Origin of the sequence: Pseudomonas sp. TH41 (genome assembly GCF_016650695.1) — a bacterium.
Taxonomy (GTDB): Bacteria; Pseudomonadota; Gammaproteobacteria; order Pseudomonadales; family Pseudomonadaceae; genus Aquipseudomonas.
This window is the reverse complement of sequence record NZ_JAEKFH010000001.1, coordinates 172,725-230,395: the sequence shown is the minus strand read 5'-3', so window position 1 is coordinate 230,395 and position 57,671 is coordinate 172,725. Positions and strand designations below refer to the sequence as shown.

The 57,671-nt window shown below is 58.9% G+C and carries 51 protein-coding genes and 3 pseudogenes (1 of these 54 only partly in view); 21 read left to right on the top strand and 33 right to left on the bottom strand.

Translation table 11 applies throughout. From position 1 onward, the window contains the following. The first annotated feature begins 153 nt into the window (after window positions 1-153). The 4 genes from JFU37_RS01045 to JFU37_RS01030 all read left to right on the top strand — a co-directional run bounded on the left by JFU37_RS01045 (window position 154) and on the right by JFU37_RS01030 (window position 4,177). Window positions 154-1,260: an alkene reductase gene (locus tag JFU37_RS01045; protein WP_201111991.1), complete on the top strand. Its 1,107-nt coding sequence runs from the start codon at window positions 154-156 to the stop codon at window positions 1,258-1,260. A 200-nt stretch (window positions 1,261-1,460) separates the two neighbouring features. After that, the gene (locus JFU37_RS01040) at window positions 1,461-2,348 is read left to right on the top strand and encodes a LysR family transcriptional regulator (protein WP_201112634.1); all 888 of its coding nucleotides are present in this window, start codon (window positions 1,461-1,463) and stop codon (window positions 2,346-2,348) included. A gap of 273 nt (window positions 2,349-2,621) precedes the next feature. Beyond that, the gene (locus JFU37_RS01035) at window positions 2,622-3,719 is read left to right on the top strand and encodes a Gfo/Idh/MocA family protein (protein ID WP_201111989.1); all 1,098 of its coding nucleotides are present in this window, start codon (window positions 2,622-2,624) and stop codon (window positions 3,717-3,719) included. A 137-nt stretch (window positions 3,720-3,856) separates the two neighbouring features. Continuing rightward, on the top strand, window positions 3,857-4,177 hold the full coding sequence (locus JFU37_RS01030) for a YXWGXW repeat-containing protein (RefSeq protein WP_201111987.1): 321 nt from the start codon (window positions 3,857-3,859) through the stop codon (window positions 4,175-4,177). A gap of 57 nt (window positions 4,178-4,234) precedes the next feature. Here the strand turns inward: JFU37_RS01030 and JFU37_RS01025 are convergent, their stop codons facing one another. From JFU37_RS01025 to JFU37_RS01010, 4 genes and pseudogenes are all read right to left on the bottom strand, one after another. After that, the gene (locus tag JFU37_RS01025; RefSeq protein WP_201111985.1) at window positions 4,235-4,804 is read right to left on the bottom strand and encodes a YceI family protein; all 570 of its coding nucleotides are present in this window, start codon (window positions 4,802-4,804) and stop codon (window positions 4,235-4,237) included. A 189-nt stretch (window positions 4,805-4,993) separates the two neighbouring features. Next, on the bottom strand, window positions 4,994-5,179 hold the full coding sequence (locus JFU37_RS01020) for a hypothetical protein (RefSeq protein WP_446738738.1): 186 nt from the start codon (window positions 5,177-5,179) through the stop codon (window positions 4,994-4,996). A 228-nt stretch (window positions 5,180-5,407) separates the two neighbouring features. Further along, window positions 5,408-6,088, bottom strand: a complete 681-nt coding sequence (locus JFU37_RS01015) for a phosphoribosyltransferase (RefSeq protein WP_201111983.1) — start codon at window positions 6,086-6,088, stop codon at window positions 5,408-5,410. A 95-nt stretch (window positions 6,089-6,183) separates the two neighbouring features. Then, window positions 6,184-7,540, bottom strand: a pseudogene (locus tag JFU37_RS01010) (MATE family efflux transporter). A 314-nt stretch (window positions 7,541-7,854) separates the two neighbouring features. Here JFU37_RS01010 and JFU37_RS01005 point away from each other — a divergent pair. From JFU37_RS01005 to JFU37_RS00995, 3 genes are all read left to right on the top strand, one after another. Then, on the top strand, window positions 7,855-8,004 hold the full coding sequence (locus JFU37_RS01005; protein ID WP_446738737.1) for a hypothetical protein: 150 nt from the start codon (window positions 7,855-7,857) through the stop codon (window positions 8,002-8,004). A gap of 353 nt (window positions 8,005-8,357) precedes the next feature. Beyond that, window positions 8,358-8,918, top strand: coding sequence for a lipid-binding SYLF domain-containing protein (locus tag JFU37_RS01000; protein WP_201111981.1), 561 nt, complete (start codon window positions 8,358-8,360; stop codon window positions 8,916-8,918). Window positions 8,919-9,002: 84 nt separating this feature from the next. Beyond that, the gene (locus JFU37_RS00995) at window positions 9,003-9,140 is read left to right on the top strand and encodes a hypothetical protein (RefSeq protein WP_201111979.1); all 138 of its coding nucleotides are present in this window, start codon (window positions 9,003-9,005) and stop codon (window positions 9,138-9,140) included. A gap of 55 nt (window positions 9,141-9,195) precedes the next feature. Here JFU37_RS00995 and JFU37_RS30520 read toward each other — a convergent pair whose 3' ends face one another. From JFU37_RS30520 to JFU37_RS00970, 6 genes are all read right to left on the bottom strand, one after another. Further along, window positions 9,196-9,720, bottom strand: a complete 525-nt coding sequence (locus JFU37_RS30520) for a hypothetical protein (RefSeq protein WP_242485682.1) — start codon at window positions 9,718-9,720, stop codon at window positions 9,196-9,198. Between the two features lie 224 nt (window positions 9,721-9,944). Continuing rightward, a complete protein-coding gene (locus tag JFU37_RS00990) occupies window positions 9,945-10,709 on the bottom strand; it encodes an ABC transporter ATP-binding protein (RefSeq protein ID WP_201111977.1) in 765 nt (254 codons plus the stop codon). 16 nt (window positions 10,710-10,725) lie between these two features. Beyond that, a complete protein-coding gene (locus JFU37_RS00985; protein WP_201111975.1) occupies window positions 10,726-11,436 on the bottom strand; it encodes an ABC transporter permease in 711 nt (236 codons plus the stop codon). Beyond that, window positions 11,433-12,161 (bottom strand): ABC transporter permease, encoded by a 729-nt coding sequence (locus JFU37_RS00980; RefSeq protein ID WP_201111973.1) that lies wholly within the window; start codon window positions 12,159-12,161, stop codon window positions 11,433-11,435. The genes JFU37_RS00985 and JFU37_RS00980 overlap by 4 nt, the downstream gene beginning before the upstream one ends. 55 nt (window positions 12,162-12,216) lie before the next feature. Next, window positions 12,217-12,999, bottom strand: a complete 783-nt coding sequence (locus JFU37_RS00975; protein ID WP_201111971.1) for a transporter substrate-binding domain-containing protein — start codon at window positions 12,997-12,999, stop codon at window positions 12,217-12,219. Between the two features lie 492 nt (window positions 13,000-13,491). After that, complete coding sequence (locus tag JFU37_RS00970) at window positions 13,492-13,944, bottom strand: anti-virulence regulator CigR family protein (RefSeq protein ID WP_201111969.1); 453 nt, start codon at window positions 13,942-13,944, stop codon at window positions 13,492-13,494. A 77-nt stretch (window positions 13,945-14,021) separates the two neighbouring features. Here JFU37_RS00970 and JFU37_RS00965 point away from each other — a divergent pair. After that, window positions 14,022-14,654, top strand: a pseudogene (locus JFU37_RS00965) (methyl-accepting chemotaxis protein); the annotation flags it as partial. Between the two features lie 61 nt (window positions 14,655-14,715). Here JFU37_RS00965 and JFU37_RS00960 read toward each other — a convergent pair. Then, on the bottom strand, window positions 14,716-15,384 hold the full coding sequence (locus JFU37_RS00960; protein WP_201111967.1) for a dihydrofolate reductase family protein: 669 nt from the start codon (window positions 15,382-15,384) through the stop codon (window positions 14,716-14,718). A 316-nt stretch (window positions 15,385-15,700) separates the two neighbouring features. Between JFU37_RS00960 and ahr the strand changes: the two genes are divergently transcribed. Together ahr and JFU37_RS00950 are read left to right on the top strand one after the other, a co-directional pair. Beyond that, on the top strand, window positions 15,701-16,732 hold the full coding sequence (gene ahr, locus JFU37_RS00955) for an NADPH-dependent aldehyde reductase Ahr (RefSeq protein WP_201111965.1): 1,032 nt from the start codon (window positions 15,701-15,703) through the stop codon (window positions 16,730-16,732). A gap of 67 nt (window positions 16,733-16,799) precedes the next feature. Next, window positions 16,800-16,907, top strand: a pseudogene (locus JFU37_RS00950) (oxidoreductase); the annotation flags it as partial. Window positions 16,908-17,003: 96 nt separating this feature from the next. On the opposite strand, the gene JFU37_RS00945 reads toward JFU37_RS00950, so the two are convergent. Next, window positions 17,004-17,669, bottom strand: coding sequence for a M24 family metallopeptidase (locus JFU37_RS00945; RefSeq protein WP_201111963.1), 666 nt, complete (start codon window positions 17,667-17,669; stop codon window positions 17,004-17,006). 304 nt (window positions 17,670-17,973) lie between these two features. Here JFU37_RS00945 and JFU37_RS00940 point away from each other — a divergent pair, with 304 nt between their 5' ends. Then, window positions 17,974-19,401 (top strand): GGDEF domain-containing protein, encoded by a 1,428-nt coding sequence (locus tag JFU37_RS00940; protein ID WP_201111961.1) that lies wholly within the window; start codon window positions 17,974-17,976, stop codon window positions 19,399-19,401. Between the two features lie 104 nt (window positions 19,402-19,505). Here JFU37_RS00940 and JFU37_RS00935 read toward each other — a convergent pair whose 3' ends face one another. From JFU37_RS00935 to JFU37_RS00920, 4 genes are all read right to left on the bottom strand, one after another. After that, complete coding sequence (locus JFU37_RS00935) at window positions 19,506-20,303, bottom strand: transporter substrate-binding domain-containing protein (protein ID WP_201111959.1); 798 nt, start codon at window positions 20,301-20,303, stop codon at window positions 19,506-19,508. A gap of 79 nt (window positions 20,304-20,382) precedes the next feature. After that, a complete protein-coding gene (locus JFU37_RS00930; protein WP_342214902.1) occupies window positions 20,383-21,588 on the bottom strand; it encodes an NAD(P)/FAD-dependent oxidoreductase in 1,206 nt (401 codons plus the stop codon). Then, on the bottom strand, window positions 21,557-23,224 hold the full coding sequence (locus JFU37_RS00925) for an FAD-dependent oxidoreductase (protein WP_201111955.1): 1,668 nt from the start codon (window positions 23,222-23,224) through the stop codon (window positions 21,557-21,559). Before JFU37_RS00925 ends, JFU37_RS00930 begins: the two co-directional genes overlap by 32 nt. Window positions 23,225-23,288: 64 nt before the next feature. Continuing rightward, window positions 23,289-24,632 (bottom strand): NAD(P)/FAD-dependent oxidoreductase, encoded by a 1,344-nt coding sequence (locus tag JFU37_RS00920; protein WP_201111953.1) that lies wholly within the window; start codon window positions 24,630-24,632, stop codon window positions 23,289-23,291. A gap of 128 nt (window positions 24,633-24,760) precedes the next feature. Here JFU37_RS00920 and JFU37_RS00915 point away from each other — a divergent pair, with 128 nt between their 5' ends. After that, window positions 24,761-25,669, top strand: a complete 909-nt coding sequence (locus JFU37_RS00915; protein WP_201111951.1) for a LysR substrate-binding domain-containing protein — start codon at window positions 24,761-24,763, stop codon at window positions 25,667-25,669. A gap of 360 nt (window positions 25,670-26,029) precedes the next feature. Here JFU37_RS00915 and JFU37_RS00910 read toward each other — a convergent pair whose 3' ends face one another. Genes JFU37_RS00910 through JFU37_RS00900 form a run of 3 tightly spaced genes read right to left on the bottom strand, consistent with a single transcriptional unit; the run spans window position 26,030 to window position 29,271 of the window. After that, a complete protein-coding gene (locus JFU37_RS00910; RefSeq protein WP_201112630.1) occupies window positions 26,030-27,376 on the bottom strand; it encodes a glutamine synthetase family protein in 1,347 nt (448 codons plus the stop codon). Between the two features lie 22 nt (window positions 27,377-27,398). Further along, complete coding sequence (locus JFU37_RS00905) at window positions 27,399-27,956, bottom strand: helix-turn-helix domain-containing protein (protein WP_201111949.1); 558 nt, start codon at window positions 27,954-27,956, stop codon at window positions 27,399-27,401. A gap of 25 nt (window positions 27,957-27,981) precedes the next feature. Further along, on the bottom strand, window positions 27,982-29,271 hold the full coding sequence (locus JFU37_RS00900; RefSeq protein ID WP_201111947.1) for an NAD(P)/FAD-dependent oxidoreductase: 1,290 nt from the start codon (window positions 29,269-29,271) through the stop codon (window positions 27,982-27,984). A 194-nt stretch (window positions 29,272-29,465) separates the two neighbouring features. Between JFU37_RS00900 and JFU37_RS00895 the strand changes: the two genes are divergently transcribed. Both JFU37_RS00895 and JFU37_RS00890 read left to right on the top strand, forming a co-directional pair. Beyond that, a complete protein-coding gene (locus JFU37_RS00895) occupies window positions 29,466-29,870 on the top strand; it encodes a hypothetical protein (RefSeq protein WP_201111945.1) in 405 nt (134 codons plus the stop codon). Next, complete coding sequence (locus JFU37_RS00890; RefSeq protein WP_201111943.1) at window positions 29,864-30,556, top strand: RES family NAD+ phosphorylase; 693 nt, start codon at window positions 29,864-29,866, stop codon at window positions 30,554-30,556. Before JFU37_RS00895 ends, JFU37_RS00890 begins: the two co-directional genes overlap by 7 nt. Window positions 30,557-30,670: 114 nt before the next feature. Here the strand turns inward: JFU37_RS00890 and JFU37_RS00885 are convergent, their stop codons facing one another. From JFU37_RS00885 to JFU37_RS00875, 3 genes are all read right to left on the bottom strand, one after another. Continuing rightward, complete coding sequence (locus JFU37_RS00885; protein WP_201111941.1) at window positions 30,671-32,830, bottom strand: lipase family protein; 2,160 nt, start codon at window positions 32,828-32,830, stop codon at window positions 30,671-30,673. Between the two features lie 12 nt (window positions 32,831-32,842). Continuing rightward, window positions 32,843-33,694, bottom strand: coding sequence for a hypothetical protein (locus tag JFU37_RS00880; RefSeq protein WP_342214901.1), 852 nt, complete (start codon window positions 33,692-33,694; stop codon window positions 32,843-32,845). A gap of 342 nt (window positions 33,695-34,036) precedes the next feature. After that, window positions 34,037-34,888, bottom strand: coding sequence for a hypothetical protein (locus JFU37_RS00875; RefSeq protein ID WP_342214900.1), 852 nt, complete (start codon window positions 34,886-34,888; stop codon window positions 34,037-34,039). Between the two features lie 374 nt (window positions 34,889-35,262). Here JFU37_RS00875 and JFU37_RS00870 point away from each other — a divergent pair, with 374 nt between their 5' ends. Next, window positions 35,263-35,589 (top strand): DUF7693 family protein, encoded by a 327-nt coding sequence (locus JFU37_RS00870; RefSeq protein WP_201111939.1) that lies wholly within the window; start codon window positions 35,263-35,265, stop codon window positions 35,587-35,589. A 69-nt stretch (window positions 35,590-35,658) separates the two neighbouring features. Continuing rightward, complete coding sequence (locus JFU37_RS00865) at window positions 35,659-36,231, top strand: chorismate mutase (protein ID WP_201111937.1); 573 nt, start codon at window positions 35,659-35,661, stop codon at window positions 36,229-36,231. A gap of 113 nt (window positions 36,232-36,344) precedes the next feature. On the opposite strand, the gene JFU37_RS00860 is transcribed toward JFU37_RS00865, so the two are convergent. After that, window positions 36,345-36,731, bottom strand: coding sequence for a c-type cytochrome (locus JFU37_RS00860; RefSeq protein ID WP_201111935.1), 387 nt, complete (start codon window positions 36,729-36,731; stop codon window positions 36,345-36,347). 238 nt (window positions 36,732-36,969) lie between these two features. Between JFU37_RS00860 and JFU37_RS00855 the strand changes: the two genes are divergently transcribed. The 4 genes from JFU37_RS00855 to JFU37_RS00840 all read left to right on the top strand — a co-directional run bounded on the left by JFU37_RS00855 (window position 36,970) and on the right by JFU37_RS00840 (window position 42,397). Next, window positions 36,970-37,389 (top strand): organic hydroperoxide resistance protein, encoded by a 420-nt coding sequence (locus JFU37_RS00855; RefSeq protein WP_201111933.1) that lies wholly within the window; start codon window positions 36,970-36,972, stop codon window positions 37,387-37,389. A 318-nt stretch (window positions 37,390-37,707) separates the two neighbouring features. Continuing rightward, window positions 37,708-38,535 (top strand): hypothetical protein, encoded by an 828-nt coding sequence (locus JFU37_RS31010; protein ID WP_274609920.1) that lies wholly within the window; start codon window positions 37,708-37,710, stop codon window positions 38,533-38,535. Between the two features lie 16 nt (window positions 38,536-38,551). Beyond that, window positions 38,552-39,058, top strand: a complete 507-nt coding sequence (gene msrA / locus JFU37_RS00845) for a peptide-methionine (S)-S-oxide reductase MsrA (protein WP_201111931.1) — start codon at window positions 38,552-38,554, stop codon at window positions 39,056-39,058. A gap of 507 nt (window positions 39,059-39,565) precedes the next feature. Continuing rightward, entirely contained in the window at window positions 39,566-42,397 is a 2,832-nt protein-coding gene (locus JFU37_RS00840) for an amino acid adenylation domain-containing protein (protein WP_201111929.1), read from the top strand. A gap of 29 nt (window positions 42,398-42,426) precedes the next feature. Here the strand turns inward: JFU37_RS00840 and JFU37_RS00835 are convergent, their stop codons facing one another. From JFU37_RS00835 to JFU37_RS00825, 3 genes are read right to left on the bottom strand one after another with little or no spacing between them, the layout of a single operon-like run. Then, on the bottom strand, window positions 42,427-44,214 hold the full coding sequence (locus JFU37_RS00835) for a SulP family inorganic anion transporter (RefSeq protein ID WP_201111927.1): 1,788 nt from the start codon (window positions 44,212-44,214) through the stop codon (window positions 42,427-42,429). Between the two features lie 49 nt (window positions 44,215-44,263). Next, complete coding sequence (ppk2, locus tag JFU37_RS00830) at window positions 44,264-45,085, bottom strand: polyphosphate kinase 2 (protein WP_201111925.1); 822 nt, start codon at window positions 45,083-45,085, stop codon at window positions 44,264-44,266. A 58-nt stretch (window positions 45,086-45,143) separates the two neighbouring features. Then, window positions 45,144-45,806, bottom strand: a complete 663-nt coding sequence (locus JFU37_RS00825) for a hypothetical protein (protein WP_201111923.1) — start codon at window positions 45,804-45,806, stop codon at window positions 45,144-45,146. A 215-nt stretch (window positions 45,807-46,021) separates the two neighbouring features. On the opposite strand from JFU37_RS00825, the gene JFU37_RS00820 reads away from it, so the two are divergent. Continuing rightward, a complete protein-coding gene (locus tag JFU37_RS00820; RefSeq protein WP_201111921.1) occupies window positions 46,022-47,296 on the top strand; it encodes a tyrosine/phenylalanine carboxypeptidase domain-containing protein in 1,275 nt (424 codons plus the stop codon). 63 nt (window positions 47,297-47,359) lie between these two features. On the opposite strand, the gene JFU37_RS00815 is transcribed toward JFU37_RS00820, so the two are convergent. From JFU37_RS00815 to JFU37_RS00785, 7 genes are all read right to left on the bottom strand, one after another. Next, a complete protein-coding gene (locus JFU37_RS00815) occupies window positions 47,360-49,138 on the bottom strand; it encodes an acyl-CoA dehydrogenase C-terminal domain-containing protein (RefSeq protein ID WP_201111919.1) in 1,779 nt (592 codons plus the stop codon). 72 nt (window positions 49,139-49,210) lie between these two features. Then, window positions 49,211-51,709: an efflux RND transporter permease subunit gene (locus JFU37_RS00810; RefSeq protein ID WP_201111918.1), complete on the bottom strand. Its 2,499-nt coding sequence runs from the start codon at window positions 51,707-51,709 to the stop codon at window positions 49,211-49,213. Between the two features lie 28 nt (window positions 51,710-51,737). Next, the gene (locus tag JFU37_RS00805; protein WP_201111915.1) at window positions 51,738-52,811 is read right to left on the bottom strand and encodes a WD40/YVTN/BNR-like repeat-containing protein; all 1,074 of its coding nucleotides are present in this window, start codon (window positions 52,809-52,811) and stop codon (window positions 51,738-51,740) included. Between the two features lie 102 nt (window positions 52,812-52,913). Next, window positions 52,914-54,272 (bottom strand): DUF1329 domain-containing protein, encoded by a 1,359-nt coding sequence (locus JFU37_RS00800; protein WP_201111913.1) that lies wholly within the window; start codon window positions 54,270-54,272, stop codon window positions 52,914-52,916. Between the two features lie 37 nt (window positions 54,273-54,309). Continuing rightward, window positions 54,310-56,214: a DUF1302 domain-containing protein gene (locus JFU37_RS00795; RefSeq protein WP_201111911.1), complete on the bottom strand. Its 1,905-nt coding sequence runs from the start codon at window positions 56,212-56,214 to the stop codon at window positions 54,310-54,312. Between the two features lie 257 nt (window positions 56,215-56,471). Beyond that, complete coding sequence (locus JFU37_RS00790; protein ID WP_201111909.1) at window positions 56,472-57,296, bottom strand: SDR family NAD(P)-dependent oxidoreductase; 825 nt, start codon at window positions 57,294-57,296, stop codon at window positions 56,472-56,474. Window positions 57,297-57,347: 51 nt separating this feature from the next. After that, on the bottom strand, window positions 57,348-57,671 hold the 3' portion of the coding sequence (locus JFU37_RS00785; RefSeq protein WP_342214899.1) for an AraC family transcriptional regulator. It continues 684 nt past the right edge of the window; only the last 324 of its 1,008 coding nucleotides appear in the window; the start codon falls outside the window, past its right edge; it ends in the stop codon at window positions 57,348-57,350.

Below are 57,671 nucleotides of genomic sequence, written 5' to 3'. Positions count from 1 at the left end.
GATCCTTCAAGGGATTGACGTCCGGCCCACGCAATGTGGACCGGGCGCCCATCGATTACGGAGCAATTCGTCCAGAGAGAGCGGATCGCTGGCCCATTTTTCTCCCCATCCTACTGGCCTAAAGTCGCCTCCAGACACTTATTGGAGGTCACCATGAATCATCCCACCCTGCTTTCCACGATCCAGATCGGCCCGCACACCCTCTCCCACCGCGTGGTCATGGCGCCGTTGACCCGCATGCGTTCCGAGCCCGGCGATCTGCCCGGTGCGTTGATGACCGAATACTATTCGCAGCGTGCCACTGACGGCGGGCTGATCATTTCCGAAGCCACCGTAGTGTCGACCACCGGCAATGGCTACCTCGGCTCACCCGGCCTGTACAACGACGCGCAGGTCCCTGGCTGGAAAGCCATCACTGAAGCGGTCCACGCCAAGGGTGGACGGATTTTCCTGCAACTGTTCCACGCCGGTCGTCAGTCCCACAGTGACATGCAACCCGACGGTGCCCAACCGATTGCGCCTTCTGCCGTCGAGTACGACGGTGTCGCCTACACCGCCAACGGCTGGGTGCCCAGTACACCCCATCGCGCAATCAGCGAAGCCGAAGTCGAAACACTGGTCGAAGACTTTCGCAGTGCCGCACAACGGGGGTTGGAAGCCGGTTTCGACGGTGTGGAAATCCATGGTGCCAACGGTTACCTGATCGACCAGTTCCTGCAGGACGGCAGCAACCATCGCACCGACGCCTACGGCGGCAGCATCGCCAAGCGTGCGCGCTTTCTGCTGGACATCACCCGCGCAGTGATTTCGGTCTGGGGCAGCGATCGCGTGGCGGTGCGCCTTGGTCCAAGCGGCAACTTCGGCGACATGAAAGACAGCGCCCCTGAGGCACTGTTCGTCTACGTTGCACAACAGCTGGCGCCATTGAAACTGGCTTACCTGCACCTGATCGAGCCGCGTGTGTTGGGCAACTCGATCGATGAGAGCAAAGACCAGAACCCGGTCGCCGCGCAGTTGATTCGGCGTCACTACGATGGGCTGATCATCGCTGCCGGTGGCTTCAACGCCACGTCAGCCGAGCAGATCCTGCAAGCGGGCGATGCTGATCTGGTGGCGTTTGGTCGCGATTTTATCGCCAACCCGGATTTGCCAGAGCGCATTCGACATGACCTGCCGTTGAATGCTTATGACCGTGACACTTTTTACGGCGGTACTGAGGTGGGTTTCACTGATTATCCGTTCTACCAAGCCACTGCCTGAGTTTCGCGCTGAATGTAAAACCGCCATCGCGAGCAGGCTCGCTCCCACAGTGACCGTGTTCCCTTGAGAGGACTCGGTCAAGTGTGGGAGCGAGCCTGCTCGCGATGGCGGCACCTCGGTTTCCAGCTCCCTCCCCTTTGCAATTCCCCCTCCCGCCTCTACTCTGCCTTAACCCTCCCTGCATCGAGCACACCCCCATGATGGACAGCCTCAGCGGTATCACGGCCTTCATTCAGGTGGCCGAGACCCGCAGCTTCACCGAAGCCGGCCGCCTGCTGGAAATTTCCTCCTCAGCGGTGGGCAAGAGCGTGGCGCGCATGGAGGAACGCCTGGGCGTGCGCTTGTTCCATCGCAGCACTCGCAGCGTCACCCTGACCACCGAAGGCGAGCTGTTCCTGGACCGCTGCAAACGCATTATCAGTGAAGTGGAAGCGGCGCAGATGGAGTTGCTGAACCTGTCCGCCAGCCCCCGGGGCAAAGTGCGGATCAGCGTGCCGATCCAGAACGTGCTGATCATGCCGGTGCTGGCCGGGTTCATGCGCACCTACCCGGACATCGAGCTGGACGTGGACATGTCCGACCGCATGGTGGACGTGATCGAGGAAGGGTTCGATGCAGTGATCCGCACCGGCGCGCCCCAGGACTCGCGGCTGATGGCGCGCAAGTTGGGTGGCTATCAATTGCAGTTGGTGGCGTCGCCCGAGTACCTGAAACAGCATGGCGAGCCGACGCACCCGGACGATCTGAGCCGCCACGTGTGCCTGCTGCACAAGTTTCCGGCCACCGGGATGATCGAGCGTTGGCCGCTGCGCATCGGCGAGACGCACATTGAACCGAATCTGACGAAGGCCTTGACCTGCACCACGATGGATCCGCTGACGTACCTGGCGATCGATGGGGTGGGGATTGCCTGCCTGCCGGATTTTTCAATCCGCCAGCCACTGGCCGACGGCAGGCTGAAGGTGGTGCTGGAGGATTACACCGACCACGCCGGCAACCTGTGGATGCTCTGGCCTGCGTCCAAGCAGACCGCGCCGAGGCTGCGGGTGTTGATCGACTACTTCAAGGACAACATTCTGAAAACCTGAGCCTAGCGTTGAAATTGTAGGAGCGAGCTTGCTCGCGATGGACTCAAGAGCGCCGCGTTTAGCCAGTAAACACGCGTTATTCTTAACGACCATCGCGAGCAAGCTCGCTCCTACAGTGGATCAGAGCCGCTTAACTGGACACGATCAATCACTCCGCAATCGGCGGATTAGCGCCATCCCAGTCCAAAGAGTCCGGAGTTCTACCCCATTTTTCCCTTGAGTCGCACTCCCTAGACTTCACCTCGTCAGCCATCACCTTACGAGGACACTCCCATGACCACTCCACACATTCCTATCCGCGTCGGCATCATTGGTGTCGGCAACTGGGCACGCCACGGCCACTTGCGCGTGCTTGAGCTGCTGCCGCAGTACCAGTTGCAAGCGGTGCACAGCGAACACCGCGAACGCGCTGAAGCAGCGGCCGCAGAATACGCCATCGCGCAGGTCGCCGACTCGGTCGACGCACTGGTGAACAATCCCGACGTCGACCTCGTGGTGGTGCTCAATACCGCGCCCCAACATGAACAGACCGTGCGCGCGGCCATCGCCGCCGGCAAAGACGTCTACTGCGAATGGCCGTTAACCACCACCACTGGCGCCTCCGAGCAACTGCTTCAGATGGCGAACGATGCCGGCGTGCGCCACATCGTCGGCCTGCAACGCCGTCATGCACCGCATAATCGCTACCTGCAAGACCTGTTGCAGCAAGGTTACGTCGGCAAACTGCGCTCAGTGCGCCTGCACGTCAGCACGAATTACTTCCAGGCCCTGCGCCCCAATGCGCTGCGCTGGACCGCACCCGAAGAGAACTTCTCCAGTGTGATCGCAATCTACGCCGGGCATTTCCTCGACATGCTCTTCACCGCGACCGGCTGGCCGACCAGCGTGTCGGGATTGCTGGTCAATCAGTTCCCGCAAGTGACCATCAAGGAAACCGGCGAAGTGCTGGCCAGCAGCGCGCCGGATCAACTGGTGCTCAGCGGCATGCTCGAAGACGGCGCCGTGATTTCGATCCACATCGAAGGGGGAAAACGCAACGGCTCCGGCGTGCAGATCGACATCACCGGCGATCAGGGCGACCTGAAAATCACCAACCGTTCCGCCTTCGGTGATGTCGGCGACGACTATGTGATCGAAGGCGCCCACGGTGACAATCTGGCGCTGCAAGTATTGCCGCTGCCTGAAAACTACCTGCGGCTGCCGGCCTCTTCATTGCCATCGGCGGTGTTGGAACTGGCGGAGCTGTATTACGTGTATGCGCAGGATGTAGCGGAAGGAACGCATGCAGCAGCGACCTTTGAGGATGCGCTGCGCTTGCATCGGTTGTTGGATGCGGCGAAAAGTGCAACAGAAAAGGCCATCGACATCTAAAACCCTTCGGTGTCCACATCGCAAAAGGGAGCCTTTTCCTGAAAAAAATTTCATTTTCCTCACGACGGATATTTTCCGTTTCTCGCGTTCAACTCTTCAGCAGCATTCACTTTCGGATGCAGGCCTGAGGAGTTGTCATGCGATTTGTGCGTTCCCTGATTAATGTGCGGCACGTTCTGCTTGTCCCATTGGCGCTTGCCGCTCTGTCGAGCACGCCAGTCTTTGCTCAGACCGAAATCATCATCCAGCAAGCGCCGCCACCCATGCGGATGGAGGTGATGCCCCCGGGACGTCCCGGTTACGCCTGGGATCAAGGCCACTGGCGCTGGGACGGTCGCGGTTATGCCTGGGTGCCCGGTCACTGGCAGCCAGTGATGCACGGCGCCCGCTGGAAACCGGGGCATTGGCAGGCACACGGGCCGAACTGGCGCTGGGTCGAAGGACATTGGGTGAGGTGAGCCGCGCCCCGGCCGATGTGGACTCCGGGGCACTGGCGTCATGTGTAGATGGGCACGCTAGTGTTGCGGCGCAACCATTCGAAACCGGATATTGATGTCGTCGGAAACAACGCTATCGGCCCATTCACCTTCGCCAACCTTGAAGTCACTACGCTTGAGCGTTAGCTGGCCGTCGAAGATACCGATGGCGTTCGCCACCTTCAGGAGGACCGGAACGGAGACCGTACGAGTAACGCCTCTGAGCGTGAGTTTGCCGGTGATCGTGTAATGGTTGCCGCCCAGTGCTTTTACGCCGGTCGATTCAAACGTCGCCACCGGATACGTTGCCGTGTCGAACCACGCTGGCTTTTTCAGCTCTGTGTTGGCCTCGTTGCTGCCGGCATCGATGCTGTCGAGCTCGATGGTGAGCGCGGCATGACCCGCTGCGGGGTTCGCCGTGTCGAAATCAAGCGTGGCCTTGAACTTGCCAAACGTGCCATACACCCGCGAGCTGAACTGGTTGTAGGTGAAGGAGATCGTGCTGGCAGTCTCATTTACTCGCGTGTATTCGACCGCCTGGGCACAGGGCAAGAAGCCGAAAGTGAGCGCGGCGGCCAATACAGCAAACCGAGGGAATCGAGGATTCATGGGATTGTCCGGTCGGGGGCTACCGCCAAGAGCTGAGGCGCCCGCACACGCGGGCCAGCGATAGATGGACTTAAGCAAAGAACTGCCCTTTATTCCACCCCCGCCGAAACTTCCTGCCCTCTGTCGGCGCCGGCGATGCGCCAACCCCATCGTCAGCGCAACAACGTTCCAGGACTGGCTCAAGAACAGCTAGGCAGCCTCGTGAACGGCGGGATTCACCTGCATCAGCTTGGCGTAAGCCTGCAAGTGATGGTCATCATCACCAAACTGGCGTGCGACCATCAGCAGATGCTTGGCATGGTGTGACAGTACGTATTCCCATGTCAGGCCGATGCCGCCGTGCAACTGGATGCCTTGGTCGGCGAGCTTCAGCATTGACCAGATTCGCGCGGCGGTAGACGCGAAAATCGAAGAGAAAGCCAAGGCTCAAGCAAAACCGTGAGGTTCAACGCGGCATCTGGTTGTTAAACCCAATCCTGTAGGAGCGAGCTTGCTCGCGAAGGTCGTTAACGATAATGCGTTTCTCCTGAATAAACGCATTGCTCTCAAGTCCTTCGCGAGCAAGCTCGCTCCTACATTTTTCCGGGTCCGATCCAGCGACCATCAAATCCCGTCGGGACCGGCCTCCTTCTGCCAGGCCCGCTGCAACAGCTTGATAACCTCGTCATCCGACGTCTGGGAAAAATCCACGTACCAATAGCCAATCGACATGAGCCATTCGGGGATGAGCGGGCAAATCAGCTCATCCACTTCGCTGCGCAGCGCCTGCGCGGTCTCGGGCGGCGCAACCGGCACGGCGACGACGATGCGCGCTGGCGCGTGCAGACGCACCGCGTGGATCGCCGCCATCATCGAGGCGCCTGTCGCCAGGCCGTCGTCGATCAGAATCACCACCTGATCCTTGAGCTGTACCGGAGCGCGCGTCCCCCGGTAAGCCTGCTCGCGTCGCAACAGCTCCCGCGTTTCCCGTGCGACCACGGCGTCGAACGAGGGTTTATCAATCGGGTGCGCCCGCAACGCCTGTTCATTGAGAATCTGGATGCCGCCGCTGGCAATCGCGCCCATCGCGAACTCTTGATGAGACGGAACACCCAGCTTGCGGACCAGCATCAGGTCCAGACGAACCTCCAGCGCAACGGCCACTTCATAAGCGACCGGCACACCGCCACGGGGCAACGCGAGGATGATGACATCAGGTCGATGCGCATAGTGTCGCAACGGTGCCACCAGGCTTCGACCGGCGGCGGCGCGGTCCTGCAAGATGGTTCGCGATGAGGGACTCATTTGAACACCTCCCCAGGCGATCACGCCTGTCGGTTCGCATCACATGGTCACCCTGGATTGTCGGTCTGACGGTGGCCGACATCAAGCGTCTGCGCCTACACCAACCGCTCGATCTTCTGATGCTGCCAAACCCATTTGTAGTACAGCGTCTGCAACACCAGCATCCCCAAATAAGCCATCGGAAACGCCATCCACACACCCTGCAATCCGAACTGCCCATCCAGCAGATACGCCCCCGGCAATTGCACCAGCACCACACAAAAAATCGAAACGGCCATCGGCACCAACACCGTGCCACTGGCACGCATGATGCCGCCGATGATCGCCTGGAAGCCAAACACCAACAGGCTCCAGAGCATGATGTGCAACAGGTGCTCGGCCATCACCCGAGTGCTGTCCTCGGTCAGGAACAACCCCAGCAACCAGTGCGACAACCCATACCCCAACACCACCAACCCACCGGTCAAACACACATTGATCAACAGCCCTGTGCGCAAAATCAGCGCCAAGCGTTCAAGGCGCCCTGCCCCGATGGCCTGAGCGCCGAGAATTGACGCCGTGATCGCAATCGACAGCGCCGGGAACTGCACGTAATTGACGATCTGCGTCACCGCGCCATACGCCGCCGTCGCCTGAGACCCATGCTGATTCACCAACGCCAGAATCACCAACTCCGACAGCGACAACACCACCATCTGCAACCCGGTCGGCAAGCCGATGCGCAGCACTTTGCCGAGAATCACCCGATCCAGGCGCATCGCCGCAAACATTTCCCGATCGGGCGCCAACGGATGCCCCTTGCGAATCAACCGCCACGCCAGCCATCCCATCGCCGACAAGTTGCCCGCCAGCCCGGCATACGCCGCACTCTGAATCCCCATCGGCGGCAGCCCCAGCCACCCACGAATCAACGCCGGCGTCAGCGCCAATCCGATACACGTCGACACCACCAGCGCCACCAGTGGTGACACCGTATCGCTCACCCCACGCAGCAGCTGGGTGAACAGCACGTACACCAACATAGACGGCATGATCCACATCATCACGTGAGCGTAGGCCACCGCGTCGTCCAGCACGTCGACCGGCGTGCCCAACCCTTGCAAGGCTGGCCGTGCGAACACACTGCCCAGCACCGCCGCTGCCAAACCGATCATCGCGCCCAGCAGCAACGTTGACCCGGCGATGGCTTTCACCCGATGCAGCTCACGCGCCCCCACGCCTGACCGATGAGCACGCCGGCCCCCGCGCCAAGGCCGATGACCAGGGCGATGAAGAAAAAGACGATGGGGAACATGCCTGATACGGCAGCCAGCGCTTGGGTGCCGAGCATTTGGCCGATGTAGATGCTGTTGACGGTGCCCGACATGGATTGGAGGAAATTGGAGAGGACCATGGGGGCGAGGAAAAGGAGGTAGGTTTTCCAGAGGGGGGTTGGGTGGTCGGGGTTTGCATTGGGTGGAAGTCCAGCTCGGCTGCGGGGATGGGATTCTAGAGGATAGCGTCAGCGATGATAAACAACGTGAAATGAACAGCTCGGAGCTGGTTCGATCGTTTCAGCCAAGTGGAGTGAAGGTCCTAGGACTGCATAAAAGTTCCTACACAAACCTCGGAATCGCTAACCTTGCCGACCGTTCCGATGAAGCCTGTAGGAGCGAGCTTGCTCGCGATGGACGTTAACGATACCGCGTGTTTTCTGAATAAACGCGCCGCTCTTGAGTCCATCGCGAGCAAGCTCGCTCCTACATTGGCCTTTTACAGTCTCGCAGGTGCTGGAAAACATCGCCTTCCGCGCCGAGATTGGTTGCGACACGGTGGTGCTGTCGGATTTTTCCAAACTGCTGGCCATCCCGTTGCGCGATGGCTGTGACTTGATGGATGTGATTGGTAGACGCTTGCGGGCGCAGACGGCGGAATAAATGAAACGGGCGCCTGACTGGGTGTAATACCTGTAGGAGCGAGCTTGCTCGCGATGGACGTTAACGATACCGCGTGTTTTCTGAATAAACGCGCCGCTCTTGAGTCCATCGCGAGCAAGCTCGCTCCTACATTGGCCTTTTACAGTCTCTGACGACGAACCCGGCCCGTGCGCAGCGGTCAAAGCAGGTGATGGCATCGCCAATGATCAAAGCCACAGGCCTGCTTCATTTCAAAGGCGAAGCCAGTCGTTTACACACTTTAGGGTGCGCCGGATAATTTTCAGTAGCTCTTCTGCCAGGTGGCAGGCGCTGACTGCTGCTCACATCCCATGCTCCCGAATCGGAGTACGAAAATGACTCAGTCAATGCGGTTTTTCCTATCGATGGTCCTCGCGACCGCCTCACTGGCGTCGGCGAGTTTGCTGAACACTGCAGGTGCGGCAACCGCCGAGGATCTGAATACCGACTCTCGGCAAGCGTTGCAAACGCTCTACAAGTCCCATCCACTTGCCGAAACCATTTCACACACCGCCAAAGCAGTGCTTGTCTTCCCGAAAATCATCAAGGCAGGCCTTGTGTTTGGGGGTAGCTATGGTGAAGGCGAATTGTTGAAGGGCAAGACAGTGGAGGGTTATTACAACTCCGTAACCGGGTCATGGGGGCTGCAGGCAGGCGCCCAGTCGTACGGCTATGTGGTGTTCCTGATGACCGACAAAGCCGTGAACTACATCCGCGAAACCAAGGGCTGGGAAATCGGTGTAGGCCCTACCGTTGTTGTGGTTGATGAAGGGGCCGCGAAGAATCTGTCCAGCTCCACGCTGAAGGACGAGGCCTACGCGTTCATTTTCGACCAGGAGGGGTTAATGGCTGGGGTCAGCATCGAAGGCACGAAGATTTCGCTGATCAAGCGCTAAAGACGGCCGACTGGCGCACGGATGCGCCAGTACCCAAAAGTGCTGAACCGTCCCCTTTTTTGCTGAAAAGTCAGGAGACGAACCATGAGTAAACAACCCCAACCCCGCAGCCGCTCCAACCCTCAACCCAGATCGCGCCCGGTTGTGCCTGACCTGCCCAGCAAAACCGGCAACAAGTCCGGGGGCTTGCGCGGCAACTATCCGTCGAAGAAGTCGAATTGAGTTCAAGCGTACCGCGGGCTTTGTAGTTGAGTCTGTTGTACGTGCCTATCCGCCGTTATGGATGATCAATGCGATTTTTTGATATCGATGTCCCGGCTTTACTCAACCCTTTTGAGTTGTGATCCCCAGGAGTCGAGGTCGCGATCGCTCGGGCTTTGGAAATGCCACGAGTATCTTTGGAGTGGGCGATGCCTGACGTCGTTGTGCCATGACCGCGATCACCATTGCGATCACTGCCGTAGTGGTTTCCGCTTACACCATGGTCGCGAACAGCCCTGCCCGCATGATCGCTGGCCAGTCCATTGCCGTGGCCATTACTGTCAGAGTCGCCGGCGTGATTTGAACCGCTGTGACCGGCGCCTATACCGCCGCCATGGCCACCGCCATTACCACCTCCGTTTCCTCCCCCATTACCACCTCCGTTACCACCACCACCACCACCACCACCACCACCACCACCACCACCGTCCTTCGCATAGGCGGAGTTCATGATGGACAGTTCAGCTGGGAGTAACGGGGCAGCCGCAAGCATCAGGGCGCAGGACATTACAGCAACGAGACTCTTGTTCTTTAAAAGCATGATTGCTTCCGTAGGGTTGATATCGCGTGCTTTATGACGCGTTAAGCCCCCGACAGTTCAAGTCCTGCGACAGACGGAATGCAGTGCGCATTAACCCAATCAATACACCGCCAGAAGTGGCGAACCCTATGTTTCCCCTGCGTGCCCGTGAAGGCGGCGGGCTGACCTGGAAAGGTTGAGCCGATGCCTTCGAGCGACCCGGCGGTCGCTCGAAGGTGCTCTTGTTACTTCAGGTTGCCGCTGAGGAACTGCTGCAGGCGCTCGCTCTTGGGGTTGCCCAGCACATCATCGGGTGCGCCCTGCTCTTCCACACGCCCCTGATGCAGGAACAGCACCTGGTTCGACACCTTGCGGGCGAAGCTCATTTCGTGGGTCACCATGATCATGGTGCGCCCTTCTTCGGCCAGCCCCTGAATCACCTTGAGTACCTCGCCCACCAGCTCCGGGTCGAGCGCAGATGTCGGTTCGTCGAACAGCATGATCTCCGGCTCCATGGTCAGGGCCCGGGCAATGGCGACGCGTTGTTGCTGGCCACCAGAAAGGAACGCCGGGTATTGATCGGCGACGCGCAACGGCAGCCCCACCTTGTCGAGATACCGACGAGCGCGCTCCTCGGCATCCTTCTTGCTGACCCCCAGCACCCGGCGCGGGGCCATGGTGATGTTGTCGAGCACGGTCATGTGGCTCCACAGGTTGAAATGCTGGAACACCATCGCCAGGCGCGTGCGCAGGCGTTGCAGTTCATCGGCGTCGGCCACGCGCATGCCGTGGCGGTCATGGACCATGCGAATCGGCTGGTTGTCCAGGGTCATGGCGCCGTCGTTGGGCGTTTCCAGGAAGTTGATGCAACGCAGGAACGTGCTCTTGCCCGAACCGCTGGCGCCGATCAGGCTGATCACGTCGCCGGTTTTGGCGCTCAGTGAAACGCCCTTCAGCACTTCGTGGTTGCCGTAGCTTTTATGCAGGTTTTCAACGGTCAGTTTGTACATGTGCAAGCCTCCTGAATTAATGAGCCGGGCCGAGGAAAGACAGCCAGCGGCGTTCGGCCAGGCGGAACAAACCGACCAAAGAGAAAGTGACTGCCAGATAGATGATTGCGGCGATACCGAACGACTGGAAGGTCAGGAAGGTGGCCGAGTTGGCGTCCCTGGCGACCTTGAGGATGTCCGGCACGGTGGCGGTAAAAGCCACGGTGGTCGAGTGCAGCATCAGGATCACTTCGTTGCTGTAGTACGGCAACGAGCGGCGCAGGGCCGACGGCATGATGATGTAGGCATAGAGCTTCCAGCCGCGCAGGCCATAGGCCTTGGCCGCCTCGACTTCGCCGTGATTCATGCTGCGGATCGCCCCGGCGAAGATTTCCGTGGTGTAGGCGCAGGTGTTCAGGGCAAAGGCCAGAATGGTGCAGTTCAACGCATCGCGGAAGAACGCATCAAGTAACGGCTGGGCGCGTACCGCAGCAAAGCTGTAGATGCCGGTGTAGCAAATCAGCAACTGGATATACAGCGGCGTACCGCGAAACAGGTAGGTGTAGAACTGCACCGGCCAGCGCACCCAGACATTGGACGACACCCGGGCAATCGACAACGGCACCGACACCACGAAGCCGAAGAAAATCGAGGCACTGAGCAACCAGAGGGTCATGGCCAGCCCGGTGATATGACTGCCGTCCTGGTAAAGGAAGGGTCGCCAGTATTCCTGCAGTAGTTCGATCATCGTACGGCCTCCCGGGTGCCTGCTGAGTAGAAGACATCCAGCCGGCGCAAGACGTAATTCGAAGCGGTGGTAATCACCAGATAGATCAACGCGGCCAGCACAAGGAAGAAGAACAACTGATAGGAGCTTTTGCCCGCATCCTGGGCCACCTTGACCAGATCGGCCAGACCGATGATCGAGACCAACGCGGTGGCCTTGAGGATTACCATCCAGTTATTGCCGATGCCTGGCAGGGCGAAGCGCATCATTTGCGGGAACACCACGAAGCGAAAGCGCTGGGCGCGTGTCAGTCCGTAGGCGGTAGCCGCCTCCATCTGCCCGCGGGGTACGGCGAGGATCGCGCCGCGAAAGGTCTCGGTGAAATACGCCCCGTAGATGAAGCCCAGAGTAATGACCCCGGCACTGAACGGGTTGATTTCAATATAGTCCCAGCCCAGCGCTTCGGTCAGGTTGGTCAGCCAGGTTTGCAGGCTGTAGAAAATCAGCAGCATCAACACCAGGTCCGGCACGCCACGGATCAGCGTGGTGTAGGCCTGCGCCGGGACGCGCAGCATCGCTGACTTGGAAAGCTTGGCACTGGCGCCGATCAGGCCGAGGCCCACGCTCACCAGCAGCGACAGAAAGGATAATTTGACCGTCATCCAGGAGCCTTGCAGCAATAGCGGGCCAAAGCCCTTAAGGCTGAAGCCGGAAAATCCCAGAATCTGCAATAGGTTGTCGAACATTGAGCAGCCCCTTGGCAATCAAGAAAGCGCCCATCCGGGGATGGGCGCAGGGTCGTTACTTGCCGCTGTAAAGGTTCAGGTCACCGAAGTGCTTTTGCTGCACGGCCGCGTAGGTGCCGTTGTCATGCAGCGCCTTGATGCCTTTGTCCAGAAGGGCCTTGAGCTCGGCGTTGCCTTTGGTGATCCCCACTGCGGTTTTCGCTGGCAGCAACTCGCTGTCGACCGGTTTGCTGACTTCAAAGTCGGTACCTTGCGGCGACTTCAAAAAGCCCAGTTCGGCTTGCAGCATGTCCTGGATCGAGGCATCGAGGCGGCCGGAGATCAAGTCGGTGTAGACCTGGTCCTGGTTGGCGTAGGCCTGGGTCTCGACACCGGCCTTGTCCAGTACAGCCTTGGCGTAGGCTTCCTGGATGGTGCCCTGCTCGTAGCCGACCTTCTTGCCCTTGAGCGAGGCCGGATCGATGCCGATGGCAGTGCCTTTCTTGTACACCAGCGCGGTCGGGCCGGAGAACAGCTCGCTGGAGAAGTCGATGGCCTTCTCACGGGCAGGCGTTGCGGTCATGGAAGAGATCACGCCGTCGAACTTGTTGGCCTTGAGGCCCGGAATCATGCCGTCGAAATCGCTTTCAACCCATTTGCACTTGACCTTCAGCTCGGCGCAGATCGCATTGCCCAGGTCGATGTCGAAGCCCACCAGGCTGCCATCGGCGGCCTTGGATTCGAAGGGCGCGTAGGATGGATCGACACCAAAACGCAGTTCCTTGTATTCCTTGGCCAGGGCAGAGCCGGCAGCCACACACAACGCCAATGCAGAAAGGGTCAGAAATGCTTTTTTCATTGTTTTATTCCCAAGGTCTATCGAAAGCGCTTGTGGCGCAAGTGCAGAGGTACTGTGAGGCGAATGGTCTTACGCACACACACTTACTTGTACAGACAAGCATATGCAATCGGCCGGCCAATTCGTTGCGTGGCTGCCCATGAAAGCGCGCGAAGCCGTCTGGGATGGGGCTTGCAAATAGTAGAGCGCAAGGGCGGGTACAGCCGTGAGGCTGTTACCACCGCTGGATTTTGTACGCAGCTGGGGTGTGTGGTAACAAAAAATGAGGAGACTCAGTCACCGACCTGAGGAAAATTCCGGCAGCTGTTGCGCGCCTTTATCTGCTCTTCGGTGTGGCGTTCGTCGACGAATACCGGTGGCCGGTCGGAATAGATTTCCAGGAGCCCTCAGTGCAGGTCGTCCTCGGTCTGGCCCGGTTTTGGTGGCTCGAACCTTCAGAAAGTGTCCACCATGTCCCCGCACACCTGTTAGCTATGTCCCCGGTCTATACAGTTAATCAAAAGCGCCGTTGAGCACTTCGTAGATGAGCCCGGTTGCCAGCGCGACCAGTATCAAGTCGGTGCCAGCTTGCTGCCATTCATAGCCATCATAATGGGGCAGCCTGCCGATCAACCGGCCATCCAGCTTTTTGGCAATCCCGGGTGGAAGCGGCTTACCTCGAGCGAGGTTCTTTTGAATGCCGGGTGGCAATGCAGGTCCGGGGCTCCAGTAGTCCCGATATCCACCAACAATCCCAATAACGCCAGCGCGATTGATGCTTGGGCCATTATCCCAATCGCCACCCCCGGAATTTTTGCCTTTGCTTGCATGACCTTGACTGTTTTGCGGATTTCCCTTGCCGTTTCCTTGGCCCTTTCCATTACCAGGATCGGCTAATGCACTCGCTGAGCCGCAGACCAGCGCAAGGCCTGTAATTGCTGCAATCAATGAGCGAGATCTGAGCATGAGTCGTTCCTTCAGAGTGGCGGAATATCGTTTCGTAAAGTTAGACGCTATCGACACGGTGGGTTCCCTGTCGTCCCCAAATCACACGAGGACAGGAAAGTGTGAACCGCGCCCAGCATGAAATCACGCAGCTGGCGTCGCGCTTGAAAGGCACCAACGATACCGTGCAAGCGCTGGCAGGACAGGCGGAGCAAATCGGTACCGTTCTGGAAGTCATCAGCAGCATTGCCGAACAAACCAACCTGCTGGCTCTCAACGCCGCCATCGAGGCTGCGCGCGCCGGCGAGCAAGGTCGAGGCTTTGCCGTTGTCGCCGATGAAGTACGCAGCCTGGCGCAACGCACGGCGCTCTCAACCAAGGAGATCAGGACGATCATCGAGGCGTTGCAACAAGGCAGTCGCAAGGCCGTCGAGGCCATGCATGCCAGCCACGAAGGCGTGGAGCGTTGTGTCGAAGACAGCCTTCTGGCGGCGACCCTGTTGCAGGCGATAGGCAGCGATATATCGCAAATCGATGAACTCAATGGGCGCATAGTCACCACGACCCGCGAACAATCCACGGCGAGTTTCGACATCATCGGACACTTGCAGTCGGTGCAGACCATCGCGCAAAACACGGCAGACGATGTGGAAACGCTAGCCCTTAGCAGCCAGCGTTTACCGCCGATTGCTGTTCGGCTGGATGCATTGGGGCGTACGTTTCATCAGTAGCGCTCAACGCGTTACTGCTTTGGGTGGTTTGCTGCTCGTTGCGATGGACAGCAACCGGTTGTCAGGCGTCATGGTGCCCTTGGCGCCGAAGTACAACATGGGTGGCTTTCTGCGACGCAACGAACTGAACGCATTCGTATCCTAGAGCGCGCACGTCAATCCCCTCGAACAGTCGCTCTCCCCCGCCCAGCAGGACCGGCGAGATAGCGATGTGCAGCTCATCGATGAGGCCCGTACGAAGATATTGCTGGATAGTGTCAGGTCCGCCGCCTATGCGCACATCCATTCCGTTGGCTGCGTCGCGCGCCCGGTCAAGCGCCTCGTGAATACCGCCCGTGACGAAGTAGAATGTCGTTCCGCCTTCCATCTGGATGGGCGGGCGCGCGTGATGAGTCAAGATGAACGTTGGCACGTGATAGGGCGGGTTGTCCCCCCACCAGCCTTTCCAGTTCATGTCGGGCCAGGAACCGCGAATCGGTCCGAACATGTTTCTTCCGAGAATCCAGGCGCCAACATTCTTGAAGCCCCGCGCAGCGAAGTCGTCATCGATCCCCGTTGTGCCATCGTCGGCGCCAAACAGGGTCCGTTGGAACGTGCGTGTCGGGACTAACCACTGGTGCAAATCTGTCCCGCCCACGCCGAGCGGATGACTCATGTCCTGATTCGGACCCGCTCCGTATCCGTCAAGCGAGATCGTAAAGCCCTCAACTCGGACGCGTGTCATTTTCATGCCTCCCTTTCGATTGCCGCCTGACTATCTGTTTCGACGCCAATTCCGCTGTATCACTCCGGCCGCTTCTGGATAACAGTCCGCAGAAAAATTCAAGGAGACCGGCTCCCGGCTTGGTTTTGCATGAAGCTCATGCCATTTTGCACCCTTCTAAATTGGGATGAAAAGCAGCTCAAATGGAGTGTTCTCTGAACGATTGATGTGTTGCCCCCTGCTATCGGCAACTGAGACAACGGCAAGCGATACGCTACACTTTTCTGGCTGCGCTGCAGCGCCTGAACGGCCAAAGCCTTGTCTCCTGATCTGGAGGTGCCTAATGAGCGACAGTACCGAACTTTCGACCTTCACCGGCTGGGCCGCAATGGCGGCCGGCGCTCCACTGGAACGCTATAGCTACGATCCCGGTCCATTGGGGGAAGAGGAAGTGGAAGTCGCGGTGGAGTATTGCGGCGTCTGCCATTCCGACCAGTCGCTGATCGATAACGATTGGGGAATTAGCCAATACCCGTTTATCCCCGGCCATGAGGTGGTCGGCCGTATTGTGCGAGTGGGCGCGCAGGTACGCGGGCTCGAAGTAGGACAACGGGTGGGCATTGGTTGGTACAAGGGCAGTTGCATGCATTGCTCCTCGTGTATCGGCGGCTCCCATCACTTATGCGGCACCGTCAAACCGACCATCATCGGCAGCAACGGCGGCTTCGCCGACCGCCTGCGTTCGCACTGGGCCTGGGCCCTTCCGATACCGGATGGACTCGACCCGGCCCTGGCCGGCCCCCTGTTCTGCGCCGGCTCGACGGTGTTCAACCCGTTGCTGGAATTCGACGTCAAGCCCACTGACCGGGTCGGTGTGGTGGGCATCGGTGGCCTCGGTCATCTGGCACTGCGCTTCCTCAACGCCTGGGGCTGCGAAGTCACAGCCTTTACCTCGTCATTGAGCAAGCAGGACGAAGCCAGGCGCCTGGGCGCACACAATGTAGTCGCCTCTACCGACAGTAACGCGCTGAAAGCCATTGCCGGCACCCTGGATTTTCTCCTGATCACCGCCAACGCCGACCTCGACTGGACGGCCATGCTCGGAACCCTGCGCGGCAAAGGTCGCCTGCATTTTGTTGGCGCCGTACCCGGCGCTATTCCAGTGCACGTGTTCGACCTGCTTCCCCAACAAAAGAGCTTGTCCTCCTCGCCGGTCGGCTCGCCCGGTACCACCGCGATCATGCTGGAGTTCTGCGCACGTCATCAGATCCTGCCGCAGGTCGAGCACTTTCCCATGAGCCGGGTCAATGAAGCCATCGATCACCTGCGCAGTGGCAAGGCGCGCTACCGCGTCGTGCTGGACGCCAGCAAATGACAGACTGGCGCGTCGGGTAATGCCGCACGCGCCTTCAACTGCCGCTATTACAGCAGCCTCGCTTCATGCCATTCCCGCTAGCTTCGTAGCCCCCGCCGTTGCGTTCGCGATCGAACAACCTGCGGCCGTGGACCTCAACGAGATCGTTCTGCGCCCCACCGCACCGGCGTTCTGATAGACGAACCGCGAGCCTTCCTGTCGGGGCCTAGGAGAACAACAGAACCGGTTGCTCTATGTCGCAGGTCATGGGGACTCCTTGAGTGAAAGCCGATCAGATGAGTAAGTCTTCGTAGAACGCGCCGAATGGACGCTCAGGGTGGGCGATCTGGATTTCCAGAATCCAAAGACCGGCGTTCGGAGAATGCTCGAAATGACCGAGGTCACCGCCCCGGTGAATCGCATGAGGAAAATCGCTGACTCGGTGGCCTTTGATGTCCAGGTTGAGCTTCCATCCCATGGCCTGCGCTTGAGCGGTTGCATAGTCGTAAAGCTCCACGCCGGAAACCCGCTCGCTACGCCAAAAGCTCTCAACCCGATTGAAAAGCTCCTTGGCAGCCAAGGTACAGGCGATCATTTCCGGGTCGGAACCGGTGATAAACGTCGCGCCGGCATCGCCTTCGTGCCCTTGCCATACCACGCCCAAGTCGATGAAAAAAATGTCTTCGTCACCCAATTCAGGATCGCCATCGGAGCGCTGTTTGAACGTCTTGAGCGTATTGGCTCCAAAGCGGATCAGCAGTGGATGCCAGATTCGATCCATGCCCAGTTCGGACAAAATCTGTTTGCCCAGCAACTGTGCCTCGGATTCGCGTATGCCTGGCGAAATGGCACGAGCAATCTGCTCGATGGCCTCCCAGGTCATCTGCTGTGCGTGGCGCATCGATTCCAGCGTGTAACGCTCACCTACCGCTTCTTTGCTGCCCAGAGCCGTGGTCATCAGTCATTCCTTTCGTAAGAAAGCGCAGGTCAGGCGCTATGTAGTTTTGTATATTGCGATATTCATTAATAAAGATACAGCCATGACCCACGCCTCGATCCAGCCTGATGAGAACTTCCAGCACCGAAACTCGCGTGGACATTTTTACCTGCTTGCGCAGCAGAAACGGGTAAGGCGTCTAATATTGAAATGCTATAGATCGGTCCATCCCCTATTGGCGTAATGATGCGAGGGACCGTTGGCATGTTGGCGGCTCCAATACCGGACCGGTGTTAGCTAAATGGATTTAAAACTGGAGGGAACCATGAGCAATCTCATCGCCACCGGCGAGCCACCTGAAGCTGTTCGCCTCATCGTCAAGGTTTACGCCTACTTGCTGCTCGCAGGATTTGCGTTTGTTCCGGCCTATCTGATTGGCTACTTATACTTCTTTCAAGACCCCACCCTTATATTCGAGAACCACCTGTTCCATATCATTGCGATCACGGCAGCCACCCTGGAAGGCTTGTTTGTTACTTACGTAACGTGGCGCTGCTATCAGTCATCGGGAGACCCGCTGCTGCGCTGGATGACGCTTGGCTTTTTCGGTTTTGTGCTGATCTACGCGTTGCATGGTGCATTCACCGGGCTCGCACACCACAATATCTGGCTCTTCCTGCTTTATGGTCCGGCCTCTCGACTGGTCATGTCGATTCTGCTGTTAGTCGGAATGCTGTCGTACCACCGCCCACCGGATGCCGCGGACCAACGAATGAAGGCCCGCCCGTGGCTGACCTGGATAGGACTGTTCCTGCTGGTTGACGTGGCAGTGGCGTACGTCGCTAATTCGCCGATCGCCGGCAATCTCGCGGTGCGCCTCTCGATGGAAGGTGGTGCCCTCGTTCTTTCCACATTGACTGTGGCAGTGCTCCTGCTGCGCCGTATCCGTTCGCCGCTGATGATGATTTTTGTCATCTCGGTCACCGCGTTCGCGCTGTCATCCCTTGCCTTCATCCTTGCACGTCCGTGGAACCACATGTGGTGGCTCGCTCATGCGATCTTCGCCGGTGGATTCTTCATGTTGAGCTATGGGGTAGTGCAAGCGTTCCTCACCACGCGGTCGTTCTCGAAGATTTACAGCCAAGAGGAGTTGATGGTGCGTCTTGCCGAAGCGATGGCGTATACCGAGAGCGCCCTGCAGGAACTCCAGCGTACCAATCAAGAACTCGGGCACCTTGCGGCGACCGATCCACTGACTGGCGCTGATAATCGGCGTCGGTTCATGGAGCGGGTCGAAGTCGAAATTGGCCGGACCAAGCGCGGCGGTGAGCCGTTCTCCGTGTTGGCGCTCGATCTGGATAATTTCAAGTCCATCAACGATCGCTTCGGGCATCAGGTTGGCGATGACATCCTGAAGAGCTTCGTGGAGAAATGCCTCGATTCCATCCGGCCGTATGACGGCGTAGCCCGAGTGGGCGGTGAAGAATTCATGATACTGCTACCTCAGACTTCACTTGAGGGCGCGCACGTCATCGCTGAGCGTCTGCGAAGCTCCGTTGCAAATAATTCTTTTCATGGCTTGCAGCGGTCAACCGTGGTCACAGTGAGCATCGGCGTATCGCAATCTGGCCGCGACGGCGACACCATCGAGGCCATTTTGCGTACAGCTGATCAACGCCTGTATCACGCTAAACACGAAGGCCGTAACCGTGTGGTCACTGCCCTCAAAACCAGCCTCCAACCTCTGCCCTGACCATCATCTCGAAGTCGCTGAAAGCGTCGGCACCGATACCCGGAGCTATCAGGCAAGGAGGCTCGGTGAAATAGCCTCCCCTACTCTTCTTCGCTGCTCAGATTTCATTGTGGCCAGAGATCGACCGGAAAGTACTTTTCCGATATTTGCGTGTACTTGCCCGAATCATGCAATTGCGTGAGCGCCTGATCGATTCGCGTCTTGAGTGCGGTGTCACTCTTACGCAGGCCTGCCCCGATACCCAGGCCATATTGCAAGGGGTCCATTTTGACGCTGCCGGTCCCTTTCTCCTCGAACACCGTCCCGTCTTCGGACTTCAGAAAATCGATGTCGCCGAGCTTGTCGAGGAACATGACGTCGATACGGCCAGCCAGCAAATCGGCATTGCAGTCGTCCTGCGTGTTGTAGATACGAATGCCCGATGCAGAGCCATAAGCGGTGCGGATGAACTCGGCATTGGTGGTCGAGCCCTGCACACCGATGGCCTTACCTGCCAGACCTTCCGGTGTCAGCGTCAGCTTGACGTTTTTCGGGGCGACGAAAATCCCCGTCGTCTCATAGTAAGGGCGCGAGAAGGCAATGACCTTCTGACGTTCCGGGCTGATCCCCATTGAGTTGAAGAGCACGTCGAACTTGTTGGAGAGCAGCGCCGGAATAATGCCGTCCCAAGCCACTTCCTTGATCTCGCACTCGGCTTTCATCTGCTCGCAGAGCGCCCGGATCAGGTCGGGCTCGAAACCGGTGAATTGCCCGGTGGGTGTTTTGACCAGAAACGGCGGATAAGGCTCCGCGGCAACACCAAAACGCAGCGTCTCCGCCGCTGCGCTGGCGGGAGCCGTAAAGGAACACAACGTCATGCCGACAGAGGCCAGCACAGCCAGATTGCGGAGCATTCGTTTCATGGTCGATCCTTTTTTTTGTCAGGAGGAGAGTGGCAAATAGAACAGTCCAATTGCGTGCAGCGATTTTCAGAAAAACCTTCTACACCCCGGGTACGGGCAACGGCAGCCATCCCTGAATGGCTTGCCAGTCAGGCTCGAGGGCCGCAAAACGTGTGAGCGAGAAGCTCGACAGGTCGGCGAAACTGCACGTCCCGTCGACGACGAGATCGCGAATGGCATGACCACTTGCCGGCGAGAGTCCGAAACCGACACCGGACAGGGTCGCGACGATAACGTTATCCAGCGCGGCCGGACGATCGATGACGGGGCGACCGTCCGGGGTATTTTCGATGAACCCTGCCCAACTGCGAATCACCCGTTTGTGAGCGACCTTGGGGAACAGTTCGGCGAGTCGTCTGGCGATACTGCATTGCAGGGGTGTCGACTGCGCACGGGTGCCGCGCAGATCGGCGAGGTCGACCCATTCGTGCGGGCCGCCGCCATACGCCAGGTTGCCACGCAGGGTTTGCCGACCATACAAACCATTGCCATCCACACCGCCGACCTCCATCAACGGGAGCGGTTCGGTAACGATCATCTCGGCACGCGCGCTGACGAGCGGAATGTCTACGCCGAGTTGGGCTGCCAATTCACCGGTGTGCGGGCCTGCGGCAATCACCAGGTGGTCGCAGGCGATCAGGCCTTGTGCGGTGCGCACGCCCGTCACCCGGTCGCCTTGGCGTTCGATGGCGACAACGGACGTGTGCTCGAGAACGCGGCCGCCGAGATGTTGCAGGGCCCACGCGTAGGCCTGCAGGGTGCGGTGCGGATTGGCGTGGCCGCCGAAATGGTAGTAGTAGCCAGCCAGCACATTATCGCCAGCAAAGGGTACGAGTTCCCGAACCTGCTGAGGGTCCAGGAGGTCGGCGCGCAACCCGTACCAGGCGGCTTCGTCCACGACTTTTTTATCGAGCGAAAGCTGATGTTCGTTGAGGTCGATACTGATCCGGTCCGGGCGATACTCGGTCGGGTAACCGAGCAGTTCGTCCATCATCGGCCAGAGCCGCTGTTCTTCGACAAACAGCGGGCTGTGGTGATGTGAGCATCCACCGCCGTTACGGCCCGAGGCGCCCCAGCCAATCAAGCTTGCTTCGAGAACAAGCACATCGACGCCATCGCGGGCCAGCCACCAGGCGGCGCTCAATCCGGTCACGCCGCCCCCCACAATGACGACGGACGCACGGGTGGACGATTTCGTAACTGCCTGCATGGTGTCAGCCCTCGTTGTGCGGCGGGTTGGTGTCACGGATGGCGTCTTGCGGGCGCCTGGCGACGGTCTGCTGCCCAGCGCACAGCCAGAACGGCGTCCACTGCGACGGCATGTCAAACCACGCATCCCATCGGCTGTGCATCTGCGGTGTTTCTTCGATCTGCCCCACCTGCTGCAGTGACAGTGGGCGGACCGGAGGACGAAACGAGGCCAGCGCAATGACGTCGACACTCACGCCGGCGCCGATGCCGAGCAAGGCTGCCACCTGTTCGCGGCAACGACGTCCCTGGCAGGGGCCCATGCAGGCCCGTGTGAGACGCTTCGTCACATCCGGGTTGGGCGAGCCGTTTGCCTGCGACGACGTCATCACGCTTTGCACCGCCGTGTCGGCGGGTGTCCAGTCGAGATAACGCGGCGGCTGTTGTGCCAGAATTTCGCTGGCCGTCACCTCTTCGCACAGGCACACGAAGGGTTCGTTCTGTGCGTGGACGGTGGACGCGCGCACCCATGCTGCGCGGTTGACAGAAACATCGCAGACAGGCTCGTCGGGCATTGGCGCTTTGTCGTTAGGTCCCCTGTCGACACCCAGCGCGGCCAGCGCGGTGTGCGCGGCGATCCGGCCTTCGCGCCGGGAAATGCTGTCGTCGAGGCTTTTCGATGACCAGACGCCGGCGCAGTCGCCAGCCACCAGGATGAACGGCAACGACGTGCGCTGCACAGGGTCCGTGTCCGGGACGTGGCCGCCGCGGCCGGCCTGAAATGACGTGCGACACCCCGCGGCCTCGACCAGTTCGATCGCGGGAATGGCGGCCACCCCAAGCAGCACCGTGTCGCATTCGATTTCGTTCAGCGACCCGCAAACGGGGCGACCCGCCGTGTCGACAGCGACCGCCGTAATCCGCTTGACGCCGAATGCATCCCCGCCCGCCTCGCGAACGACATGCCCGGTCAACACCTGAGCGCCGTGCTCGACCAGCAGGCCAAGCAGCGCTGGATCGCCACTCACGTGTCCGGCCTGTTCAATGATTGCAACGATTTGCACGCCCTTGCTGATCAGCGCATGGGCCGACGCTAGCGCTTGCGTATCGCTACCGACCAGCACGGCGCGCTTGCAGTCCAGCGCGTCGTAAACAGTCGCCAGCCGTTGCGCGGCGCTCACGCCCATGACGCCGGGGCGATGCCAACCGTCAAAGGCGAGGCCCATGTCGCGCCTTCCGGCGGCGACGATCACCTGCTTGAAGCGCAGCAGCCAGGCGTTTTTGTCATCGGCGAGGCCAGCGACGGAGCCCTCGATCCACGCCGTGGTGCGCTGTTGAGGAAACAGTCCCCAGACCGCCGTGCCGAGCCGCACGTCGACACCGGCTTCAAGCGCATCGGCGATCTCCGGGCGGGCGTCGAGCAGGGTCTGCAGCACGCTGTTGCGGTTAGAGACCGCAGCGCCCATCCGCCCACCGAAATGAAGCGGCACCTCCTCCCCCATGGTTTCGATGGGGACCGGATTTTCGTCTACCAGTGTGACGCGCAGGCCATGCCCAGCGGCGGTCAGTGCGGCAGCGAGTCCCGCCGGGCCCGCGCCCACGATGAGAATATCGGTCTCGTCGCTGATAGGCGGTGCTTTGCCTGCCACCGACGCGGGATCGTAGTAGATGTTGGGCGTGAGATGTCGTGTCACCGTGTTTCCCCCGGGAAGTAGGCGCGTGAGTGTTGAGGCATGAGCGTTAACAAAGGGCTATCGACTAGAACAGCGATGACGGCGGCTTGACGTCGCCCTCGGCGAATCGCGACAGACGCAGCTGGCGCATATCAAGGCCTGGATCGCCAGAGTCGATCCAGTTCGCCAGGGTTTTGCCCACGATGGGACCCATGGCAAAGCCGTGGCCGCAGAATCCGGTGGCTACGGCCAGGCCGCGCGGCGACGCTTGCGCGTCGATGACGGGAATGCCGTCGGGCAAAACATCGATACCGCCAGCCCATCGGTCGGCGATGTGCGTATTCACCTGTCCGGGGAACGCGGCCTTGAGCGCGCGCATGGCCATTCCCAACCCCTTGTCATTCGGGTGGGTGAGCGGATTACGCAGGTGAATCCCCGCGCCTAGCCGCGTCGCTTCCGACCACGGCAGGCGCTGGCGCAGATCCGTCAGGCACGCACCGTTCAAATTGAAGCGAAACGATTTACGGTGCACCCACAGCGAAGGCGCATACCAATGGAGTGCGCGCAGATGGCCAAGCGTCATGTCGACATCGACATGGGCGTCGTCTGCGATGTTGAAGCTGCCGTCTATCCTTTGCCGGAAGCCCACGCCGTTGGCGATCGTGGATATGCCGCTGAGCATCGGTCCGGGCGTGGTCCGCGCCACCGTTCCCCTGACCAGTTGCTGTGGCAGGGAGATGCCGAGCATCTTCAGCAGGCGGAACGTGGTGACGCCCGCCGCGCACACCACCGTTTTCGCCTTCACGTAGCCCCGCTCGGTTTCAACGCCCACGACCTGGCCGGCGGCGACATCGATGCCTTTGGCGCCACACTGTTCGACGATGTGGGCGCCCAGTTCCCGGGCGCGCATCGCGAAGGCGCGTGCCACGAGCGTGGGCTCCGCTTGACCGTCGCTGGCGGTAAACAAACCACCGAGTTGCGGGACGGCGTAACCCGGCAGTTTTTTGGCCACCTCACGCGGCGAAAGCATCACGGTATCGACCGAAAAGCTGCGTGCGACCGTCAGCCAAGATTCGTATCCGTCACGTTCGGCCTCATTGCCCGCGACGAAAAGACAGCCGTCATTGCGCCACCCCAGGTCGGTCTGGAGCTCGTGTTCCAGCGAGCGCCAGATCTCGATGCTGGCTTGCATCAGCGGAACTTCGGCTTCATCACGCGATTGCTGGCGAACAAAGCCCCACGCGCGTGACGATTGCTGACCCGCAATGATGCTTTTGTCGAGGACAAGAACCTTGGCGCCCGCTTTGCTAAGGTAGTACGCGCACGCACACCCCATCAGACCGCCGCCGATGATCGCCACGTCGACTTCACGAGGCAAAAGGTCCTGGGACGCCGACACGGTGGAAAATGCCGCTATTGGGGTGTTCATAAGGGGGACCGTCAGGTTGAGAATGACGCGTAGCGTGGCGTCGATATTTCGGCTAAGAATGTGCCCCGATCATTTGAAAGAACAGTGATGTATCTGCATCAATCCCATGCGAGGAGCGCATAGAAAACATGAGCCGCCAACTGCCATCCATCGAGCTTTTGCAGGCATTCCTGACGGTTGCGAAGACCGGCAATTTTGGCAAGGCAGGTGAGCAGCTCAACCTGAGCCAGAGCGCGGTGAGCCGGCAGGTTGCGCAACTGGAGACGCGTCTGGAGAACCGCCTGTTCGAGCGGCACACGCGCAAAATCGTGCTCACCGCCGAAGGCCGGTCGCTGGTACCGGTTGCGGAGCAGGTCATCGGCCTGCTGTCGGATGCATCGCACATGCTCGCGACCGTGGGCAGAAGCGTCAGCCTGCGCGCGCATCCGACCATGGCAGCACGCTGGCTGATTCCACGGCTTACGGCGTTTTATCGCTTGCACCCGCAAGTGTCTGTCAGTGTCGACACGGTGTATCACCGCTTTCCCGACTTTGCGTTTGAATCGATCGACGCCATGATCGCGTACGGCACAGCCACATGGCCCGACTTCGAAGCACTGGAGATGTGGGAAGAGGAACTGATTCCGGTGTGCTCGCCGGTATTGCTCGCCGGAACAACTCCGCAAGAGCTACTCAAAACCGCGCGGCTCGTGGACTCGAGCATGGATCGTCTGGACTGGCGCCGCTGGGAAGAGTACTACCCGGGTTCAACCGGGGCCGATAATGCTCACCTGACTTTCGATACGCTGGAGTCCGCTATCGTCGCCGTGAAATGTGGTCAGGGCATCGCGCTCGTCGACGCCGTTCTCGCACGCGACGAGTTGCTCACCCAGCAATTGACGCGAGTGCATTCCGGCAGCGTCATTACCGGTGGACGGTACACGCTGGTCTATCCAAAACGGGTGAAACGCTCAAGCGGCTTTTCCGAGTTCCTCGACTGGCTGGAACAGGAAGTGGCCGGAGCCGGTTTAGGTCGCACGCCAGAGATTGCCATTTAGTCCAGCGCCTGGTTCACCCGCTGCCTGCTGTTGAACAGCTTGGCAATGGTGTGGTTGTCCAATACGCTTAATGCCTGTCAGTTAAGAAATCTCAGGTGCAACACGCTTCTTGTAGCAGCTGGCGAAGCCTGCGTTCGGCGGCGAAGCCGTCGTAAAACCTGCGCACGAGGTGTTTCTGATGTACCGCATCGGCTGATTTCACGACGGCTTCGCCGCCGAACGCAGGCTTCGCCAGCTGCTACAGATCGCATTACGGCTTAACTGATTGGCATTAGCCGATATGCTGCGAATATTTCGTAGGCCGCTGGTGTCTTCTTCAGGCCCGCCGGGCGATTGATTAATGCCATCAACACCCACCCATTACAGATACCAGCGATACTCCCGGGCACTGATCTCCTGCAGGAACGCCAGATGATCCTGACGTTTGTTCTCGCAATACACATCCACGAACTCAGCCCCCAAGCCTTCGCGCAGTTGCGGTTGATGCTGCATCGCGCGAACGGCTTCGAGCATTTCCAGCGGGAAGTCGACTCCACTGTTGCGGTCTTCGTTGAGCGGCAGGATGGGTTCTTTGCCGGCTTCCAGACCATGTTCCAGCCCCACCAGAATCGCCGCCAGCACCAGATAGGGGTTGGCATCGGCACCGGCCAGTCGATATTCGATGCGCAGGTTTTTCGAGTCCGACTCCGGTATGCGCAAGCACGCATCACGATCTTCGAAACCCCAGCTCGCTTGTGTGGCCACGTTCACCGTACCGCCCAGGCGGCGCATGGCATTCTGGTTCGGCGCGAAGATCGGCATGCTGTGTGGCAGCAGTTCCAGACACCCCGCCACGGCATGGCGTAGCGGTTGCTGTTGGTTCGCCGCCAACAGGTTTTTGCCGGCACTGTCATACAGACTGACATGCACATGCATGCCGCTGCCCGGGTGCTGCAAGTAAGGCTTGGCCATGAAGCTGGCGCGGTAGCCGTGCTTGAGCGCGACGCCACGGGTGCTACGACAAAACAGCGCGGCCCAGTCGGCAGCACGCAGACCATCATCAAGATGACCAAAGTTGATCTCGAACTGACCCGGACCCAGTTCGGCCGTAATCACGGTGGCATCAATGCCTTGAGCCCGCGTCGCCTCAACCATTTCGTCCAGCACCGGGGCAAAGCGTGAGAGACGCTCGATGTGCATGTTGGGTTGATCATCGGCATCGTCCGTCAAGCCATCCCGTGGGAACTGAGGCAAGCCGTCACGCAGCTGTTTATCGAACAGGTAGAACTCCAGCTCAAAAGCCACCACCGGATGAATGCCTTTGCGCGCCAGCCGATCCAGTACCTGCGCCAGCACTTCGCGCGGTTCGAAAACAATCGGCTTTTCGGTGCCGTCCGAAGTGATCAGCATCTGTCCCAGCGGCTGCGCTTCCCAGGTCACCGGTTTGAGTGTGCCGGGGACCAGTCGACGCAGCGCGTCCGGGTCACCGTCGTTAAAGCAGTAGTCACCGATTTTGAATAACCCGCCTTGCACGCCCAGCAGTACACAGTTCTGGGGCAGCTTGAGCGCGCTGCCGGCCGCGACTTTTTCCAGCATCTCAACGGGGTAACGTTTGCCGTAAAAATGCCCCGGGATGTCCAGGGAAATCAGGTCGACATAACGCACCTCGGGGTAGCGTTGGCGAAAAGCGCGCACTTCGGACAGCAAATCAGAGCAGGCAGCATCCATCATGGTTGTTCCTTTGTTGTTATCAGGTGTAGACCCAGAGCACTCGCGTGAGATGCTCGGTAAGGTTGCCGTAACGGCAACGGGTGTGACTGTCGAACTGAAAGCTGTCGCCGGTTCGTAACGTGACAGGGTCTTCGTCGTCACCCAGCCAGAGCGTCAACTCACCCTCGAGCACGTAGCCGCCCTGCTCCGAGCTGTCGGTCAGGTGCCTGTCACCACTGCTGGCGCCGGCTTCCAGATGACTTTCGAGCATTGAGAACGAAGCCCTCATCTTGGGCGATACCAGAATGTCGGTAATGCCGTTGGCGTAATACAACGTGCGACGCTCGTCCGGCCGGGTCACCCACGGCAGAACCTTGGGTTTGGGCAAGCTATAGAAATAGGTCGTCGGTACGCCCAGGGTTTCGCTGATCGCCGTCAGATCGGCCACCGTTGGCCGAGACAAGCCACGCTCGACTTGGGACAAAAAACCCACCGAACGACCGATCTGGTCAGCCAGGTCCTTCAAGGTGAATTTCTTGTGTTTGCGCAAATCGTGAATAAGGATCGCCAGCGCGGCGATTTCTTCTTGCTTGTTCATGGCTGGGATTCCGGTCAATGACTCATCAAATGCTGTCGCGCAGTCGGTACCAGGCTTTGCCGATGGCTTCCAGCGGCGCGGCCAGGTACTTGCCGCCGGGAAAGCTGCCATTACTCAAGCCTTGATACAACGCCAATTCATCCCCCTGGCCGAGAATCGCGTCGGCCACCGCGCGAGCGGCCGCCAGTGTCGGGAGCACGCCATGCCCGGAGTACCCCTGTAGCCAGTAACGATCACCCTGACGTCCGACGTCCGGTGTGCGGTTCAAGGTGAGGTCGATGTGTCCGCCCCAGGCAAACTCCAGATCGACACCCTTGAGCTGCGGGAAGACACGCTCCAGAAACGGCCGGGTTGCACCGGCGATGTCCTTGGGCATGCCGCCCAGGTAGGTGCAGCCACCGCCGAACAGCAAGCGGTTGTCCGGTGTGCGGCGGAAGTAGTCGAGGACAAACTGGTTATCGGTCACGCATACATTGGTCGGCAGCAACGCCGTGGCCTGCTCACGCGTCAGGGGTGCAGTAGCGACCTGATACGTCCCGACCGGTAACACGCAACTGGCCAGTTTCGGGTCGAGCCGGTCCAGATAGGCATTGCAGGCCAGTACCAGCACGTCGGCCTTAATCGCCCCGTGCTCGGTAGCCACCCGGAACCGACCGCCCTCTTCTCGATAACTCGACGCTTTGCTTTGTTCATGGATGCGACCGCCCGCACGCTCGATAGCGGCAGCCAGGCCCAACGCCAGTTTCAGCGGGTTGAGGTGAGCACCTTCGGGATCAAAGAGGCCGGCCTGATAGCGGTAGCTGGCCACCCAATTGGGCAACTGCTCGCGAGGGATGAACTGCAAACCATCATGCCCCCATTTATGACTGGCCTCGTGTTGCCACTCGGTCAACAGGCTGACCCGGCGCGACATGACCGAAGTCCACAGATGCCCAGCCCGATAGTCACAGTCGAACCCATGACGCCCCGGTAATTCACGCAACTCCTTAGCGGCCCAGCGCATTCCGTCCCACAGTCGCCTGGCGCGTTCATAACCCAATGCGGACTCCAGCGGTGGCATGTCACACGACCAGCCGAGAATGGCCTGCCCGCCATTACGCCCCGAGGCGGCCCACGCCACGCGGCTGGCTTCCAGCAGCGTCACCCGTTTTCCGGCCAACGCCAGGCGCAATGCGGTGTGCAGGCCACTAAACCCCGCGCCGATGATCACGACGTCGGTGTCGTGTTCCCCCACAAGCGCGGGCCGAGCGCTCAGGAGATTGGCGCAACTGTGGGCGTAATAGCTGGCGACATGTCGCTTGGACTGCTGAAACATTCGAGGCCTCGTGAAATTATGTTTTTATAATTTCATGAAAATTTACAGCGTAAATTTCATATATGCAATGCGCATTACATCGAAGTGATCAAGGCCAGCGCTGTATCGTCGATCTCCACTGGTCGCGACAAACTTGATCTATAGATTACTTATGCCTACATTTGAGTCTATGGATTCACATTGAGGTAGTGAACATGGCCGTTGCCCTCCAAGAACAAGCCTTTACCAAAAGCCAGTGTGTGACCGGCTTGCGCGCCGCTGTCGGCATTCTCGAAAAGTGGGCGGCGTCCGGCGATCAGGCCTGCCATATCCTGCGCATTTCCCGCAGCACCTACACCCGTGCCCGCCAGCGCGATCCCGATTGGGCCGTGGCGCTGGACTCGGACCAGATGCAGCGCATCAGTTTTGTGCTCAACATCCACGCCGCCCTGCGCCTCGTTTTCGATAACCCGGAAAACGTCTACGGCTTCCCGTCGATGGCCAACGACAACGAGTTCTTCAATGGCCGCTCCCCGCTCGAGATCATGTCTCAGGGCGATATGATTTCTTTGTATGAAACCTTTCGGCGCATTGACGTACTGCGAGGCGCGCAATGGTGAGCCTGAGCGAACTGGCAGCGTTTGCCGGTGAGCCGTTACAGGCCTATCGACTGGTCAATTCAAAGTTTCCGCCTGTTGCGTTGTTTGATGACGTCGCGGACGCAGACGCGTTTGAGGTGCTGTATCAGATACAGGCGCTGACTAACCCCAGGCTGAACAATGAAGTGGGTCGCCTTGAGTTGATTCCACGGCGTGAGATCCCGTTCGGTATTCCTGGCTGCTCATACGCGACCGCGCCTTTTACCCACGTTAACCCGGCGGGTTCGCGGTTCAGTGATGGCAGCTTTGGGGTGCTGTATCTGGCGGACTCCATGGAAACGGCGCTGGCCGAGGTGCGGCATCACCAGAGTCTGTACTGGTCGAACGTACCGAGCCTCAACTATGAGCGGTTCGTTTTTCGGGGCTTGTCCTGCTCGTTTGTGGACGCAGCGATGAAAGATGCTGCAGCCATTGCGATGACTGATCCTGTTTATGCGTCTGACGATTACACGTATTCCCGTTTGTTGGGGAGGTCCGTTAAAAAGGCGGGATGTCCCGGCATTCGTTACAACTCGGTGCGCATGCGCGGCAGTTATTGCTGGGCGTTGATGACACCAAGACCGGTGTTGTCGGTTATTCAAGCCGCGCATTACGAGATGATCTGGAATGGTCAGGTCACGAGTGTCAGCAAGATCAGTGAGGCCTGATTTTAAAAACGACCCCGGCCCAATCAAGGGACGGGGCTATTTCAATTCCAAAGCGCGGTTCACAGAATGAGTCATGCATCTTTTGTATTCCTTTAAATGCAAGGCTGGCCATACTCAGCTGATCGAATCGATATCCAGCGGCTTGCGGGCCAGCCGAAGTCCATCATCCAATTGCCTTGGAATCATTGCATACTGCTCCAAACGCCGATTTTCAGCGTGTTTGAACCAGCGTTCCACGCTACCGGTGAACTCCGGTGACTGCGCAGCGCTGCCATACACGTCAGCCAGGGTGAGGCCGTTATAGCGCAAGTTTTGCAGGCGTTTGCGGGTTCTCGTCAGCCGGTCACGCTCTTTGTACAATGCATCAATGGTGGCGCTTTCATCTTTCGTCGCGCCACGCGGTCCTTCGTTATAGCGCACCCTCTGGGCATACTCGTGAAGTTTCTGCTTGAGCACCGCGAGAGCGATATCGACAACGTCGTACTCACGTTCGGTAACAACGCTCGCGCCAGTTTCCTGGGTTTGCTGCCAGCGGCGCAAAGTCGCCCAGGCGAAAGGAATGTAACTGGCAACCATCATGTGGTCTGTGTAGTTGATCAGTTGCGCGAGCAGGCCGTCGCGCACCGGCATATCACCTTGCCGGGTCTTCTCCAGCATCGCGGTACACGCGGCCTTTTCGATGGACTCGCAATCCGGATCCCACAACACGGCCGACCACTCCTTGGCATTGAAACTTACGGGCATAAAGTGCTGCTGCCGACCGTGATGCTGATAGGGATCACCGCCGACACGCACCAGACCGGCGCCGAACACCAGCAGGCCGTACCCGCTGACGACCGTCATCGCCAGGCCCGGTACCCAGACCTTCCAGTTGGCGTTCATCCAGGGGGCCGGCACGCCGGGAACCGGGTCGTTGTTGTTGACCATGCGGTGATGGACGAGGTCGGCGGCCCCTTCAACAAAGGTTGAGTCGCCGGCGCGTGGGGCGCCGTAGGTGTAGAGGAGGATGTTGTATTTCTGCGTGGTGCTTCGACGCAGTGCTTCGGCCAGCAACAAGGCGATAGCTCCACCGAGACTGTGCCCACAAATAATTATCTTCTGGTCAACATAAAATCTGCCCAGATAACTCCGCACAAAATTACTGATCGCCTGAAACGCGCTGTAGAACCCCTTATGAACCCGCCCGACACCCTCCTCGAACGGAACCTGAAGCGCGTGTACATCCCGAACCGCGTCCTTAAGACTGGCCGTGCCGCGCACTGAAATCAGAACGACTTCGTCGTGATGACAGATAAACGCCTGGGTATCGCCGCCATCTTTCTGGTCATCGAAAAAATGCTGGTTGGCTGGGTGTTCCTGGTCCTTGCCTTTGTCCGGGTGGTTTTGCGCATACAGCGTCGGGTCGAACGGCAGGATCTCCAGGCGTTTTGAATACGGCACATCCTCGTACAACGGGTAGTACCGATCGCGCTGGTGTTTATCGATTCGCCAGTTTTCCCGGTAATTAGCCAACGCCTCGCCGAACAGATTGCCGATGCTCGGGTCCTCAGGAAAGCGCACTTTATCCAGCGGTTTTTCGCGCGGGTCCTGAGCGAAGTCGGTGTAACTCAAGGTCGCCATCAACGCCAATTGATAAAGGTTCAGCGCACAAAACGAGTCATCGGTGGACAGCATGGGCCGCAAGGCACGCATCGGCCGCACTTCCAGCACATTGTGCTGGTTAGGGCTCAGGGCGATGCCGAACGGTACCTCGGGGCCAATACCCAGCTCACTCATGGCTCGGAGCAGCGACGATTGCGGTTCATGGAAGCGCTGGACCACCGGTGGTAAATGCGCGCCTTCACGCACCAGGTCCCGCACCTCGACCTGGACAAAGACATCGGCGTCCTTGATCGCCGGGTTGTGCTCACGCCGAAATCCGTCGTCGTGGAAGAAACGCGTTTGTTCGGCGCGGAACTGGAGTTCGGTGATGGGGAGGGGGTAGTACTCTCGCTTTATCAATTGTTCATATGGTTGATCGAGTCCGTTGTATCGCTTGTCCATGATGAGTACGACAGGCCCGCGGTAATGGTTCTCTACTTTGGCAAACCCCTCACCATCTAACCGTCCGGTATATTCCTGGCCGATGCTGTCGATAACGGAATAATGCAAGCCGCCGTAGGGTTTCCCGTCGCCAAATTCATCCACCAATCGAAAGCTCGTCCAATGCCCCCGCAGTGGACAGACCAATATTTTTCCGCTGAAACAGCTGTCTTTTTGCTCCTTGATTGTCACGTTGTTGCTCCCTTATTCAGTGCAGTTGGGGTAGACGGTGCATTCGCGGCCATCCGGTAATTTGAACGGCTTGAAATCGGTGGTATTGCCGCGGCAGAACGCATATGGGTCTTCAAGACTCTTGCCCATGCAGCGTTTCCAACCTTGCGGAAAGCGGACCCAGGTGTCTTGCCCAAAAGGCCTCTCCTCGGCTGCCATCTTGAACACCATCGTCACCGTCCTGCCCGGTAGCTGATCACGCTGCAACACCCCACCCGCCATGCGTTTGACCATCTGTCCATCCGCGTCTACAGCCCGGCAGTGCAGGATTTTCACGATGTAGCGATACGGACCCATGGTGCGAAACAACCACTGGCATTGCCCTTGAAACTCCTGAATGCCAGAGGCTGGAAAACCTGGACGGTCATCTGCAAGTTCGTCGTAAAAGGAAAGGCTGGCAAAGTCGCCATCAGTATCAGAGCGGTCTGGCCCCCATCTCGCTCGCAAATTCAACCTCAAACTACTCAACGCCAACGGACAGCCACCCGCACGCGTCGTCAGCGGGATCTGAAACTCGGCCGTGCGTGCAATGTTCTGGTATTCACTGGTAAACAACTTGCGATTCGGTGCCACTTTCCCGCTTTCACGCGGCGGAGCCTCGCAGGTTTCGCCGGTGGCCGGCACATAAAAGGCATCAGCCTTGACCCTGAAATCGGCCGGCACTTCGGCCTGCAAAGTAAAGGTCTCTGCTGGTGCAAAAACGCAACCGCCAGCGGTGAGCGCCAAGATGCTGATTGCCAGTGTGCGAGCCAGTTGTCGGCGTATAAGACGCAACGACCGGCTGTTGTAGAGAACGGATGGTGTCCATCCATGGAGTGTCGTCACCTGATGCTCCTGCCAATTAACTCCGTCGAGAAACGAAGTATTAACAGGGCTATGGCCGTCATCCAGCGCTATCCGAGGGGCCTGAAAACGTTTCGGATCGGACTTACAATCGTCACTGAAATGTCTGACAGCTCCAGCCTTGCACTCGCTGAAAAGTGTGCAGAGTGTTCATGTCTGACCAAGACTGTCTCGAAGGGTGTGAAGCAACCTGCCATAGGGTTTTCCATCGCCCTGCTCGTCCACTAATCGAAAACTCGTCCAATGCCCCCGTAGTGGGCATACCAGCATTTTGCTGCTGAAACAGCTATCGTCTTGCTCCTTGACTGTCATGTTGTTGCTCCCTTATTCAGTGCAATTGGGGTAGACGGTGCAGCTTCTGCCGTCGGGCATTTTGAAAGGTTTGAAATCTGTAGTGTTGCCGCGACAGAAGGCGTATTGGTCTTCAAGGCTTTCGCCCAGGCAACGTTTCCAACCTTGCGGAAAGCGGACCCAGGTGTCTTGCCCAAAAGGCCTCTCCTCGGCTGCCATCTTGAACACCATCGTCACCGTCCTGCCCGGTAGCTGATCGCGCTGCAACACCCCACCCGCCATGCGTTTGACCATCTGTCCATCCGCGTCGACAGCCCGGCAGTGCAGGATTTTCACGATGTAGCGATACGGACCCATGGTGCGAAACAACCATTGGCATTGCCCTTGAAACTCCTGAATGCCAGAGGCTGGAAAACCTGGACGGTCATCTGCAAGTTCGTCGTAAAAGGAAAGGCTGGCAAAGTCGCCATCAGTATCAGAGCGGTCTGGCCCCCATCTCGCTCGCAAATTCAACCTCAAACTACTCAACACCAACGGACAGCCACCCGCACGCGTCGTCAGCGGCACCTGAAACTCGGCCGTGCGCGCAACGCTCTGGTATTCACTGGTAAACAACTTGCGATTCGGTGCCACTTTCCCGCTTTCACGCGGCGGCGCCTCACAGGTTTCGCCGGTGGCCGGCACATAAAAGGCATCCGCCTTGACCCTGAAATCGGCCGGCACTTCGGCCTGCAAGGTAAAGGTCTCTGCTGGTGCAAAAACGCAGCCACCAACGGCAAGCGCCAACGTGCTGATTGCCAGTGCGCGAGCCAGTTGTCGGCGTATGAGACGCAACGACCGGCTTTTGTTGAGAACGGATGGTGTCCATCCATGGAGTGCCGTCACCTGATGCTCCTGCCAATTAACTCCGTCGAGAAACGAAGTATTAACAGGGTTATGGCCGTCATCCAGCGCTATCCGAGGGGTCTGAAAGCGTTTGGGACCGAGCCTACGACACTCTCTGAAACGTCTGACATTTCCCGCCGTTCAATCGCTGAGGAGAGCGCAGAATTAAAGATCATCAAGCAGATGGCGTACGGTTACCGGGACAGCGAATTTTTTTCATGAAGATCAAGCGTGTCTTTCCCGGTAATCCGTGAAAAACCTGATTTTAAGGGTGGGATGGCCGAGTAATAGCAGTAGAAGCTCGCTGAAATTTCATCCTGTCGTCTATGCTGTGCCCCGACGCTACGCATGTCATGGCCCCACCGGAGATTTCTGTGCAACCCCTGACCGCCCGCGAGGTTTACCAGCAACTGCGAGACGCCGCCTTGGGCATTCGTCCACTACAACGCCTTGAAGAATACGCCGAACCCGGCCAGGTACAGGTCGATGTCGAGGGCTGGCGCCTGACCCTCGATATCGATGGCAATCACCTGCGCCACTGCCAACGTTGTCAGAGCCCGGACGGCCGCGAGGGTGAGTTCGACAGCTGGCAACGTTTCGGCACCGATCCGGTCAGTTTGCTCAGCACCTGGGAACTGGCACAGGTTGAGCGCCTACTGATCGAGACAGGTGATCGCAGGCTGGCGAACTACCCGCAATAGCGTGTTGTATGGATGACGCGAATCGACTTGAATGGCCATTGCCGAAAACCCACAGAAGAGAGTGTGCCGATGCCCCGCGCCCCACGCTTACCACTGCGGCTGACCTGCGCGCTGTTCGGTTTACTCGCTTGCGTTGCACAGGCCAGCACACCCTCCCCGGCGCCCGATAGTTTGCAGCCGCTGCTGGTGACGATGAATGAGCGCCTGATCATTGCTGACCTGGTGGCGCTGACCAAGTGGGACAGTGGTAAACCAATTCAAGACAGCACTCGGGAAGCCCTCGTCATCGCCAACGCCAGGGAGATGGCTATTGACCGGAAACTGGACCCGGATGAGGTGGCCGAATTGACCGCCGCACAAATCGAAGCCAACAAGTTGGTGCAGTACGGACTGCTCGCTCAATGGCAGGCGGCTGACAAAGCGCCCGATACGCCACGGCCGGACCTCGTCAATGAAATCAGGCCTCGGCTGGATGAATTGCAAAACCTTCTGTTGCAGCAATACGCCGCTTTCGCGCCCTATCGCAAGGACCCGGACTGCCCGAGCTGGCTGGGTACCGCGCGAGCCGGCCTGATCAAAGATCAATTGCATGGGCAGGCCTTGATACGCGCCTCCGGGGAACTGTGCGTCGTTGATCGCTGACCGGCACTGAGTAGTTTGCAGGACTTGGGCGAGCAAATGGGACAACGCCTGGGCGCCTATCTGGCGACCAGTAAGGCCCTATGACGTAGCATCGACTTGCGCGCGCGTCTTGATTACTGCGGCTGGAACGTCTGAAGGTAAGCCAACAGGTTCTCAATCTTTTCCGGGTCGCTGATCCCCCAGAAAATCATCCGGGTTCCGGACACCACTCCTTTAGGATTTTCGATGTACGCGGCCAGTGTTTCACGGGTCCAGACGACGCCTGATGATTTCATCGCGTTGGAGTACTGATAGTCCGTCGTGCTGCCGGCCAGACGCCCAATAATGCCATTGAGTTGCGGCCCGAAAGCCCCTCGCGCCGACTCCCCTACCTGATGGCAGCCGCCACAGGTCCGGCTGAATAGTTTCTGGCCCGCTTCAGCATCACCGACCGCGAAGGCAGGCGTGCTGAGGAATCCTGCAATGAGCAAGGCGGCAGTAAATACGGCGATAGGCTTCACGTTCTGCTCCCAATCAGTGGCTGCTTACAGACTGACGATTCTGCCGGTAAGCCGCCGGCAGCAAACCCACTCGCTGCCGGGAAGGAATTGAGGAGTGATTTGTGTCGGTCTGTATATTACCTGGCGATCTTACACAGCGTTACACAACGATTGGATCAAGACACATACGCGGTACATGAGGGTGAAAAAGTGAAGTGGCGTCATCACTCAACGCCCTTTGCCTCAACAGGAGCCACTCATGATCAATCAAATCGACACCGTGCTTTATACCGGCCAGACTCACACCACCGGAGGTCGCGACGGCGAGGCGCGAAGCTCTGATGGACGTCTGGACATCAAGCTTTCCCCGCCGGGCTCCTCAGGCAGTGGCACCAACCCCGAACAACTGCTGGCAGCCAGTTGGTCAGCCTGTTTCATCGGAGCCATGGGCAAGGCAGCGGCCGCATTGAAGGTGACCTTGCCGACCAACGTCGCTGTCGATGCCGAAGTGGACCTGGGCAAGACCGACAACGCCTTTTTCCTCCAGGCGCGCCTCAATGTCAGCCTTCCGGGCCTTGAGCCTGCTGTCGCTCGGGCCGTGGTGGACGCTGCACACCAGACCTGCCCCTACTCGAAAGCCACCCGCGGCAACATCGACGTCACGATCAATCTGGTTTAACCCCGGCACCCAGCGCAGGCTGCGCTGGGTTTCCCAGCCTAATGAACATCATGAAACTTCGCGAATCGACACCATTGGTTCAGGTCATCAGGCCAGGTCAACCCGTCCATCAACCATTCAACCATTGAAAAGCCACGGATCTATACTGCTTCAGTCAGCTATTCAAGCGTCATGCAGATTGTCGACACCCGTGCGCTTTTGTGGTGCGCCCGTGCCTATCACAACGTAATCAATCCCGAGCCAATGGGTCGTGTCGCCAAGGGTCGAACGGTGGGCTGTGCTCAATTGCTTTGCGGCTAGCGGGTGGTGGAGAAGATCATGAAATACAAGCTGTTTTCAGGCGTTTTATTTGCAGTCGCGGCAACGGTCGTGGTGCCCTCTGGCGTCACCGCTGTCTGGGCTGCAGGTGCTCAGGCATTGGCCGAGGGTGGTTCTGATCGCGTAGGTGCCAATCGGGTTGCCTCCGATGGTGCGGACCATGTTGGCGCCGGATCGGTGGCCTCTGACGGATCGGACCATGTCGGCGCCGGATCGGTGGCCTCTGACGGATCGGACCATGTCGGCGCCGGGGCGGTTGCCTCTGACGGATCGGATCATGTCGGTGCTGGGGCGGTGGCCTCCGATGGCGCGGACCATGTCGGCGCTGGAGCGGTGGCCTCCGATGGCGCGGACCATGTCGGCGCTGGAGCGGTGGCCTCTGACGGATCGGACCATGTCGGTGCTGGAGCGGTTGCTTCTGACGGATCGGATCATGTCGGCGCCGGGGCGGTTGCTTCTGACGGATCGGATCATGTCGGCGCCGGGGCGGTTGCCTCGGACGGATCGGACCATGTCGGCGCCGGGGCGGTTGCCTCGGACGGATCGGACCATGTCGGCGCCGGGGCGGTTGCCTCGGACGGATCGGACCATGTCGGCGCCGGGGCGGTTGCCTCGGACGGATCGGACCATGTCGGTGCTGGAGCGGTTGCCTCTGACGGATCGGACCATGTCGGCGCCGGGGCGGTTGCCTCCGATGGTGCGGATAAAGTGAGTGCTGCCCGTCTTGCGTATGTGTCTCGCGTTGGCGTAGGGTCGGATAGAGTCGCGACCTCTCTCATGACCGGCAATTATTCCGACCAGTTCAATACCCCGATCGGTAACCAATAACGGGAAGGACCGTACTATGACGACACGAACTGAAACAGCCATTCTGGCGGGTGGCTGTTTCTGGGGCATGCAGGATCTGCTGAGACGCTATCCAGGCGTAGTGTCCACGCGTGTGGGCTACTCGGGCGGTGACGTACCCAATGCGACCTATCGCAACCATGGCACACACGCTGAAGCGATCGAGATCGTGTTCGATCCGGCGCAGATCAGCTATCGCCAGATCCTCGAGTTTTTCTTCCAGATCCATGACCCGACGACCAGGAATCGTCAGGGCAACGATCTCGGGACGAGCTACCGCTCCGCCCTCTTCTATCTCAACGACGAGCAGAAGCGCGTGGCCGAAGACACCGTAGCCGACGCTGATGCATCCGGGCTATGGCCCGACAAGGTCGTCACGGAAATCACGCCCGCCGGCCCTTTCTGGGAGGCAGAACCGGAGCATCAGGACTACCTCGAACACTATCCCAACGGTTACACCTGCCATTTCATTCGGCCAAACTGGAAACTGCCCAAACGAGGCTAGTTACTGAATAGAGGCGAATTCTGGCGAGTCGCCGACTCAGCAGCACAAAAGCCTGGGTAACCCCTAATGCCGGTCAGTTAAGCCGTAACGCGATCTGTAGCAGCTGGCGAAGCCTGCGTTCGGCTGCGCAGCAGTCGTGAAATCAGGCAACGCAGTGTTTCAGGAAGACCTCGCGCTCAGGTTTTACGACTGCTGCGCAGCCGAACGCAGGCTTCGCCAGCTGCTACCAAGAGCGTGTTTCGCCTCAGATTTTCTTAACTGACTGGCATTAGGGTAACCCCGCCATTTCCGGACCGCGCTGGCGCCATCGGCCGCTCGGCATTAACGTTAATCCGCCTGCCTGAACCTCAATAGGCTGCTCCATGCTGTATGCTCTTCACTAAAAATTACCGCGGAGCGACGCTGCATTTTTTTGCCTCGTCCATCGATAATTTTCGTGTTATATCAATGAGGAATTTCGGGTCTCGACGTTAGCCTCGTATAGATCATACGGAGTATACAAATAACATGCAGGACGCCCGCCCCAACCCGACCCTTCCTCTGGAATATTGTTCCGAACGTCCGATTTTCATGGATTTCCTGCAACAGGTGAAACGCTCGCCTGATGCAGTGGCTGTTATCTCTGAAGACGCGACCTGCAACTATCGTCAGCTTGAAGAGATAAGCCAACGCATTGCTTGCTTCTTGATTAAAAACGGCGCTATCGAATCCGACCGGGTGGTTATTGTTTCAAGTCGCTGTGCGGGGCTGGTGTACGCAATGCTCGGTGCCTCGCGTGCCGGATTGACGTTCACCGTTGCTGACACGGCTTATCCACCTGCGCGCATCAGTCAAATTATTCAAACGCTTCAGCCTTCCTTTGTCCTGCTATGTGGTGAGGCTACTGTCGACCTCAATCCCGAACAGCTTGAGCCAAGGGCAAGAAGTTCGTCACCGCAGGTCGTTAGAATTCCCGAACGCCCCACCCAATTACTGCATGAGTTCGCCGCTGATCAACAGACGTTGCCAGAGGTCAATTCTCGTCATCCGGCCTATATCACATTCACATCGGGCAGCACCGGCGAACCGAAGGGGATTGTGACAAATCATGCGCCTTTGGTTCACTTTATTGAGTGGCACACTCAGCGCCATTCGTTATCAAAAGACGATTGCTTTTCCTTACTGTCCGGGCTTGGTCACGACCCTGTGTACAGGGACGTATTTACCCCTCTGTCCATTGGCGCGAAAGTTATTGTTCCTGCACAGTCAACCGTCATAGATCCTTCGGCGTTGGCGGCGTGGATATATAAATACAAAATATCCATCATTCACCTTACCCCGCCCTTGGGAAAACTTATTGAAACCGGGGCAAAAATCAATAAATTAAAATTCAACGATTTACGGTATCTGTTTTGGGGTGGAGATGCATTGAGCCCCACGTTATACGAACAAATACGCGTTATTGCACCCCATGCCGTTAGCGTGAATTTTTACGGTACGACGGAAACACCGCAGGCCATGGCGTATCATCATGTCGCCCCTGAAGCCGACAATTCCAGAATTCCGCTTGGCAAAGGGATTGAAGGCGCCCAACTGCTGGTCCTGAATGATTCTAATCAGTTGGTCTGCGAAGGAGAGACTGGAGAAATCCTTATACGCAGTCCCTATTTATCATTGGGTTACTGGGGTGATACCGCACAAACCCGGGAAAAGTTCGTTGTGAATCCGTTCACAAATGTCGAGGACGACATTTGTTACAGGACCGGCGACCTTGGAACTTATCTTTCAGATGGCAGTGTCAGTTTTCTAGGGCGGGGAGATAGTCAGGTCAAGATACGCGGCCACCGAATCGAACTCAGTGAAATCGAAGGTGCCCTATCACGACACCCTCGGATCAAGCAGTGCGTTATTCTGGCGAACAATGACAGTGCAAGCGTAAAGCTGATTGCCTATTGCGTTTCAACACAACCTGTTTCATCGACTGAGTTGCGTGAGCATGCCACCCAACAACTCCCGGAATACATGGTGCCAGCGTTGTTCGTTTTTCTGGACGCTATTCCACTGACGCCGAATGGAAAAATTGATAAGCGGGCATTGCCTCCGATTACCGGTAACACGGATGCGGGGGCCATCAATTCAAGCCAGGATCTATCGCCGCTCGCGCACAAACTGGCGGCTGCCTGGTCTGAAATACTCGAAGTCACGCAGGTCGATGCCAATTTATCGTTTGTGGAACTGGGTGGCGATTCGCTCTCGTTCGTCCAGGCTTCAATGATTCTTGAAGAGCTTATTGGTCATTTGCCAGATCGATGGGAAGTGATGCCCATACGAGAACTTTGTGAGTTAGCCCACACAACCAAGCTGTCAAAATTTTCAGCCCGGGTAATGGAACTACCCATTTTGTTACGCGCAACAGCTATATTGTTTATTGTTATCGGGCATTTTCATGTTTTTTCAACATGGCCCTTTTCAGGCGAGACGACGGCGTTATTTCTAGTGTCCGGCATCAGTCTGGCAAGGTTTCAATTCAAAGCGATACATGAGCGCGGCAACGTGCACCTGCTGCTAAAATCCATGGCCAGCATCGCGATACCCACAATACTGTACATCATTTTGAATCAGGTTCTGTTCGACAAAATTCGTTGGCAAACACTGCTGCTTATTTCAAACTGGTTCCCACCGGATGTCGTAGGTGTCTTTGCGTATTGGTATATTGAAGTTCTCCTGCAAATGATAATAATCATTGGATTCGCTCTGTCATTCAAGCGCGTGAGAACTCTAATAATTTCAAACCCGTTCCGCAATCTCATCGCAGCGTCATGCGCGTTGGCAGTGGCAAACATCATGATTAATGCCTATATGTTTGATGCGGCACCGCTTTATAACAGAGTGCCCCAGCACTACCTCGCGATTATGGTACTCGGAATGGCCATTCACTATGCTCATTCAAGCCTCCAGAAATGGGTTGCCAGTGCGATAGCTGTCATTTTGATAGTCGGGCAAGATATTTGGATAATCGTCGGACAGGGATTAAACCTCTCCGACATCAATGAATATATTGATATATCCCTGCCTGCCGTGCTTGCGGTGATTTGGATCAGGTCTATTCCTGTGCCAGGCATCATCGCGCGGGGACTTGCATTAATAGCCTCGTCAACACTGTTTATCTATTTAACGCATTTCCAGTTTCAGTCCCTGGCCCGTCATATCTATGACCAACCCGCGCTCGCGGTAGTCATTGCCATCGCCGGTGGGATTGGCGTTGGTTATGTCTGGAACAAGCTAGTTCGAATGGTTGTAATGCGCTGGACTGGAGGCGTAAAAAAGAGCAGTTCCGATACGATTGAGCGAGTGGCGTAAAGGAGAAACAGGAATGTTTCCAATCAAGTTCAGCGCTCTTCGTCCTGCTGCCCCGCACTCTGCACTGGATGAATCAAAAGATAGTTGCCGACTGCATCGTCGATGGTTGGAAAGAACGCCGTTACGCCCAGCCGCGCGAAAAGCCCGAATCGCTTGAGCTTGTCCTTGACCGGATCCTTCATTTCGGCCACGCACAACTTGATACCCGCCGCACGCAAGGTTTCGTCCAGCTCAGCCAACATGTCGGCAGAGGTCACGTCCACACTGGTGACGGGTTCCGCCGCAACGACCAGCCAGCGCACGGGCGTAGGCGATGCCGCCACGGCGTCCAGCACTCGGTCGTTGAACAGTTCGGCGTTGGCGAAAAACAAGGGCGCATCCCAGCGAAACAGGACCAGTCCGGGGATCAGGCTCGCGTCCGGATAACGCTGGATGTCGTGGTAGCCCTGGACCCCCTCGGCTTGCCCCAGCACCGCAGAATACGGCCGCCAGCCATCCCACAGAAATTCGATGACGGCGATCACGATGGCCAGGCCGATACCCTGAATAGCACCCAACACCGCTACGCCAATTGTGCAGACAATCGACAACCAGAACTCCCAGCGCTGGATGCGATAAATTCGTCGCAGGTCGGCGACTTCAATCAAGCCGATGGCCGACGCAATCACCACCGCTGCCAGTGCGCTGTTGGGCAAACTCTGCAACAGGTTTGGCGCCACCATCAGCAGTACAGCAACTGCCAACGCGCCGACAACGCCGGTCAACTGTGTTCTGGCGCCTGCGGCTTCGGCCACGGGAGTACGTGATGAACTGCTACTGATCGCAAAGCCCTGGAAAAATCCAGCGGCCAGGTTGGCAACACCAAGCCCCACCATCTCCTGATTCGGATCGACATAGGTACGGGTCCGCGCCGCATACACACGTGAGAGCACGCTGGTGTCGGCAAACGAGACCAGGGCGACGGCGCACCCGCCAATGACGACGGGGACAATATCGTCTTGGGTGATCCAAGGGATAGCGAACGCAGGCAAACCTTGTGGAAGAGAACCGAGGACTGACACACCGGCGCGCGCGGCAAGGTCCAGCACACCCACGGCGACGGTCGCTCCTGCCACGGCAATCAGGATGCTCGGGATTCGCTTGTTGCCTTTGAGTAGAAGGATGACGACCAGGGTGGCTGCGCCCACCATAAACGTGGTCCAGTTGGTTTTTCCTTCCATCACCGCCGTGGCGATGGCCCACAGGTTTCTCAGCGGGCCGTGGGACTCGATCGAAAAACCGAAAAGCTTGGGCAATTGACTGATCAATACCGTCACTGCAATCCCGTTCATGTACCCGTAGCGGATCGGTTTGGACAGAAGCTCCGTAATAAAGCCCAAGCGCGCGATGCCCGCCAGGATGCACACGGCTCCCGACACGATCGCCATCATGCTTGCAAGGGCGACGGCGCGATGGGGATCGCCACCCGACAGTGGCAGGACGACGGCAAGGATAACGGCGGCCAGCGAGGAATCCGGCCCCAGCACCAGAATCCGGCTAGGTCCGAACACTGCATAAGCGATTAGCGGAACGATGGTCGCGTAGAGGCCATAGATACCGGGCACACCCGATGCCACGGCATAGGCGATGCCGACGGGAACCAGCATCGTGGTGAGCACCAAACCGGCCATGATGTCGTGACGTAACCAGGCCATTTGGTATTCGCGAAGTATTCGAAGTCCCGGGAGCCAGCGACTCAAGCCGGTCTCATCGCCGGTGCCCCGACGTGCGATCCGGCCCGGTTCCGGGACGGGAGGCGAAGCATCCGAATGGCTCATTGGACGGTGGCCCTTTGGTGTAAAGCGCAGATGGGCTTAAACGCACCCTTCAGAAGTTTTCGGGAATTCGCCGCAATGGATAATCCGGTTCGCGATAGCCGCCTGGCTTCTGCCGCTTGGGCAACACCACCTTCTCACGCGCTACATCCTGATACGGGATGCGGCTGAGCAAATCAGAGAGGATGTTAAGGCGCGCTCGTCGCTTGTCGTTCGAATTGGCCACCAGCCATGGGGCATGGTCGGTATCGGTCGACTTGAACATGTCGTCACGCGCCCGTGAATAGTCATACCAGCGGCTGTATGACTTAAGATCCATTGAGGTGAGTTTCCAGATTTTGCGTCCATCCTTGATGCGCGCCTCAAGCCGGCGGGTCTGCTCCTCTGGACTGACTTCCAGCCAATACTTGAGCAGAATGACGCCCGAGTCGACGATGGCACGCTCTACAGCGGGGACTGATTTCAGGAAAGCGGCCACCTGCTCTTTAGTGCAAAACCCCATCACCCGCTCGACGCCCGCACGGTTGTACCAACTGCGATCGAAGATCACCACTTCGCCAGCCGCTGGCAGGTGCGGCAGGTAACGCTGGACATACATCTGGCTTTTCTCTCGATCGGTCGGCGCCGGTAGCGCCACCACACGAAACACACGCGGGCTGACGCGTTCGGTGAGCGCTTTGATCGTCCCGCCTTTGCCGGCACCATCGCGCCCCTCGAAGACAATGCAGACCTTGATGCCCTTGGCTTTTACCCACTCCTGCAATTTGACCAGTTCAACGTGCAGGCGGCGCAGCTGTTCAAGGTAATCCTTGTTCTTCAATTTCAGGCTTTCAGCAGGATAACGCTTAGGGGTTTTCTTATTGTCCTTTGCCATGACCAAGACCTCACCAATACGAATTGCCAATAGGGAAACAGCGTAGAAGGCTGCCTGCTTATCCGCCGAGCGCAATGATCGCGGTGATTAACACAGCACCGGTAACGGCCAACGCAATGGCGCCTAACCAAGGCTTGCCACCTGCATATTTCGCAAGCACCCAACCAGCGGAGAACAGCACCACCAGGCCGATCAGGTTAGACAGGCGTACCGCCAATGCCGTCTGATCAAGAAACAGAAACGGCACCACAAGCGGGAATGTCGAAAGCACCACCAACAGGAAAACGCCGATGGCCCCCTTGAAATCGTCCCAGCCGAGGCGCGGCGGCATCGGCATCGAGGCGTACTCGATGACGCGACGGCGCAGCGATTCCAGCTCATCGGTGCCGACCACTGCCGCGAGTCGCGGAGGTAATGCATCAGCAATAAGCGCCTGGCCGGTGGCGGCGTCGGTTGCGCCGCACAGGTTTGAGCGTAGCGTGCGGTTACGCGTGTGCTCGATCAGCGTGCGCAGCAAATACATCACCGCATCGGCGAGTCCCCACGCGAGGTTGCAACCCAGCGCAGCGATCATCATCGTGCGCTCCGCCTCCTGGCCAGACGTCGCCACGCTGATCGTTCCAGTGAAGGTCATTGCCATGAGCAACCCAAAGATGACCTCCGTGACACGCTCGACCGGGTCAAGCACACGCGCCCGTTTTGGTTCTCCAGTGTTTTGCATAAGGTCATCCTCGCCGCGGCAGCGTCAGCGTGATGCCCTTTGCGGCAGGTTCACAGGCCAAAGCACCGGACTTTTTTTCATAGGGCGATTTCAACCCACTTCAGTGTAGTTTTAAAAGACGTTTTCGCTGCTGATTCTGACTTGAGCGTTACAACGCAATGCATCGACAGCGGCTAAGCTTTTACGATTGAACCTCGCCGCCCAAGGAGACTTCTGTGAGCAGCGCTCCCCTGTCCGAACTTGATGCCGCGTTGCCCGGTCTGGCCCGCAAAATCCGCGTGCTGGATGCCCTGTCCTGGCCAGACGGGGTCGAGGAAGCATTCCTGGCGAAGTGGCGCGCCGGGCAGGCACAATTGCCCGACGTCGAGCTACGCCCGCGAGAGCACAGCGCCGATATCGCCGCCCTCGAAGCCTTTATCAGCCGCTGCGATGAGGGCCACCCCGCCGGGCGCCACCTCGCCCTGACAGCCCGCAGCTATGCCACGGCCGGGCGCATGCTCGGTGCCATGGGCACACCCGCCTTTACTCAGTATTCGTCAGCGCTGTATCGGCGCCCGGACTTCTACTACTCGAACCTGAAACTGAGCATGCTGGACGCAGCCCAGTTTTTCCTGAAGACCACCGACGCCCTTCTGGGCGGAGCGCGGATTCCACCGAGCCCGGCCGAGATCCCGGCCGATGCCTTCGCCGCCTGGATGCAGCCGGAACTGGACCACTTTTTCGGACCGGGCCGGATCACGGTCGTGCTTGATCCGACCCTGGCCGCCAAGGCCATCGCCGGGGCGAACCGCATCCGCTTGCGTGCCAGCGCCCTGTTCTCGGAACTGGACAAAAACCAACTGTTGCAACATGAGGCTTTCGTGCATATCGCCACGGCACAAAACGGTGCGCTCCAACCCAACCTGAAAAGCCTGGGTCTGGGAGCACCACGCACCACCCAGACTCAGGAGGGTATCGCGACCCTCGCCGAGCTGTTCACCGGCAGCATGGACATCAACCGCCTGCGTCGCCTCGCCCTGCGCGTGCTCGCGGTCCAGCAGGCGCTGGATGGCGCCGATTTCATCCAGGTATTTGAAGGTTTTCTCGCAGCCGGTCAGTCGCAAGAGGAATCCTTCCGCTCGACCCAGCGAGTGTTCCGCGGTGCCGACCTGCGGGGCGGTTCGGCGTTCACCAAGGATGCCGCCTACCTGACCGGGTTGCTCGGCGTCCATACCCTGCTGCGCATCGCGATCCGTGACAACCGACCCGAACTGGTGGGCTACCTGTTCGCCGGGCGCCTCAGTCTGGGGGATACCGTACGCCTGGCCCCGCTCTTCGAGTCCGGCTGGCTCCAGGGACCGGTCCATCTCCCGGCCTGGGCCAGCGACCTGCGTCGGCTCGCCGCCAACCTGGCCTTCTCCGCCTTTATCGCCCGGATCAAGCTGGAAGTACTGGATCTGGAGGTGCTCATGGCCTTCGCCGATGAGCATGAAGCCGATGCCAGCGCCTAGCCTGGATTCAGGCTAAAGGCATCACAAGGAGTGGATGTCCGGCCCAATGTCATTCATGCCGCATCAGAATTGATCGGCATGCAGCATGTACAGGCTTTCGCTACCGGCCTTGGCCGAAGCGGCTAATGAGTGGACCCGCGGCAAAAGGCGTGCGAAGAAAAAGCGCGCAGTCCCCAGTTTGGTCCTGTAAAAAACGTCTTCGTCTTGCCTGGACAGCGCGGTACGCGCCATGAGGGCCCACATGTACGCGTAAGCGGTATAGCCGAACACATGCAGGTATTCGACCGAAGCAGCACCGATTTCATTCGGGTTGGACCTGGCGCGCTCCAGCAGATCGGCGGTCATTTGCTCAAGATTGGCAATGGCCGCTTTCAGCGGCTCGGTGAATTCTGCCAGTGACGCGTCGGCGGAGTCGGTGAAGGCCTTGATCTCTTCGGCGAAGTGCTTATAGAACGCCCCGCCGCTACCGACCACTTTACGACCCAACAGGTCGAGTGCCTGGATGCCGTTGGTGCCTTCGTAGATCTGGGTGATGCGGCAGTCACGGATTAGCTGCTCTTGACCCCACTCACGGATGAAGCCGTGCCCCCCGAAGATCTGCTGTCCATGTACCGTGGTTTCCAGGGCCACGTCGGTGAGGAAAGCCTTGGCGACCGGCGTCAGCAGGTCGACCAGTTCTTGCGCGCGTTTGCGGGTGGCGGCGTCTTCGCTGAATTTGGCGGTATCCAATTGCATGGCTACATAGCTGGAGAAGGCGCGACCGCCTTCGTTCAACGCTTTCATGGTCAGCAACATGCGGCGCACATCCGGATGCACGATGATCGGGTCAGCGGCCTTGTCCAGATCGGCCGGGCCGGTCGGCGCACGGCTCTGGATTCGGTCGCGAGCGTATTCGATGGCGTTCTGGTAGGAACGTTCTCCCAGTGACAAGCCCTGGATACCAACACCCAGGCGTTCGTAGTTCATCATCGTGAACATGGCGGCAAGGCCCTTGTTCGGCGCATCGATGATGTAGCCGGTAGCGCCGTCGAAATTCATTACACAAGTGGCCGAGGCCTTGATGCCCATCTTGTGCTCGATCGAACCGCAGGACAGGCTGTTATGTTCGCCCAGCGAGCCGTTGGCATTAACCATCAACTTGGGCACCAAAAACAGCGAAATACCTTTCGGGCCAGCCGGGGCATCCGGCAGCCTGGCCAGTACCAGGTGAATGATGTTTTCGGTCAGGTCGTGCTCGCCACCGGTGATGAAAATCTTGGTCCCGCTGACCTTGTAGCTGCCATCGGCCTGCGGCTCGGCCTTGGTGCGGATGATGCCCAGGTCGGTACCGGCATGCGGCTCGGTCAGGCACATGGAGCCGGTCCAGACGCCGGCATACAGGTTCGGCAGGTACATTTCTTTCAGCGTTTCGCTGGCGTGAGCGTTGATCGACAGGCAGGCGCCGGCAGTCAGCATCGAGTACAGGCCGAACGACAGGTTGGCCGAGTTGAGCATTTCTTCGACCTGGGCGGAAATCACCTTGGGCATACCCATGCCACCGAACCGGGAGTCCCCACCGACACTGGTCCAGCCGCCTGCGGCGTAAGCCTGGTAGGCCTCCGGGAAGCCAGCCGGGGTCTTCACTGCGCCGTTGGTCCAGGAGCAGCCTTCTTCGTCGCCGCTGCGGTTTAACGGGGCAATGGTACCCGCGATGACTTTGCCGGCTTCTTCGAGGATGGCGCTGGTGGTGTCTTCGTCCACTACGTCGGCCAAGGCCGGCAGTTGGGACCACAGTTTGGAAACTTCGAACACTTCATTGAGAACGAAGCGCATATCGCGCAGGGGAGCTTTGTAGTCAGCCATTATCGAATCGCTCGGAGGGTGTTTGGGCATCGCCCGATTTCGGAATTTGTTATCGGCAATAGGATAAGAACACTAGGGGACTTCACCTTGACCGGGCAGGACAACGGAGGTTGCTGGCTGCGTGACGATTCCGTGCTTGCGCCGTTCGCCATTCAGAAGGAAGTACGACAGCGCCGGAATCAGGATCAGCGCTCCGAGCATGTTCCACAGGAACATGAAGGTCAGCAGGATGCCCATGTCGGCCTGGAACTTGATCGGCGACCAGGCCCAGCAGATGACCCCGGCAGCCAGAGTGATACCGACCAGGCCCACTACCCGTCCGGTGAATGCCACGGCATTGCGGTAGGCTTCCGACAGCGACAGGCCCTGGCGTTGATACTGCAGTTGCACACTGAGCAGGTACAACGCGTAGTCCACGCCGATTCCGACGCCCAGGGCGATGACCGGCAGGGTCGCCACCTTCACGCCGATGCCCATGACCACCATCAAGGCTTCGCAAAGAATCGAGGTCAGCACCAGCGGCAGCAAGGCCACCAGCGTGGCGCGCCAGCTGCGGAAAGTGATCAGGCAAAACAGGGTCACCGCCAGGTAGACATACAGCAGCATGGTGCGGTTGGCCTCGCGCACCACAATGTTGGTCGCCGCCTCAATACCGGCGTTGCCGGCAGCCAGCAGGAACTGGCGATCCTCGCTGCTGTTTTCCTTGGCGAACTGATCGGCGATGGCCACCACGGCGTCCAGGGTCTCGGCCTTGTGATCCTTGAGGAAGGCGATCACCGGCATCACCGAACAATCGGTGTTGAACAGCTCCGGAGCGTTGACCGAGGCCTGTTGCGCCGCGTAGTTCAGCACGTTCTGATTGCGCTGGATGCTGTTGAGCTTGGGGTTACCCTCGTAGGTGCCCGCGGTAATCTGGCGTACCGCATTGACCAGTGACACGGTGGCCTGCACCCCTGGGTGTTGCTGCAGTTTCCAGGCCAGGCGGTCAGCCAGTACCAGGGTCTGGTAGTTCAGGCAGCCTTCCGCCGGGGTTTTGATCATCACCGCGAACAGGTCGCTGGACAGCGCGTAGTGGCTGGTGATGTAGGCGTTGTCACGGTTATAGCGCGAGTCAGCGCGCAGCTCCGGGGCGCCGCTGTCGAGGTCGCCGATCTTCAACTGCAGGCTGACTACGAAACCGCCGACACCCAGCAACACCGCCACCAGCACGGTGCCGATGGCCCACTTGCGCGTGGTGAAACGGTCGAGTAAATCCCACAGCTTGCCAAACCCCCGACTCTGCGCGGCGCGAGTGTCGATCTTCAGCGCCCGCTCGGCCGCCTTGCGCCCGACGCCGATGTAAGACAGCGCCACCGGCATCAGCAACAGCGAGGTGAAGATCAGCACGGCCACACCGATGCTGGCGGTGATCGCCAGGTCCTGAATCACCGGGATATCAATCAACATCAGGACGGCAAAGCCCACCGCGTCGGCCAGCAACGCGGTGACACCGGCAATGAACAAGCGACGGAAGGTGTAGCGTGCGGCCACCTGTTTATGGGTGCCACGGGCGATGTCCTGCATGATGCCGTTCATCTTCTGCGCTGCATGAGACACGCCAATGGCAAAGATCAGGAACGGCACCAGGATCGAATACGGATCGATGGCATAACCCAGCCAGGCGACGATGCCCAGCTGCCAGACCACCGCGATCAGCGAACAGCCGACCACCAGCAACGTGCTGCGCACACAACGGGTGTAGAGGTAGATGATGACCAGCGAGGTGACCACCGCCAGGCCGAAGAACATCATCACCTGGATCAGACCGTCGATCAGGTCACCCATCAGCTTGGCGAAGCCGATCACCCTGACCTTGTACTTGCCCGTGCCCTCCACCCCGGCCTTGTGTGGGGTGCCGCTGGCGAACTCGATCTTGTCGCGCAGTTTTTCTTCGAGCATCCGCGAAAACTGATGGTAGTTGAGGCTCTGGCCAGTGGCCGATGTTTTGTCCAGCAGCGGCACGACCAGCATGCTCGACTTGAAATCGCTGGCGACCAGACTGCCGACGATGCCGGCGCGGTTGATGTTCTGGCGCAGCTGTTCAATGTCCGACGGCGAACCCTGATAACTGTCGGGCATCACCGGGCCGCCCTGGAAGCCTTGTTCGGTAACTTCGGTCCAACGCACCGCAGGACTCCACAGCGACTTCATCCAGGCGCGATCAACCCCTTCGGTGAGGAACAGTTCGTCGTTGACCTGTTTGAGGACCGTCAGGTAGTCCGGATCGAAAATATCGCCCTGAGTGTTTTCCACCACCACGCGCACTGAATTGCCCAGCCCCCGCAGCGACTGGCGGTTCTCAAGGTAGTTCTGGATGTACGGCTGACTCTGCGGAATCATCTTTTCGAAGCTGGGGCGCAGCTCCAGTCGAGTCACGGCCATGTAACCCAGCACCACGGTCGCCAGCGCCATGAGCAGCATGAACAGCGGGCGATGGTTGAACACCAGCCGTTCCAGCAGATTGCCGGAGCGCCGGTCGAAGTCCGGCAGTTCGCGGATCACCGGCATGGTGTCTTGCTTCAAATTGCCCATGTCTGGGTACTCGCTCTAATTCTTATCGTTATTCGATGGACAGCGTACGCACGCCACGACTGCCGACCAGCACCAGCGCGCCATTGGCGGCCAGGGTCGCGCCGGCCACCGGTGATTGTTGTGCCTGTGGCATCAGTTGCAGCGGGGCATTGCCGTTGCTGCTCCTGAGCATGTGCCCGGCCTGGGTGAACAGCCGGAAATGGCCATCGACGTCCAGCGTGGCAGAAGTGATGCTGACCTGCAGACCGCTTTCGAGCCGGGTCCAGCTGAGGCCGCCGTCGGTGCTGCGAAACACATGACCGCGCAGACCATAGGCGAGTAGTTCGCCAGGCTGGCCGACCACACCGAAAAAGCTGCCTTGATAAGGTGTCTGCAGTGCCACGAAACGCTGCCCGGCTTCGTCCCATTTGAGCAGCAGGCCTTGTTCGCCTGCGATGTAGAGCGCATCACCCGTTGAGGCAATGGCGTTGAGGTGAAAACCCTGTGGGTTCTCGGTGCGGTCCTGAAACGGGGTCCAGTGCTGCCCGCCATCCTCGGTGCGTAGAATCAGGTTGAAGACACCAACCGCATAACCGAGCTTGTCATTGGCGAACCAGACGTCGAGAAACGGCTTGTCGGCGCCCTCCTCGATCAGCCGCTGGCTGTCGGCGGCCAGCCCGGCCCATTGTTCGTTATCCGGCTCGGCATTGGCCAAGGCGGTGTAATGCTTGAGCATCAGCTCGCCGATCTGGCGGCCATCGAGCTGCTTGCTCCAGGTCGCGCCGGCATCGCTGCTGTGCAACACCACGCCATCGTTGCCCACTGCCCAGCCCTGCTCGGCGGTGGGGAAACTCACGGCATTGAGGTCAGAGCTGACCGGCACGACGGCCTGCTGCCAGTTCCGGCCTTCATCATCTGAATAAAGAATGTGCCCGCGCTGACCCACCGTGACCAGACGCTGTCCCGCATGGGAAACGCCCAGCAAAGGACTGCGCACGGCCAGGGCACTCGGCTGGGCCGGCAGATCCAGCACGTCAACAAAGCTGGCTGCCTGAACGACGCTCTGCAGCGTCAGCATCACGACCAGCGCCAGCTTCACGATTTTCTTATTGTAGGAGCACATAGCGCGCCCTCATGGCAAAAGGCGCCGGTTTGCACACAAGCACAACCCGGCGCAAGAACTGTCCGATCACACATCGGGCAGTAGAGAATGACGACGAAGCAATTAGCGGATACCGGCACCCGCCAGCGATTCCGGTGACCATTGAGTCTTGCTCAGCGCCTCGCTGTACTTGATGCCGCCGTATGGGCCTGGAAAGCCGACGGCGCTGTAGGTGCCGCCGACCAGGTCGTAGCTCAGGTAAGGCGAGGCATCCGGCACCTGTTGGTCATAGCTTTGGCTGAGGAAGGAGTAAACGCCTCGGTACAACTGGCCGTTCGCATCGTATTGGTCGGATGCCAGTGCGACCCAGCTGTCCTCATCCAGATAGAAGCGGCGCTTGGCGTAAACGTGACGTGCTCCCGCTTTAAGGGTCGCCTCGACCACCCATACGCGATGTTTCTCCCAGCGAACGAAATCCGGCGCCAGGTGGTTCGGGGTCATCATCGGCTTCAAATCGTTCTGATAAGTCACACGGTAGGTGTTGTACGGAACGATCATTTCCTGCTTGCCGATCAACTTCCAGTCATAGCGGTCCAGCGCACCGTTGAATACGAAAGAATCATCCCAGGTAGAGGCTCCAGCGGCGCCTGGGTTAGGCGTATCGTAGGCCAGGCTCGGCGCCAGCTTCACGCGACGCTGCCCCGGCAGGTATTGCCAACCACGGCGCGGTTGCACCAGTGGGTTGACCGCATCACGCAGCAGCACAGCCTCACCGGCACGACGGGCTGGACCGGTGAAGGCCAACTTGATCTGGTAATAGGTGTCCGCGGCCGCGAGCGGTTTGGACAGGTCGTCATAGGCGGCATAGTTGATCTGCGCGATGCCGGTCGTGGCCAGGCTGGCTACACCGGCGGAGTCGACGTTCCAGTTGTCGTACTTGCTCTGGATATTGACGCCCTGGTAGCGCAGCAAGTGGTTCCAGATGGCCTCGGCGCCTGTCTTCGGGATCGGAAATGGTATGCCTGGCAGCGCATTTTCGATGGAATTGCCGCCGTCGGTCGAGCGAGCCGCGGTGGCATTTTTTACCGTGTTGTCCAGCACGCCCGAAGGCAGCGCGGCAGTACGATGGGTCGGGAAGACCTCGATTTTGAAACTGGGATAACGCTTGGCCAGCTCGGCGGTCACCGCGGTCAGTTGCCCCTTGTACTGGTCGACGTTCTTGCCGTCGATCACCAGCAGCGGTTTTTCTGCAGCGAACGGATCGGGGCGCCCTTTGTCACCCGCCTTGAAGCCGGCCGGCGGAGTGGTCAACCCCCCCTCATAAGCCGGAATGGAACCGTCGGCATTACCGGCTTTCTCGGCGCCGATCCGGGTCAACTGGTTACCCAATTTGGCCGCTTCGGTGGCGTCGACAGCTGCGTGGGATGGCCCCGCAAGGGCCAGGGCCAGGGAGGCGGCCATCAGGGTATAGGCGAATTTCATCTTATTGTTCTCCTGCTTGCGCTTGGCAATGGGTGGATCAGAAGGTGGTTTTCAGGGTCAGGTAAACGGCTCCCCGATCCTCGGTGGCACCGGAGCCGGAGGCGGACGCAAGACCGCCCGCGTAGCAGGTGTAACGCTGCGTGGCATCAAGGGCGTTAGGGGTTGAACCATCGTTTGCGCCGTCGTCACAGTTGGTGGTTTTGCCGAAGGCGTCGACGTACTTGAGGTCTACGTAATACTTGTTATAGATGGCAGCACCGATCCCGACGGCGTAGTTGCCGGCGTCTTTCGCACCACCTGCTACCACAGGCGAAACGCCGTCGATGCCGACGTTGACCGACATCGGTGCGCTCAGGTCCACACCGGGAAACACCTGGTACCAGGTCGGCGTGAAATTGACGGCGATGCCCCAGTTGTCCCGGGTAGGTTTGTCGATACCGTGATAGGTGTCTTCGCCCTTATAGAGCGCCTTGTTTTTGCTATCGAGGCTCAACAGGTTGCTGTAATACAGCTCGCCCAACAGACTGGCCGAATCGAAAAACGGGGTTTTGGCGATAGAGACCAGACCATTGATGGTCCAGTGCAGCGTGTCGCCCGTGGCGGCCAGGCTGTCACCGTCCTTTGGCACATCCGTGATCACGCCGGTAGCCGGACTACGCGCAGGGAGCAGGCCAAGACCTGCCGCCAACCCACCGGCACCTGGGGCACTGATGATCGCCGGAATGCTGGCCAGCGGCATGTTGTGGCGAATGTTCAAATCACTGCCGACGCTGACACCGCCCACTTCCTTGGACAGACTCAGCCCGTAGATATCGATGTCATCGCCATAGGCGAATTCATAGGTGGCGGTGCTGATCGAGTTACGCAGCCCTGCTACGCCGCCCACGCTAGTCAGGCCTCGAGTGTCCAGGACCGCTTGAGGGAGAATGTCCGAGGTCTTGCGGTAGTAGGCACCCAGGGTGCCATCCAGCCACTCGGGCGACCATTTGACCATCAGCCCCCAGTCACCCTGGTTGTCCGGGGTGTAGTCATGGCCGCGGCGGACGGTCGTCAGCGTGCCGTTCGGCCCGGCCAGCCCCGCACCACCCGTATGCCCCAGAAGAAACGACTGAGCGCCGAAGCCGACCACGTCGGACCCGCTGTAGTAGGTACCGGCCTCAGGCAAGCGCGCGCCATCCCAATCAAGGAAATACTGAGCGCCGAAGGTCAGTTCGGGGGTGAGGGTGAAGGTGGTTGAAATCTGATTGCGCGGAACGAACAGTTCTTTGGCTTCCGTGCCCGGCGAGGCCGCCAATTTGGCCAGGTCGAGGCCGGACTGGCCATAACTGATCGAATGCACCGGGTTGAGAATGGTCTCGCCCCAGAACACATTGTGCTGACCCGCCTTGATATTGATCAGAGACTCGTCGCCAACTTGGGCGTTGTAGAACACGAAGGCATCAAGGACTTCACCCGACGGGCCGTTGTAGTAACGCTGGGCATAGTTACTCAGGTGCGGGCTGCCAAAAATGGCTGGCGCTGCCGGATGCCCGCCAAACCCGGCAATCGACGAGTAATCATCGTTGCCATTGACGAACGGGTTGGAGTTCGAGCCGGTGTTCTCGTAAGCCTTGTCGTACCAGCTCGCAGTGCTGACACGAAAGCCCATCTTGCTTTGATAGACCAGATCCAGTTCAGTCAGCAGATCGACACGATTGGTGATGTTAGTGCCGGCCTTGCGGAAGTTGTAATCACCGTCGTTACTATTGGGCGTACCCAGGATGCGCTTGTCGGCATTCTCCGTACGCACGCCATAGTTGTACTTGACGGTATTGTCGAAACGGATGGCCCAGTCTTCGCTGCCTGTGTCCAGTTCAAAGGCATGGGCGGCCGGCAGGCTCGTAGCCAGGATAGCCGTGGCAAGCAGTTGGTGCCGCGCGGACAGGAGGTTGCGACTCTTCATCGGGTGATACACCTTTATTGTTTTTGTTGTGGCTTGACGTCAGGCACGGCTGCTGACTCCTGTCCTGGTCTCGGTAGTCGACCAGGTCAGGGGCTTGCTCCAGCCTTGCGGCTAACGACGGGTATTAGGAGTTCATGCTACGGGTGGGTAAGCGGTTGTCCCGGAACTCACTCTAAGAGCATCGCTTTGATCCGGATTGACTTATCGGGGCATCGGTTTGACATTTCGGGACACCCAACAGGACGCCCCGAAAAACCTCAGATGTAGGTACCGCCACCGGCGTTGATGATCGAACCGACCAGGTAGCACTCATCGGAAGCCAGATGGGATACCAGCGCCGCGTATTCCTCGCCCTTGCCCAAACGCCCCAGAGGCATGACCTGTTTGAACACGCTGAGTTGCTCAGGCGATTGCTGATCCATGTAGCGCTCGAAGGCCGGGGTCTGTACGCCACCCGGGCAGATTGCATTGACCTGCACATTGGCACCGGCCACCTCGTAGGCCACCGCGCGGGTGAAGGCAATCACCGCGCCTTTGGCTGCGGAGTAGTGCGGGCTATGCGCACCCATGGCGGAAATACCGGCAATGCTGGCGATGTTGATGATCTTGCCATAGCCCTGTGGCTCCATGCGCTGCAAGGCCGCGCGGGTGCAATAGAACACGCCGTCGACGTTCACCGCCCAGAAGCGCTTCCATTCTGCATCGTCCATATTGCGGGTGATCTCCAGCGACTGACGGGGCAGCGGCTGGGTTACCAGCGCGTAATGACGCTTGCGTCGCTCATCATCATGCGGTTTATCCGGCACCAAGGCGGCATTGTTGACCAGGATGTGCAGTGTGCCGAAACGCGCGTCGATCTGGCCGAACATGGCGTTCACATCAGCGCTCGACGAGACATCGCAGCGCAGGGCCAGGCATTGCGCACCGACTTCCTCGATCATGGCACGTGTGGTTTCAAGCGCCTGTTCGTTGATGTCGCAAATGACCACATTGGCGCCTTCACTGGCCATGCGCAGGGCAATGGCTTGGCCCAACCCACCTGCGCCACCGGTAATCAAGGCAACTCGACCATTCATTTTCATGGGTGAACACTCCGTCTTGGGGGAGAACGCAGTGTCGCCCAGACGTGGGCATCAGCCTTGACTTAGCGGGACATCGACCTGCCAGGTGGGCGAATCGCTGCCAACCTGCTTGGCCCGGCTTCGCCATTCCCGTGGCGAACAACCGAACTCAACGCAAAACCAGCGAGTAAATGAAGTCGGAACCGCGTAACCAATCATCATGCCCACTCGTTGCAGGGAATAATTTTTGTTTGCCATGTAATGCAAGGCGAGTTCGCGACGCACAGCGTTCAGCAACTCGGAAAATGTCAGGCCGGCCTCGTCGAGTTCTCGTTGCAGAGTTCGCACGCTGACGCCTTTGGCATAGGCAACCTGATTGATGGTGGCGCGCCCGAC

Coding starts and splice junctions, on each gene's coding strand:
- JFU37_RS00805 (WP_201111915.1), bottom strand. CDS start 52,811: ATGTGCTCCTACAATAAGAAAATCGTGAAGCTGGCGCTGGTCGTGATG.
- JFU37_RS00865 (WP_201111937.1), top strand. CDS start 35,659: ATGCCCCGCGCCCCACGCTTACCACTGCGGCTGACCTGCGCGCTGTTC.
- JFU37_RS00840 (WP_201111929.1), top strand. CDS start 39,566: ATGCAGGACGCCCGCCCCAACCCGACCCTTCCTCTGGAATATTGTTCC.
- JFU37_RS00795 (WP_201111911.1), bottom strand. CDS start 56,214: ATGAAGAGTCGCAACCTCCTGTCCGCGCGGCACCAACTGCTTGCCACG.
- JFU37_RS31010 (WP_274609920.1), top strand. CDS start 37,708: ATGAAATACAAGCTGTTTTCAGGCGTTTTATTTGCAGTCGCGGCAACG.
- JFU37_RS00835 (WP_201111927.1), bottom strand. CDS start 44,214: ATGAGCCATTCGGATGCTTCGCCTCCCGTCCCGGAACCGGGCCGGATC.
- JFU37_RS01045 (WP_201111991.1), top strand. CDS start 154: ATGAATCATCCCACCCTGCTTTCCACGATCCAGATCGGCCCGCACACC.
- JFU37_RS00945 (WP_201111963.1), bottom strand. CDS start 17,669: ATGACCACGGCTCTGGGCAGCAAAGAAGCGGTAGGTGAGCGTTACACG.
- JFU37_RS00800 (WP_201111913.1), bottom strand. CDS start 54,272: ATGAAATTCGCCTATACCCTGATGGCCGCCTCCCTGGCCCTGGCCCTT.
- JFU37_RS00825 (WP_201111923.1), bottom strand. CDS start 45,806: ATGCAAAACACTGGAGAACCAAAACGGGCGCGTGTGCTTGACCCGGTC.
- JFU37_RS00890 (WP_201111943.1), top strand. CDS start 29,864: ATGGTGAGCCTGAGCGAACTGGCAGCGTTTGCCGGTGAGCCGTTACAG.
- msrA (WP_201111931.1), top strand. CDS start 38,552: ATGACGACACGAACTGAAACAGCCATTCTGGCGGGTGGCTGTTTCTGG.
- JFU37_RS00855 (WP_201111933.1), top strand. CDS start 36,970: ATGATCAATCAAATCGACACCGTGCTTTATACCGGCCAGACTCACACC.
- JFU37_RS01015 (WP_201111983.1), bottom strand. CDS start 6,088: ATGAGTCCCTCATCGCGAACCATCTTGCAGGACCGCGCCGCCGCCGGT.
- JFU37_RS00980 (WP_201111973.1), bottom strand. CDS start 12,161: ATGTTCGACAACCTATTGCAGATTCTGGGATTTTCCGGCTTCAGCCTT.
- JFU37_RS00790 (WP_201111909.1), bottom strand. CDS start 57,296: ATGAAAATGAATGGTCGAGTTGCCTTGATTACCGGTGGCGCAGGTGGG.
- JFU37_RS00990 (WP_201111977.1), bottom strand. CDS start 10,709: ATGTACAAACTGACCGTTGAAAACCTGCATAAAAGCTACGGCAACCAC.
- JFU37_RS00905 (WP_201111949.1), bottom strand. CDS start 27,956: ATGAACAAGCAAGAAGAAATCGCCGCGCTGGCGATCCTTATTCACGAT.
- JFU37_RS00935 (WP_201111959.1), bottom strand. CDS start 20,303: ATGAAACGAATGCTCCGCAATCTGGCTGTGCTGGCCTCTGTCGGCATG.
- JFU37_RS00940 (WP_201111961.1), top strand. CDS start 17,974: ATGAGCAATCTCATCGCCACCGGCGAGCCACCTGAAGCTGTTCGCCTC.
- JFU37_RS00900 (WP_201111947.1), bottom strand. CDS start 29,271: ATGTTTCAGCAGTCCAAGCGACATGTCGCCAGCTATTACGCCCACAGT.
- JFU37_RS01040 (WP_201112634.1), top strand. CDS start 1,461: ATGGACAGCCTCAGCGGTATCACGGCCTTCATTCAGGTGGCCGAGACC.
- JFU37_RS30520 (WP_242485682.1), bottom strand. CDS start 9,720: ATGCTTTTAAAGAACAAGAGTCTCGTTGCTGTAATGTCCTGCGCCCTG.
- JFU37_RS00915 (WP_201111951.1), top strand. CDS start 24,761: ATGAGCCGCCAACTGCCATCCATCGAGCTTTTGCAGGCATTCCTGACG.
- JFU37_RS00815 (WP_201111919.1), bottom strand. CDS start 49,138: ATGGCTGACTACAAAGCTCCCCTGCGCGATATGCGCTTCGTTCTCAAT.
- JFU37_RS01025 (WP_201111985.1), bottom strand. CDS start 4,804: ATGAATCCTCGATTCCCTCGGTTTGCTGTATTGGCCGCCGCGCTCACT.
- JFU37_RS01035 (WP_201111989.1), top strand. CDS start 2,622: ATGACCACTCCACACATTCCTATCCGCGTCGGCATCATTGGTGTCGGC.
- JFU37_RS00960 (WP_201111967.1), bottom strand. CDS start 15,384: ATGAAAATGACACGCGTCCGAGTTGAGGGCTTTACGATCTCGCTTGAC.
- ppk2 (WP_201111925.1), bottom strand. CDS start 45,085: ATGGCAAAGGACAATAAGAAAACCCCTAAGCGTTATCCTGCTGAAAGC.
- JFU37_RS01030 (WP_201111987.1), top strand. CDS start 3,857: ATGCGATTTGTGCGTTCCCTGATTAATGTGCGGCACGTTCTGCTTGTC.
- JFU37_RS00920 (WP_201111953.1), bottom strand. CDS start 24,632: ATGAACACCCCAATAGCGGCATTTTCCACCGTGTCGGCGTCCCAGGAC.
- JFU37_RS00810 (WP_201111918.1), bottom strand. CDS start 51,709: ATGGGCAATTTGAAGCAAGACACCATGCCGGTGATCCGCGAACTGCCG.
- JFU37_RS00910 (WP_201112630.1), bottom strand. CDS start 27,376: ATGGATGCTGCCTGCTCTGATTTGCTGTCCGAAGTGCGCGCTTTTCGC.
- JFU37_RS00970 (WP_201111969.1), bottom strand. CDS start 13,944: ATGCTCAGATCTCGCTCATTGATTGCAGCAATTACAGGCCTTGCGCTG.
- JFU37_RS00995 (WP_201111979.1), top strand. CDS start 9,003: ATGAGTAAACAACCCCAACCCCGCAGCCGCTCCAACCCTCAACCCAGA.
- JFU37_RS00975 (WP_201111971.1), bottom strand. CDS start 12,999: ATGAAAAAAGCATTTCTGACCCTTTCTGCATTGGCGTTGTGTGTGGCT.
- JFU37_RS01000 (WP_201111981.1), top strand. CDS start 8,358: ATGACTCAGTCAATGCGGTTTTTCCTATCGATGGTCCTCGCGACCGCC.
- JFU37_RS00895 (WP_201111945.1), top strand. CDS start 29,466: ATGGCCGTTGCCCTCCAAGAACAAGCCTTTACCAAAAGCCAGTGTGTG.
- JFU37_RS01020 (WP_446738738.1), bottom strand. CDS start 5,179: ATGCTGAAGCTCGCCGACCAAGGCATCCAGTTGCACGGCGGCATCGGC.
- JFU37_RS00985 (WP_201111975.1), bottom strand. CDS start 11,436: ATGATCGAACTACTGCAGGAATACTGGCGACCCTTCCTTTACCAGGAC.
- ahr (WP_201111965.1), top strand. CDS start 15,701: ATGAGCGACAGTACCGAACTTTCGACCTTCACCGGCTGGGCCGCAATG.